A 57,671-nucleotide genomic window follows, 5' to 3' on the forward strand; every position below is an offset into this window, starting at 1 on the left:
GAGCAGGCCTTTTTTCTTTTTGAGAAGCAAAAAATGCGGAGAGGAGAGAGTCGCCTGTGAGCTCTCCGCGGGGCTCGAAGGAATTATTTCTTGGCGATGTTGTTGCGCCGTCCAGGGCGTTTGCGTACATCCTGTTCCCTAGGAAAACGGGATTTTTTGCCTTGTTTTTATTAGAATAAAATGCTGTTTTACGATGTCATATTTTCTATGTTATTTTGGAACAAATTTCAACAAACTTGACTTGATATCTGTTTAGGGCTCTAGTGAGAGAAGTCTCCGAAGAAGACACATATTTAATGTCGATATGAACGCACTTCACGCCATTAAGAGGCATTTTCCTTCGCGAGGAAATATCGGAAAACAAATGAATCCGGGCCTTTTCCGACGAGATTGAAGAGATACGAAGTCGAATGAGGATTAAAGGCTGAACAAACGGAAGGAGTGTAGCGCCTGACTACGCCGGGTTCATGAACCTTTTTACGCATCGGCGCGCAGCAGTTGCGTAGACTAAGTCGGGCGGTGGAGCTGCCGGCACCGATTTCGGACAACAAGAAAAAGACGAAATGCAGCACCGCACGAAGAACAAATCGGACGCAACGTACATAACGAACAGAATAATCAGTTTCTTGTAAAACGGATTTTCAGCGGACAAAGAACCAGTGCAGGGTGCAGGAATTTCAGTGAACGTCAGCACGGCGCCCCCGATAAACTGTTTAAGCTTCATCGAAATTCATCATTACGATGCCGATATTAAACAAGAAAAAATCGTCCATTGCGAATGCCGGTGTTTTCTTCTTTTTCGCCATGTTGTTGTCGATTGGAGTCGCAGCCGTCTCTTGCAGCAGCGCGCGCATTGTTGAAAGGGCGGTCTGGGTTCAACACAGGCATGCTGTTTTGCAGCGTCCTGACGAGACGCATTCGACCTTGCTCAATCTGGTTGCCGGCGTACTCGCCGGTCGTCATGAGTATCTGCTTGGCTTCGGGGGGGATCGTACGGCGCTGTCTGGCATGCTGGAAGGCTTGCGCGCCCTGCAAATCGACAAGCGGACGCAACTGGACAGGCTGGTGCAACTGAGCGGGAACATCGCCAGGCGCGTGGAGCTTGCGCGCACCTTGCTGGAATCCGGCAAGAACGCCCGGATCGACGGCATTCATTTCCATGTGCGCGATCCGAGCGAGGATATCCGTAAGCAGTTCGTGCAACTCAAGAGCGCGGAAAACGCCTTGCTGGAGCAACGTTCCGTCGAAACGAAAAAAAGCATCGACTGGGCCATTTTTTCCATCCTCAGCGGCAGTGTCGTCGGCCTGGTGATTCTGCTGGTCGTCTACCTGCGTCTCAAGCGGGAGATGCGGCGCAGCAGGGAAGCGCAGCTCAAGGCCCGGATCTATGCGGCAGAACTCGACAATCTGTACAACCAGGCGCCTTGCGGCTATCACTCCATTGACGAGGAGAGCGGATTGATCGTGCAAATGAACGACACCGAACTGGCCTGGCTCGGCTACACTCGCGAGCAAGTGATCGGCAAGCTGAAGCAGGCCGATCTGCTGACACCGGAAAGCGCCGAGCGTTATCGGTTGGAGGTGTGGCCGCGCTTCCAGCGCGACAAATCGATCAGCAACGTCGACCTCGACTACCGCCGCGCCGACGGGACGCATTTTTCGACGCTGATGAGCGCAGGTACGGCACGGCATCCCGACACCGGCCTGGCGGTCAGTCGCAATATGATTGACGACATCTCGGCGCGCAAGCAGATGGAGCGCGAAATGGACGCGCTCAACGCCGATCTCAGGCGTCATGCCCAGCATCTGAGCAACATCAACAAGGAACTGGAGAGCTTTTCGTATTCGGTCTCGCACGACTTGCGGGCGCCGCTGCGGGCGATCTCGGGCTACGCCATGATGGTCGAAGAAGACTATGCGCAGGCGCTGGACGATAAAGGAAGAGAACTGCTGCAAGTCATCTGCAGGAACGTCAAAAAGATGGATGGGCTGATCAACGACTTGTTGCGTCTGTCCAGGTCAAGCACGGGTGAGTTGAAGCCGGCGAAGGTGCCCACGCGCGAGGTCGTCGAACACTGCGTCAAGGGATTGCAGCGCGAGTACGGCAATGTTGAATTCATCATCGGGCCGCTCGACGACGTCGTCGCCAATCGCGCTCTGCTGGCCGAGGTATGGGAAAACCTGCTTGGCAATGCCGTCAAGTTCAGTAGCAGGCAAGCCCGGCCGGAGGTCAGGGTCAGCGCCAAGGGCACGCCGGAGGAAGTGGTGTTTCAGGTGAGCGACAACGGCGTCGGATTTGACATGCGTTATGTCCACAAACTCTTCGGCACGTTTCAGCGTCTGCACAGGCAGGACGATTTCCCCGGCAGCGGCATCGGCCTGGCGTTGGTGCAACGCATCGTCGTCAGGCATAACGGGCGTGTCTGGGCCGAAAGCGTGCCGGGCGAGGGCGCCAGCTTCTATTTTTCGCTGCCGAGAACACCGCCGGATTTGCATGAATCGACCATGGTGGCGCGATGATGCTGCTCCGTGACGACTTTTTACGAAAGCCGATTTTATGAGCATCCCCCTCCGGGTTCTGTTTGTCGAAGACATGGAAGAAGACGTGATCCTGATGGTTCGCGAGCTCAAGCGCGGCGGTTTCGAACCGACCTGGAAGCGGGTCGATACCGAACCCGACATGGAAGCCGCCATGCGCGATAAATGGGATATCGTCATCTCCGATTATTCGATGCCGATGTTCAGCGCAGTCGCTGCGTTGGAACTGGTCAAACGGCAGCGCGATCAGATTCCCTTCATTATCGTTTCGGGCGCCATCGGCGAGCAGACCGCGGTGGAGGTCATGAAGGCGGGCGCGCAGGATTACTTCCTCAAGAGCAGCATTGCGCGCTTGCCGATTGCGGTCGAACGCGAACTGCGCGATGCACTGGTGCGGCGCAAGCAACGCGCCAGCGCGGCCGCTTTGCGCGAGATGCAGGCGCGCTTTTACGCCTTCATGAATGCCGCGCCGATGCCGGCCTGGATCAAGGACGCCGAGTTGCGCTACCTGTACGTCAATCCGGCGCAATCGGCCTTCTTCGGCATGACGCCGAGCGACATGATCGGTTTGAGCGACTTCGACCTGATGTCCAGCGGCGCCGCACAAAATGCCCAGGAGCAGGATCGCATGGTGCTGGAAAGCAAGCGCGAAATGCACACGCAGGAAACCGTGTTCGACGCCGACCACAATCCGAAGATCATGGACATGGTGCGTTTCCCGATCGGCAGCGACGGCAAAAGTCTTGCGGCGGGTCTGGCGATGGACGTCACCGAGCGCGTCAACTCGCAGAAAGAGCTGGAACACGCCATGGAGCGCCAGAAAATGCTGGCCAGCCGCGTCATCGAAGTGCAGGAGCGCGAGCGCCAGCATCTGGCGCGCGGGCTGCACGACGATGTCGGCCAATCGCTCACCGCGCTGAAGATCAACCTGGAAACCATCAAAAAGACCGGTTCGCTGGAAGGGCCGTCGCTGCAGAACGGCATCGACATCGTGGCTGCGGTATTGTCGCAGGTACGCAGCCTGTCGCTGGATTTGCGGCCGCCGCAGCTCGACAATCTCGGACTGATCGCGACCTTGCGGTCTTACGTCGAGAACAAGTCGACGCTGGCCGGCGTGAAGGGCTGGTTTGAAAGTTCGCCGCTGTCGGTCGAACTGCACCACGACATCGAGAACACCTGCTTTCGCATCGTGCAGGAAGCCGTCACCAACATCCTGCGCCACGCCAACGCCGAGAACATCTGGGTCAGGGTCAGCCAGCGCCAGGATCAATTGAACGTGAGCATCCGCGACGACGGCAAAGGTTTCGACATCGAGAAGGCGCGCAGCAACGCCATCTCAGGCACGAGTTTCGGATTGCTGAATATGGAAGAGCGCGCCGTGCTGGTCGGCGGTACCATGGACATCGCCTCCGCGCCCGGCCAGGGCGTGGAGATCGTTTTGCAATTGCCTGTTGCCCCAGTCATGAGGAGGATTTGAACATGTCGACACGAATTTTGCTGGCGGACGATCATGCATTGGTGCGCAGCGGCATTCGCTCGCTGCTCACGGCCATGCCCGGGATTGAAGTCGTGGCGGAAGCCGACGACGGCAATGCCGCCATCGAGCTCACGGAAAAGCACAAGCCCGACGTCGTCGTGATGGATATCGCAATGAAAGGAATGAATGGCCTGGAAGCCGTGCGGCGTCTGCGCGCCGATCATCCCACCATCAAATTCCTGATGCTGTCGATGTACGGCAGCGAAGAATACGTGATGCAGGCGCTCAATGCCGGCGCCAACGGTTATCTGTTCAAGGATTCGGCGGCTTATGAGCTGGAGAAGGCGCTCATTGAAGTCATCCATGGCCGACAATATCTCGACTCGCACATTTCCAAGGAAGCGCTTGATCTGTACATGAAAAAAGTCACGCAGGACGGTACGCCGGTGGAAGTGCTCACGCCGCGCCAGCGCGAAATCCTGCAGTTGATTGCGGAAGGCAACAATACCAAGGAAATCGCCTATCGCCTCAACGTCAGCGCCAAAACCATCGAGACCCATCGCTCCCAATTGATGGAACGTCTCGAGATTCGCGACGTCCCCGGACTGGTCCGTTACGCCATCCGTACCGGCCTGACGACGTCCGAGAAATAAAGCATGAATCTCGGGAAAATCCTGATAGCGCCCATTGTTGTTTATGCCATAATTAATTCGCCGACCTGATACTGCGAATGTAGTACATCGTTAAATATATGCAGATAAATTCAACGTCGATCATGCCTCTCCACGCTCACGTATGGCATGTCGCAAGCCCGCCGTGTTGCAGCGTGGTGCAGAACCTGATGATGTTTAAAGCTAGTACCCGCAAGAAAGTGATCTGCACATGGAGCAAATGGATATCATGCTGGTGGACGATAGCCCGGAAGTCGCCGAGCTGACGCGCATTGCCCTGGAGACAAAAAAGCTCTCGGACAAGATGACATGGTTCAGCGATGCCGAAGAGGCTGCCGATTTCATGTTCGCCGACAACGGCTACGCCGGCCGCAAGGATCTGCACCCGCGCCTGATTCTTCTCGATCTGCATTTGCCGCTGATGAGCGGGCACGACTTCCTTAAAATGCTCAAATCGAATGTTGCCACGGCGCACATTCCGGTAGTGATGTTCTCTTCCTCGGACGATCAGCGCGACATCGTGCAGAGTTACCAGCTCGGCGCCAACGGCTACCTGATGAAATCAGCCGATCCACGCGAATTCATCGGCACCGTCGCGGACGCAGGGATGTACTGGGTGACCCGGAACAAGCCGGTGCGTTGAACGCCGGATGACAGTGAAGGGGTAATAAAAAATGCAGGCTCAGGCCTGCATTTTTGTTTGATGCACCGATATTCGTACGTGCTTGACAGGCATCAGGAAGGAAACTGACGCAGGCCGTCCAGATCGAGAATGGTGATGCTGCCATAGTCGACTTTCAGCAAGCCGGCTTTTTCCAATACCTGCAAAGCCTGATTGGCGCGCTGGCGCGACGCGCCGGAGAGGTTGCCGACTTCTTCCTGGGAAATTTGCAGTTCCAATCCGATGCCGGGATTGAGGTAAGGATTGAACAGCGCCGCCAGGCAACGCGCCACGCGCGCATCGGGTTCGAGCATGCGATCGTATTCCACCAGGGAAATGAACAATGCCAATCGCTCGTTGAGTTGCGTGACGAGAAAACGATTGAAGGGAATGCTGTTGTCGAGCAACCAGAGATACGTCGCCTTCGGCATGTAGATCAGCTCGCTGTCGCGCAACGCCACCACGTCGTATCTGCGCGGCTCGTCCTTGAGCAGTGAACCTTCGCCGAGCCAGCCGCCGTTGGCCATGCCCGCGAAGGAAACGGTCTTGCCTTCCGGCGAAACGCTGCTCATCTTCAGCAGGCCTTCATGCACGCCTATCCAATGCGTGACCGGATCGCCCTTGTGGCACACGAAGGCGCCGGCGGAAAACTTGCGACTGAATACTTCTGCTTCCACGCGCGCCAATTGTTCGGCGGTCAGCGAGCGCGCCCAGATGGTCTTGTCCAGCATGTCCTTAATCGATGTGTCTCTTGTCATTGGAATGAGTTCTATGATGCGTCGCAATATCAAAAGTTTGACAATTGTCCTGCAATTGTCTGCGAGATGACAACCCTGCCTCTCAACTCACACTACTATCATCGCACAAAAGCAGCGCAACACCGGCTCGCTTACTAGGGTAAACAGCTAGAAAAATAGAGCGTTCCTCAGTAAGTGCGACGTAAGTAACCCGGTTCAGACTGACTTGACACATAGAGACCCCAAACGTTTCGCGGCAAGGCCATACCCGGCGGCAACGAACGTTTATAAATAAAGGTGGGACGATGGTGGAGACAACACAACGTCCAGGAGCGCAGACATTTCCGCAGTTGCTCCTGATGCATGCACAAGCACGCCCGGATCGCCCGGCATTCCGGGAAAAGGATCTCGGCATCTGGCAAACCACGACGTGGGCGCAGGTTGCCGGCGAGGTGAGGGCATTTGCCTGCGGCCTGGCGGCGCTCGGTTTCAAACGCGGCATGAGCCTGGCGATCATCGGCAACAATTGCCCGCGCCTGTATTGGGCGATGTCGGCCACGCAATGCCTGGGCGGCATGCCGGTACCGCTGTATCAGGATGCGCCTGCCGCCGACATGGCCTACGTGCTCAACGATGCAGAAATCGATTTCGTCGTCGCCGAAGACCAGGAGCAGGTCGACAAGGTCTTCGACATCAAACTGAATTTCTCCGAAGGCAGCGAGCGTCCGACGCACATCATCTATGACGACGAGCGTGGCATGCGCAATTATCGCCAGCCCGAACTGTCGTCCTTCGCCGGCGTGCAAGAACTGGGACGCGCCTACGACAAGGCCAATCCATCGTTCTTCATGGACCAGGTCAACGCGCTGACGCCCGACGACATCGCCATCATTCTGTACACCTCCGGCACCACCGGCAAACCAAAAGGCGTATGTCACTCGCACGCGGCGATGATCGCCACCGCGACCACGCTGGTGGAATTCGATCAGCTCAACGATCGCGACGATGTGCTGTGCTACCTGCCGCTGGCCTGGGTCGGCGATTTCCTGTATTCGTTCGCGCAGACCCATGTCGCCGGCTTCTGCCTCAATTGCCCGGAGTCGCCGAGCACGGTCATGACGGACTTGCGCGAGATCGGACCCACTTACTATTTCGCGCCGCCGCGCATCTACGAAAACATCCTCACGCAAGTGATGATCCGCATCGAAGACGCCGGCTGGGTCAAACGCCAACTGTTCCATGGCTTCATGAAGATCGCGCGCCGCGTCGGCATGCGCATTCTGGACAAGAAGCCGGATGTCTCGCTGGGAGATCGCCTGCTGTACGCGCTCGGCCATCTGGTGATTTACGGCCCGCTGAAAAATGTACTCGGCATGTCGCGCATCAGTGTGGCTTACACCGGCGGTGAAGCCATCGGTCCCGATCTGTTCGACTTCTATCGTTCGCTCGGCATCAACCTCAAGCAGCTGTACGGCATGACGGAAACCTGCGTGACGGTGTGCATGCAACCGTCCGGCGACGTCAAGCTCGATACCGTCGGCCGTCCGATGAAGGGCGTCGAGGTCCACATCGACGGCAACGGCGAAGTGCTGGTGCGCTCGCCGGGCTTGATGAAGTCTTACTTCAAGCGTCCCGATGCAACGGCCGAGGCGATCGACGAAAACGGCTATTTCCATACCGGCGACGCCGGCTTCTTCGACACCGACGGCCATCTGAAAATCATCGACCGCGCCAAGGATGTCGGCAAGATGGCTTGCGGTACGATGTTCGCGCCCAAGTACATCGAGAACAAGCTGAAGTTCTTCCCTTTCATCAAGGAAGCGGTCGTCTTCGGCAACCAGCGCGAGCAGTGCACCGCCTTCATCAATATCGACATGGACGCCGTCGGCAACTGGGCCGAGCGCCGCAACCTGGCTTACAGCGGCTACACCGATCTGGCTGCCCATGCCAGCGTGTACCAGCTGATCGCCGAATGCGTGGAAAAGGTGAATGCCGATCTGGTGCAGGATCCTCTGCTGGCCGATTCGCAGGTCCATCGCTTCCTGGTCTTGCACAAGGAACTCGATCCGGACGACGACGAACTCACGCGCACCCGCAAAGTGCGGCGCGGTTTCATCGCCGAAAAATATGCGGTGCTGATCGACGCGCTCTACGCGGGCAAGCAATCGCAGTACATCGAGACGCAGGTGAAGTTCGAAGACGGCCGCCAGGGCATGATCGCGGCCGATCTGAAGATCGCCGACGTCAAGACCTTCGCCAACCTCAATCAAGCGGCATAGGCCTGCATGACCACCATGAAAAGACATATCACGGAAGAAGTGCAGCCGATGGAGCCGCTGCGACAGGATGTTCCGGCGACCGAAGACGGCGGCCGCAAGATCGGCGAGGTCGTGCTGGACCTGCAGAATATTTCCCTGTCCTTCGGCGGCGTCAAGGCGCTGACCGACATCTCGTTCAACGTGCGCGAACATGAGATCCGCGCCATCATCGGTCCCAACGGCGCCGGCAAGAGTTCGATGATCAACGTCATCAACGGCGTCTACCATCCGCAGAAAGGCAGCATCGTTTTTCGCGGCGAACAGCGCCACAGCATGCATCCCAGCAAGGTGGCGCGCCAAGGCATCGCGCGCACCTTCCAGAACATTGCGTTGTTCAAGGGCATGACCGTGCTCGACAACATCATGACCGGGCGCAACACCAAGATGCATTCCAGCTTTCTCGCCAATGCAATCTGGTGGGGCAAGGCGCGCAACGAAGAAATCCTGCATCGGCACAAAGTCGAAGAGGTGATCGACTTCCTCGAAATCCAGCACATCCGCAAGACGCCGGTGGGACGCCTGCCTTACGGCCTGCAAAAACGCGTCGAGCTGGCGCGCGCGCTGGCGGCCGAACCGAGCATGCTGCTGCTGGACGAACCGATGGCCGGCATGAACGTGGAAGAGAAGCAGGACATGTGCCGCTTCATCCTCGACGTCAACGAACAGTTCGGCACCACCATCGTGCTGATCGAGCACGACATGGGCGTGGTGATGGACATCTCGGATCGCGTGGTCGTGCTCGACTACGGCAAGAAGATCGGCGATGGCACGCCGGACGAAGTGATGGCCAATCCGGAAGTGATCAAGGCCTATCTCGGCACATCACACTAAACGCACTAAATCCAGCGTACAGAACAAGCGGAGAACGCAGATGCAATTTTTCTTTGAAGTGACGCTCAGCGGTTTGCTGTCCGGCCTGATGTATTCGCTGGTGGCGCTGGGTTTCGTGCTGATCTACAAGGCCTCGGGCGTGTTCAACTTTGCCCAGGGGGCGATGGTGTATTTCGCCGCGCTGGCCGTGGTCGGGCTGATGGAGAAGGGCATGCCGATGTGGGCGGCCATCATCGGCGCCTTCGTGGTGATGATCCTGGTGGGGCTGGCGACCGAACGTTTCGTCTTGCGCAAGCTGGTCAATCAGCCGCCGATCACCTTGTTCATGGCGACCATCGGTCTGGCGTTTTTCCTGGAGGGGTTGGGGCCTTTGCTGTTCGGCAGCGAAGTGCGCGCCATCGATCTGGGCATCGTCGACGAACCGATCATGTCCATCATGGACAGCATCGGTATCGGCATTTCCAAGTTCGATCTGTTTGCTTCGGGCATGGTGATTGCGCTGGTGTCGCTGCTGGCTTTGTTCTTTCAACGCACCAAGGTCGGCCGCGCCTTGCGCGCCGTCGCCGACGATCACCAGGCGGCGTTGTCGCTGGGGATTCCGCTGCAGCATATCTGGGCGGTGGTGTGGGGCGTGGCCGGATTCGTCGCGCTGGTGGCCGGCTTGCTGTGGGGGTCGCGCAATGGCGTGCAGTTCGCGCTGACCATGACGGCGTTGAAGGCATTGCCGGTGCTGATCCTGGGCGGCTTCACCTCGATCCCCGGGGCGATTGTCGGCGGCCTGATTATCGGCGCGTCGGAGAAGCTGGCCGAGATTTATATCCCGCCCGTCTTGCAGGATCTGTTCGGCGGCAACTTCGGCGGTATCGAGGGCTGGTTCCCTTATGTGTTCGCGTTGCTGTTCCTGCTGGTGCGCCCGGAGGGATTGTTCGGCGAGCGGCATATCGACCGGGTTTAAGGAACATGTTTCAGTACAGTAAATAACGCCTTTGTCATTCCTGCGAACGCAGGAATCCAGCGTCGTTCGACACATTGGAGTGATTGGAAAAAACGACACCGGGTCCCAACGTGCGCTGGGACGACGGGGGTAAAAATAGAGAGGGTGAGACACATCGCTGATTTGATGACTGCGAGCGGCTCATCTGACGGAGACACAGGAGAAACACTATGCTTTATCGTGAGGCCGGGCAGTTCAAGACATCATACATCGCCGACAGCCAGATTTTTCCGATCCGGCAGGATCGCATCGGCATGGCGATCCTGCTGGCGATTGCCTTCGTCGGCATTCCGCTGATCGGCAGCGAGTATTGGTTCTCGGCGATCCTGATTCCTTTCCTGGTGTTTGCGCTGGCGGCGCTGGGGTTGAATATCCTGACCGGTTATGCCGGCCAGTTGTCGCTCGGTTCGGCGGCTTTCATGGCGGTGGGTGCTTATGCCGCTTATAACTTCCAGCTGCGCATCGAGGGCATTCCCATCCTGCTGTCCTTCATTCTCGCCGGCGGTTGCGCCGCGCTGGTGGGCATCGTGTTCGGCCTGCCGTCGTTGCGCATCAAGGGCTTCTATCTGGCGGTGGCGACGCTGGCGGCGCAGTTTTTCGTGGTGTGGGCGCTGACCAAGTTTTCCTGGTTTTCCAACAACAGCTCGTCGGGCGTGATCAGCACGCAGAAGATCGATTTCTTCGGCATCGACATCAACTCGCCGGTGAAAAAATACCTGTTCGTGCTCGGCATCGTCTGCGTGATGGCGCTGCTGGCCAAGAACCTGGTGCGCTCGTCGACCGGCCGTGCCTGGATGGCGGTGCGCGACATGGACGTGGCGGCGGAAGTGATCGGCATCCAGCTGATGCGCACCAAGCTGCTGGCGTTTGCAGTGAGTTCGTTTTTCTGTGGCGTGGCAGGCGCGCTGTATGCGTTCTGCTACCTCGGTTCGGTGGAGCCGGACGGTTTCTCGCTGGACTTGTCGTTCCGCATCCTGTTCATGATCATCATCGGCGGCGTGGGCAGCATACTCGGCGCTTTCCTCGGTTCGGCCTTCATCCTGCTGCTGCCGATCTTCCTCGACAACGTGTTGCCGCCGCTGGCGTCTTTCCTGCACCTGCCGTTCACCAATGCGACGGTGTCGCACATCCAGCTCATGCTGTTCGGCGGCCTGATCATTTTCTTCCTGATTGTTGAGCCGCATGGGCTGGCGCGCCTGTGGCAGATCACCAAGGAGAAGCTGCGCCTGTGGCCGTTCCCGCACTAATGTTTTGCAGAAGTAAAACGATGCGCGCAAGAAAAGCGCGCACATGGGTAAAACTACACAAGGAGACACGTATGAAAAACATCAAACAGCTGGTGCTTGCCGCGACCGTTGCTGCAAGCCTGTTGGCCCCGGCGCTACCGGCGACGGCGCAAAGCAACGATCAGTTCATCGCGATTCCGAGCTATCGCGTCGGCCCCTACGGCACCAACGGCCAATCGTATTACGGCGGCTATGTCGACTACCTCAACTACGTCAATCTCAAGGACGGCGGCGTCAACGGCGTCAAGCTGTCGTGGGAAGAGTGCGAGACCGAGTACAACAACGCCAAGGGCGTGGAGTGCTACGAGCGCATGAAGAACAAGAATACCGTTACCAAGGGCACCGCCATCAATCCGATGGCGACCGGGATTTCCTACGCGCTGATCGACAAGAGCGCCGAGGACAAGGTACCGCTGCTGATGATCGGCTACGGCCGCACCGATGCGGTGGACGGCTCGGTGTTTCCGTATGCCTTCCCGCTGGTGACGACCTATCAGATGCAGGTGTCGGCCATCGTCAAATATCTCGCGACCAAGAACGGCGGCTCGCTGAGCGGCAAGAAGATCGTGTTCCTGTACCACGACTCGGCTTACGGCAAGGAACCGATCGTGGCGCTGGAGGCGGAAGCCAGCATCGGCAAGTTCAAGCTGGTGGAAATTCCCGTGGCGCATCCCGGCAACGAGCAGGGTGCGCAGTGGCTGAAGATTCGTCAGGAGAATCCCGACTATGTGATTTTCTGGGGCTGGGGCGTGATGAACCAGACCGCGCTGAAGGCGGCGCAAAAGGTTGGTTTTGCGCGCGACAAGATCATCGGTTCGTGGTGGGCCGGCTCTGAGGAAGACACCATTCCCGCCGGCGACGCCGCCAAGGGCTATCTGAGCGCGACCTGGAACGTGGCCGGCAAGGGCGTGCCGCTGATCGCCGATATCGAGAAGGTGGTCTACGGCGCCGGCAAGGGCAACCTGCAGGACAAGAACAAGATCGGTTCGGTGCTGTACAACCGCGGCGTCTCTGCGGCGCTGGCAACAGTTGAAGCCGTTCGCACGGCGCAAGGCAAATTCGGCAAAAAGGTCATGAGCGGCGAAGACGTGCGCTGGGGCCTGGAAAACCTGAACATCACCAACGCCCGTCTGCAACAGCTCGGCGCGACCGGCCTGCTGCCCGAGATCAAGACTTCCTGCGACAACCACGAGGGTTCCGGCAAGGTCAAGATCCAGCAATGGGACGGCAGCAAGTGGGTGCTGGTGTCGGACTGGATCGAAGGCAACAAGAACCTGATCCACCCGCTGTTCAAGGCATCGGCCGCCAAGTATGCAAAAGAGAAGGGTATTACCCCAGCCTGCATGAAGTAAAAACAGGCCTTGGCGTCGGCGTGTTGAAGTGTGTCGGGCGCGCCGACGCTTTTTTGAAAAGATAGTCTGAAAACAGGCAGGTAAAGCCGGAGCAAGCATGGGTACAGCACTGAACATCAACAACATCGAAGTCATTTACGACCACGTGATCCTGGTCCTCAAGGGCGTGTCGCTGGCGGTGCCGGAAGGCAAGATCGTGGCGCTGCTGGGCGCCAACGGCGCGGGCAAGAGCACCACGCTCAAGGCGATTTCCAACCTGCTGACGGCCGAGCGCGGCGACGTCACGAAGGGCAGCATCGAATTCAAGGGCGAGCGCGTCGACCAATTGACGCCGAACGATCTGGTCAAGCGCGGCGTGATCCAGGTGATGGAAGGGCGGCATTGTTTCGGCCACCTGACCGTGGAAGAGAACCTGCTGACCGGCGCCTATACGCGCAACATCAGCAACGCCGAAGTGAAGCAGGAACTGGAAAAGATCTACGACTATTTCCCGCGCCTGAAGGTGCGCCGCAAGTCGCAATCCGGCTACACCTCCGGCGGCGAACAGCAGATGACGGCCATCGGCCGCGCCATGATGGCCAAGCCGTCGATGATCCTGCTCGACGAGCCGTCGATGGGACTGGCGCCGCAGATCGTGGAAGAAATTTTCGAGATCGTCAAAGACCTCAACACCAAGGAAAACGTCTCCTTCCTGCTGGCGGAACAGAACACCATGGTGGCGCTGCGCTATGCCGATTTCGGCTACATCCTGGAAAACGGCCGCGTGGTGATGGAAGGCGCGGCCAATGACCTGGCCACCAACGAAGACGTCAAGGAGTTCTATCTCGGCGTTTCGGCGGCGGGACGCAAGAATTTCCGCGACATGAAGTTTTACAGACGACGCAAGCGCTGGCTGGCCTGACGCCGGTGCACGACAGCCATCCTTGCCGCACTTTTTCTTTCCGCCTACGCATACGGTATCTTCATGTCCGATATTCTCGACTCTCTGGAACAACGCGATCCGCAACAGCGCGAGGCTGCGCTCATGCGTGCTTTACCGGATCTGGTGACGCGCGCGCAGGGCGCCGAAGGCTGGAATCGCATCCTCAAAGGCGTCAGTCCCGGCGACATCCGCGACCGGTCTGGGCTGGCGCAATTGCCGGTCACGCGCAAGTCGGATCTGAAGGATTTGCAGAGCGCCACGGCGCCGTTCGGCGGACTTAACACCACGCCGCATCGGCAGTTGCGGCGCCTGTTCGTTTCGCCGGGACCGATTTTCGATCCCGAAGGACATCAGCTCGACTGGTGGCGCTTCGAGCGGCCGATGCGCGCGCTGGGGCTGCGCGCGGGACACATCATCCAGAACTGCTTCTCCTACCATTTCACGCCGGCGGCTTTCATGGCCGAGGGCGCGGCGGCCAAGATCGGTTGCGCGGTGATTCCGTCGGGCATCGGCCAGACCGAGCTGCAGGTGCAGGCCATGGCGGCACTCAAGCCGGATGCCTATGTCGGCACGCCGTCCTTTCTCAAGATCATCATCGAAAAAGCGCAGGAAATGGGCGTCGCCCTCGACAGCCTGCAACGCGCGCTGGTCAGCGCCGAAGCCTTGCCGCCATCGCTGCGCAGCTGGTTTCATGAACACGGCGTACCCAATGTGCTGCAACTGTATGCCTCGGCCGACATCGGCAATATCGCCTATGAATCGATCAGCGACGGCAAGGTCAATCCGGGCATGATCCTCGATGAAGACCTGATCCTGGAAATCGTGCGTCCCGGCACCGGCGATCCGGTCAAACCGGGCGAGGTCGGCGAAGTGGTGGTGACGTCCTTCAATCCTGACTATCCGCTGATCCGTTTCGGCACCGGCGATCTCTCGGCGGTGCTGGACGGCATCTCGCCGTGTGGACGCACCAATACGCGCATCAAGGGCTGGATGGGACGCGCGGACCAGACGACCAAGGTGCGCGGCATGTTCGTGCATCCCTCGCAAGTGGCGGAGATCACTCGCCGTCACGGATTGATCCTGAAGGCGCGCCTGGTGGTCAGCGGCGAAATGGCCAATGACAGCATGACGCTGCATTGCGAAACCATGGACATGGATGGTGCGGTGGCGCAGGCGGGGGCGATTGCCGACAGCGTGCGCGACATCACCAAATTGCGCGGAGAAGTGCTGTTTGCGGCGCCGGGGAGTTTGCCCAACGACGGCAAGGTCATCGAGGACGCGCGCAAGTACGAATGACGCCGCTTGGAGCCGCTAACAAAACGCCGCTGGCGGCGTCGCTTCTCCCGGTTCTACTTAACGTAACTAAGGTACTTTCGTACTGTCTGCGTCGGCGCGCCTTGCCACCGACGTTTTGTTAGCGGCTCTTAGTTTGGATCGGTCTTGACGACGGTCAGGCGAGCAATCAGAAATTCGCCGTCGATTACCTTGCGAAACGGTACGCCGGTAGCTTCGAACCCGGGGCCGCCGCGTTCTATCCAGGTTTGTGCGACGGTGTCGAAGGTGGCAACGTCCATGCCCAGCATCTGAGACGAGAGCACGAATTGTGCGCCTTGCTTCTGTCTTTTGACGATATCTTCCAGTTTTGCCATGTGCGTTCCTTTTGTTCCAAGGCTTGTTTTGGGCTGGATGATAACGTAAGCGCAGGCCCGAAAGCGGTAATTCCGAGGTATTTCCCGGCGGCAGTATCGGTGACTTGGTCCGGCCGGCTGTGTATAATGACGCGCGGGTGTTGCCAAGGCGGCATCCTCCAGAGCGGACCCGGTCCGGTCCGCCGACGGTAGCATTGCTATAGGGCGAACGCGAGTTCGCCTTTTTTCTTATTTGATGTCATTTGTTTGTGATTTCGTGATCGGCTGACCAATGTTTGAATTTATCCGTAACCATCAGCGCTTGATGCAATTCCTGCTGCTGCTGTTTATTTTCCCGTCCTTCGCGTTCTTCGGCCTGGAAGGCTACAGCCGTTTCTCCGATGGCGACAATGCCGTGGCCAAAGTGGCCGGGCAGACCATCACCAAGGAAGAATGGGACGCCGCCCAGCGCCAGCAGCTGGAGCGCCTGCGCCAGATGTCCGGCGGCCAGATCGACACCAAGGTGTTCGATACGCCGGAAGCGCGCCGCGACGTGCTGGAAAGCCTGATCGCCCAGCGCGCGCTGGCGGCGGCAGTCGTCAACGACAAGCTGGGCGTGACGGATCAGGCCTTGCAGCAGAACATCATGCAGATTCCCGGTCTGATCAAGCCGGACGGCACGTTCGACAAGGAACAGTACAACATGCTGCTGGCCGCCCAGGGCCTGACGCCCAAGGGATATGAAGCCAGCCAGCGCCGCGCGCTGGCGTTGCAGCAGCTCAATTTCGCCGTGCAGGGCAGCGCCTTCGCGCCGAAGGCCGTGTCTGCCCGCCTGTCGGACCTGAACGACCAGGAGCGCTCGGTGCAGGAGCTGTCGTTCAAGGCGGTGTCTTACGTCGGCCAGGTCAAGGTGACCGACGACATGCTCAAGGCTTACTACGACAAGAACGGCAGCAAGTTCGAGGTGCCCGAACAAGCCAAAATCGACTACGTGATTCTTGACAGCGCCGCCGTGGCCGCGCAGGTCAGCGTGTCCGACGCCGACATCAAGTCTTACTACGATCAGAACCTGAAGCAGTATTCGACCGACGAACAACGCCGCGCCAGCCACATCCTGCTGGAAGTCAAGAAGGGCGCGTCCGCTGCCGACAAAGCCGCCATCAAGGCAAAGGCGGATGAACTGGTCGCGCAACTGCGCAAAAATCCGGGCGATTTCGCCAAGCTGGCCAAGGCCAACTCCCAGGATCCAGGTTCCAAGGATCAGGGCGGCGACCTCGGTTTCTTCGGCAAGGGCGCCATGCTCAAGTCGTTTGAAGATGCAGCTTACAAGCTCAAGCAAGGCGAGATCAGTGATCCGGTCGAGTCCGACTTCGGTTACCACATCATCCAGTTGACCGGCATCAAGGCCGGCAGCGTCAAATCGCTGGATGAAGTCAAAGGCGAAATCGCCGGCGAAATCAAGAAGCAGCTGGCCGCCAAGAAGTATGCCGAACTGGCCGACATCTTCAACAATACCGTCTACGAACAGGGCGACAGCCTGAAGCCGGTGGCCGACAAGCTCAAGCTGAAGATCGAAACGGTCGCCGGCGTGACGCGTTTGCCGAATCCGACGCTGGCGCCGAATACGCCATACAACAATCCCAAGTTCCTGAAGGCGCTGTTCACGGACGACACCATCAAGGGCAAGCACAATACGGAAGCGGTGCAAATCGCCCCGACCACGCTGATCGCCGGCCATATCGCGGAATACAAGCCGGTCACCAAGCGTCCGTTTGACGACGTCAAGAACCTGGTGCGCGAGCTGGTGACGCAAGACGAAGCCATGGCGCTGGCCAGAAAAGCCGGCGAAGCCAAGCTGGCGGAACTGAAGGGCAAAGACGATGCCGCCGGTTTCGGCGACGTCAAGGTGGCTTCCCGCGTGAAGACCCAGGGCTGGAACCAGGATGCCTTCCTGGCCGTCATGAAGGCCGATACCGCCAAGTTGCCTGCCTACACCGGCGTGGAACTGCCGGGCCAGGGTTACAGCGTGTTCCGCGTGACCAAGGTGGCGCAACCGGCAACTCCTGATGCGGCCCGTCGCAAGACCGAGCAGGAGCAGATCGCCAACGTGCTGGCCGAGCAGGAAATGCTGTCCTACATCAACTTCCAGAAGGAAAAGGCGAAGACCAAGATCCTGAAGGCCGGCGAAGCTGTTACGGCGGGTGCCTCGGGCAGCAAATCCGCCGATGCGTCGAAGTAAGGCAATGATGTAAATCATTTGCACCAGCATGCAAACGGATGCGCCTCGGGACACAAGGAACGCCGCGCATCAGGTAAAAAAGGCCGCTTATGCGGCCTTTTTTCATGCACCGGGACATGCCGGGGAACGTACAATGGAAGCTCATCCTCGTCTTTGAAACGCGCCAATGTCTGCCTCAGCCATAGCCTCAACCTCTTCCTCGGCCCCTTCTTCGGCGCCGGTCCTGATCATCCACACGGGCGACCCCAACGACGACCTCAGGCATTCTTACGGCAGCTATGCCGCGCAATTGCAGCAAGCAGCAGGCCTGAGGGATGACGAGACCGAAATTGTGTCGGTGTTCCAGGGGCAGTATCTGCGCGAACCCGACCGGTATCGCGCGGTGCTGATTACCGGTTCGCCGACCATGGTGACCGATCTGGTGGAGTGGAGCGAACGGACCGCGGCGTGGCTGCGCCGTGCCGCGCAACGGCAGTTGCCGATGTTCGGCGTGTGCTACGGCCATCAGCTGTTGTCGCATGCCTTCGGCGGCAAGGTGGGTTATAACCCGGCCGGACGCGTGGCCGGGACCATGACCGTCAAAAAACATCCGGTCGCCGCTGACGAACATTTGCTGCACGAGGCGCCGGATAGTTTCCCCGCGCACATGCTGCATTCGCAGGTGGTATTGGAGCCGCCTCCGGGCGCGACCGTGCTGGCCAGTTCGCCGATGGACCCGCATCATATGCTGCGTCTGGCGCCGAACATCTTCTCGGCGCAGTTCCATCCCGAATTCAGCAGCGACTTCGTCAAGGCCCACCTGGCCTGGTATCGCGAGATCTACAGCAAGTGCGGCATCGACACCGACGTCATGGCGGAGCAGGTCAGCGATACGCCGCAATCGGCGGCGATCTTGCGCCGCTTTTTATACTTGCACGCTTAATAGTTATTTGAGCAGCGGCTTGAGATACGGCCAGACGTTATCCAGCAGATTGGATTGCGCCTGTTCGTTCGGATGCATGCGATCGGCCTGGAACATGGCCGGCTTGTCGGCGATGTCTTTCATGAAGAACGGCACCAGCGCGGTCTTGTTCTGTCTGGCCGCCGCCGGGAACAACTGGGCGAACTTGCCGGCGTAGTCGGCGCCGTAGTTCGGCGGGATCTGCATGCCCACCAGCAGCACCTTGGCTTTGGCCTGTTTCGACATGTCGATCAGCGCCTGCAGGTTGCTTTGCGTGGCGCTCAGTTGCAGGCCGCGCAGCGCGTCGTTGGCGCCGAGTTCGATGATCACGATGTCCGGCGCGTGTTTGCTGAGCAGGGCGGGCAGGCGGGTTTTGCCGCCGATGGTGGTTTCGCCGCTGATGCTGGCGTTGACGATGGCGGTGACTATCTTTTCCTGCTGCAGGCGTTTGTCGAGCAGCGCCACCCAGCCGCTGCCGCGCGTGAGGCCGTATTCCGCCGACAGGCTGTCGCCGAGCACGAGCAGGGTTTTTGGTGCAGAATAGGCGCTCGCCGCCAGCATCAGCAAGGGCATCGCCAGCAGCGCAGCGAGCAGCCGGCGCCATGAGCGGCCTTGCATCGCCGTATTGCGCGTGCTTATGTTCATGCTCTTCTTTGTCCACCGACCGATCCACCTGACGCCATCGTATTGCATGCCTGATTCCTCTGAATTTTCCGCCGCCGGTGCCACCAGCGTTGCCGCTAAAGCCGCCATCGAAGTTGTCCGATTGTCCAAACGCGTCGCCGACGCCGCCGCTCCGGCCACCGCCGTGACCAAGGTCGGCGAGCTGGCGATTTTGCGCGACGTCAATTTTAACGTGCAGGCGGGAACGACGCTGGCGATTGTGGGCGCCTCGGGTTCGGGCAAGTCGACCCTGCTCGGTTTGCTGGCCGGACTGGACACGCCATCGGAGGGCACGGTCAGGATCGACGGCGTCGATATCTTCGCCCTCGACGAAGACGGTCGCGCGGCGCTGCGCAAGCACAAGCTGGGTTTCGTCTTCCAGTCGTTCCAGTTGCTGGGACATCTGAACGCCGTGGAAAACGTCATGCTGCCGTTGGAATTGCGCGGCGACGCCCAGGCCCGTGTCAAGGCGGAGAGCATGCTGGCGCGCGTCGGTCTGGCCAGCCGCCTCAAGCATTACCCCAAATATCTCTCCGGCGGCGAACAGCAACGCGTGGCGCTGGCGCGCGCCTTCGTCACCCAACCGCCCTTGCTGCTGGCCGACGAACCCACCGGCAGCCTCGACGCCACCACCGGCGAGGCAGTCATCCAGCTGATGTTTGAATTGAATCAGGAGCACGGCTCCACGCTGGTGTTGGTCACGCATGATCCATCCATCGCGGCGCGTTGTGTCCGCACCATCACGATTGCTGCGGGGCGTCTCGTTTAAGTTCGCTTGAAGATATTCAGGCAGGCTTCCGTATCGCTTTGCGTAGAGGATGGGCGCGCCTGTGCTCGACCCACGCAATGCCCATGCCGCTGGCGCAGATGACGGCGATGCCAAGAAGGGTGATGCCGTCCGGAAACTGGTCGAACACCAGCCAACCCATGGTGGTGGCCGAAATGATCTGCGTGTAGGCGAACGGCGTCAGCACCGACGCTTCGGCATGCCTGTAAGCCGTGTTCATGCAGAGATGGCCGATGGTGCTGGTGATGCCGGTGGAAGCCAGGATCATCCATTCGGTCGCGTCCGGCGTGTGCGGCGACCAGAAGAACGGCACCATCAGGCTGCTCAGGACCATGCCCACCAGTCCGCCGTAGAACAAGGTCACCATCGGATCGTCTGCACGGTTGGCCTTGCGATTGAGGATGGACACGGCGGCATAGGTCGCGGCCGACAGCAGGCCCAGCACCACGCCATGCGCGGGGATGTCGCCGCCGGGGCGGATCACGATCAGCATGCCGGCGAACCCTACCGCCACGGCGATCCAGCGCGAGATGTAGGTGGTTTCCCCCAGGAGCCAGGGCGATACGGCCAGCACGATCAGCGGCGCGCAAAAATTCATCGCCGTGCCTTCGGCCAGCGGGACGATCTTCAATACCGAGAAAAACATCAGCGTCGACAGCAGCAAGGCCACGGCGCGAATGAACTGCAGGCGCGGTTTGTTTGAATGCAGGATGCTGCGCCCGTGACGCCGTTTGTAGAGCGGCATGAGCGTCGCCGCCATGAAGATCGTATTGATGGTGTAGCGCATCCAGGCAATCATCACCACGTGGTAGCCGGCCATGCCGAGCAGTTTTCCTGCGGTATCCAGCAAGGACAATGTCCATAAACCAGAAATCAGAAAGAAAATGCCCAGCCAGAGTTGCGGATTAGCGGGCATGGTCTCGGATGATCTGGTTCAAGAGTGCGCGAACGGCGGGAACCACTTCACTGGCGGTCAGGCCGACCGGACCGACGCCGAGTTCGACCAGTTGATCGGCCGCCTTGCCATGCATCCAGACCGCCGCCAGCGCCGCTTGCGTGGCCGGCCAGCCCTGTGCCAGCAAGGCGCCGCACAGACCCGACAGGACGTCGCCGGTGCCCGCGGTGGAGAGCGCCGGATTGCCGGTGGTATTGACCACGATCTCGCCGTCCGGGAAAGCGATGACGGTGCCGGCGCCCTTGAGGATGGCGATGCTTTTGAAATGGCGCGCCAGCAAACGTGCCGCCTGCGGCCGGTCCTGCTGGATTTCGGCGGTGGTGGCGTCGAGCAGCCGGGCGGCTTCCAGCGGATGCGGCGTAATGATGCTGGTGTGCTGGGCGCGGTCCTGCAACTTGTGCTGCAAGCCGGGTTCGGCGGCGATCAGGTTGAGCGCATCGGCGTCGACCACGATGCGGCCTTGTGCATCCAGCGCGCGCGACAATACGTCGTGGGCGTGGCGCGAGGTGCCCAGGCCCGGGCCGACGACGATCGTGGCGGTAGCGAACTCGACGCGGTCGGCCTGGCGCATCATCAGTTCGGGATGGACGCTGTCATATGCCGGCGCGTCGTCGACAAAGGCAATGAAGACGCGCCCGCTGCCGGCATGCGCCGCCATGCGTGCCGCCAGCACCGGCGCGCCGCCCATGCCGTGGGCGCCGCCGACGACGATGACGTCGCCGTAGCTGCCTTTGTGCGTGTTGCCGGCCCGCGGTTTGAGGGCGGAGCTGAACAGCGACAGTTCGTTCAGGCGCGCATGCGGCGTGACGAAGCAGGTTTCCTCAATGTCAAGCGACTCGAGGCAGATGCTGCCGCTGAAGTCCTGACCGTCGCAGGTGTGCATGCCGGGCTTGTCGCCGATGAAGCTCAGGGTATGCGTGGCGCGCACGGCAACGCAGCCGGCGCCGCCGATCACGCTGCCGGTGTCGGCATGCAGGCCGCTGGCGATGTCGATGGACAGCACCGGGCAACGCAAGGTATTCACATAGTCGACGCAGGCGCGCAGTTTGCCGACGATGGGACGCGTCTGGCCGATGCCGAACAGACCGTCGACGACCAGCGTCCAGCCCTGCGACGTCAGATGGCCGGGATCGGCGATATCGAGAAATTCCGCTTCGGATTCGCGCGCCCGTTGCAGCGCGCGGCGGGCATCTTCCGGTTGTTTTGCCTCGTCGGCATGCAAGGCGACGGCAACGTGCAGATCGAACTGCGACAGATAGTGCGCGGCTTCCAGCGCGTCGCCGCCGTTGTTGCCGGGACCTGCCAGAATCAGGATGTGCACTTCGTCTTCGCCGGCCACCAGGCTCAGCGCATGCCGGGCGCAGGCTTCGCCGGCGCGTTGCATCAGGGTGTAGGGGGGCAGGCCTGCCTTGGCGGCATTTTCGATCTGGCGAATTTCAGCAATCGAATAAAGCGCACTCATGGTCGATGCGGCCCGGTAAGGTCAAAAAGAGGGAACGGAGGGAATGAAAGAATGCTGCAGGCGCAACCATTCTAAGTCAATTGAAAAAAATCCGCAGAGATGAAAAGAGCAGGACCGGGACAGGCGCGGAACCAGTGTTCCGCGGCAAGAGCGACCGCGCCGTCAGCCGGCGCATCCGCTCTTGCTGCCGGCTAGGACGTTGCCGTCGGCAGGAGCAGGCCGTCGCTGTCGATCTCGGGCTCGCGTCCGGCCATGGCGTCGGCCAGCAATTTGGCCGAGCCGACTGCCGTCGACCAGCCGTGTGCGCCGTACCCGGTGTTGATGAAGATATTGCCGTGCGTGGTGCCGCCGACCAGCGGCATGCCGTTGGGCTGCAATGCGAACGTGCTGCTCCAGAAACTGGCCGTATTGAAATTGGCCGCATTCGGGTAGTAGTCGTTGGCGACCTTGAGCAGGCTGCTGATGGCCTTGGCGTGCGGCTGGTCGGTCCTGGGCAGGAAGCCGAGCAGGCCCGATACGCGGATGCGGTTGCCCACGCGCGCAATGGCAACCTTGTAGGTTTCGTCGAACAATGTCGTGTTGGGCGCTTCGTCGAGATTCTTGACGGCGGCCATGGCGTTGTAGCTTTGGATCGGACAGAGCGGCAAGGACATGCCCAACGGCTTGAGCAGGGACATGTTCTGCATGCCAGCTGCCAGCACCACGCCGTCGACCGTCAGGGGGCTGCTGTCGCTGCCGTTTTCGCCTGCAACATCGATCGAGACGCGGCCGCCAAGTTCCGGGCGGATCGCTTTGACGGATTGCGAAAAATGGAATTGCACGCCGAGCGATTGCGCGATGGCGCGCAACTGTTTGACGAACAGGACGCAATTGCCTGCCGCATCTTTCGGGTAATACAGCGCGCCGGCGATCGGCGTTGCCGACTGGAAGGCCGGCTCCACCTGGCGGATCGCATCCTGTCCCTTGAGATTGAGTCGCGGCAGTTCGAACTGCCTGAGGCTGTCCTCGATGGCGGCGCAACGATCCGCATCGGCTTGCTGGCGAAACAGATGCAGCAGGCCCTGGCTGTTTTCCTGCTCCAGCGCGTACTGGTCCTGGATATATTGGGTGAGCATCTGGCCGTAGGCGGACAATCGCGTCAGGCGTTGCTTGTTGAGCGAAAAGTAATCCTGGTACTCGCGCCGCGATTTGCGTACCCAGCGCCAGCGCGCCGGATGGAAACCGGATTTGACGAGGATGGGCGGATCGTTCTTGAACAGGTTGGACAGGGCCGTCCTGGCGATGCCCGGCAACACCAGTGGTTGCACCACGCACGGCGCCAGCAGGCCGGAGTTGCCGAAGGTCGCCTCTTCGGCAACATTGGCGCGGCGCTCCAGAACGGCAACTTCGAAGCCGGCGCGCGCCAGGAAATAAGCGGTGGTTACTCCAGACAGGCCACCGCCGACAACTGCAATTTGTTTCAGCGTTTTATTTTGCGTCACTATATCGTCACTAATTTTATCGAAACTGAAAGGTCGCTCCCCATGCAGACCTGTTTTGGCGGGCACTGTGGATGTTGCCTCGGTAATGCGGCCTGAATGATACCAAATCGGCATGGCCGCAGTGCGCAAAGGCCGTTTTTTTGTCATCGGCTTCGGCCGATGATGCAGAAAACGCAGCGATAAATGGCAAAAAGATAAAAATGAAGAAAAGATAAATAAGCCTTGTCATCAATCTTCGCATTTTTTTGATTGTTGTCGGGAAGGTGGAAAATTCCGCCGCGGCGCCGGAACTTGAAAATCGAAAATTCCTCTCAAGAAGGCCTGTTATTCCATGGGGGAATTGGCTACAGTGCGGTGTGCCGGAATATCCGGTCTTTCCGTTTTCGTTCTGACCGCTCTGACACCCTGAAGCAGGCGTTCCACATCAATTCTTATAAAGGTGAACTTATGACAATGTCCAAACGTTTTGCTGCATTCTTCTTCGCTCTGTTCATGCTGGCCCTGGCCGGTTGCGCGTCGACCCCTCAGCAAGCCAGCACCGGGCAGATCATTGACGATACCGTGATCACCACCAAGGTGAAGGCGGCGATTTTCGAAGAGCCGACGCTGAAGACGCTGGAAATCAGCGTGGAAACCTACAAGGGCATCGTGCAATTGAGCGGTTTCGTCAATGCCAGCGCCACTTCCCTCAAGGCTGCCGAGGTCGCGCGCAAGGTGGAGGGCGTCAAAGGCGTCAAGAACAGCCTCGTCGTGAAATAAGTATCGGCTTCTTCACGCCATCGGCCCGGATCGACCGCAAGTTGATCCGGGCCGATTTTATTTCTGCGGCATGGTCGCGTTCTCATTTTCCAGCGCATCGAAACGGCTGCGCAGAAAACCCAGCAAGGCCCTCACCGTGGGAGACGCGCTGTTGCGATGCGGATAGACCGCATTGAGCGGAATCTCTTCGCGGCAATAGTCGTCCAGCACCGTCGTCAACCGTCCCGCGCGCACGTCTTCGCGCACGTCGATCCAGGATTTGTAGGCAATCCCGGCGCCGGCCACGGCCCACTGGCGCGCGATGGATGCATCGTCGGTCATGCGGTCGCCTTGCACCTTGACGTCGATGCGCTGTTTGCCGTTCTGAAAACTCCATTGATTGAACAAGCCTTGCTTGAGGTAAAACAGCAGGCAATTGTGATCGTGCAAATCCACCGGTGCGGCAGGCGTGCCGCGTCGCTCCAGATAAACCGGCGAGGCCACCAGCACGCGCCGGCCGACGGCCAGTTGTTGCGACACCAGGGTCGAATCGCTGAGCTTGCCCGAACGGATCGCGACATCGACGGCATCGCGGAACAGGTCGGCCATGCGATCCGAAAACTGCATGGTGAACTTGACGTCGGGATGTTGCGTCTGAAAATCGTTGAGCCACGGGAGCAGGACGTTGCGTCCGATGTCCGACGGCATCGACAAGCGGATGTGCCCCTGGATGGCGTCCTTGCTGCTGCTGAGCAGGGATTCGCCTTCTTGCAGCAGCGCCAGGGCGTCGCGGCAATATTCCAGAAAAATTTCCCCTTCCGGCGTGAGCCGCATGCTGCGCGTGGAGCGCGCGAACAGCCGGGTATTGAGCCGCTGCTCGACGCGTTTCAGGCTGGCGCTGGCAGTGGCCGGGAGGATGCCGAGAAGGCGCGCCGCCTGCGACAGGCTGCCGGTGTCGGCGGTGTGGATCAGCAATTGCAGGTCGGTGATGGCGTACATGGATGTCGGCAGTGGCTATTTTCAAATCTGATTTGTAAGTAATTCAATTTTAAGTCTATTTATCTGTTTTTGCATGGCTGTAATAATGCCTCATCTCCCGGACATTCCCGGGTGCATGAACCTAAGGAGAAAGACCATGAAAGCCGTCGCCGTAAAGCGTTACCTGCCCATCGACAACCCCGAATCCCTGCTCGACGTGGACTTGCCGCGTCCGACGCCGCAAGGCCGCGACCTGCTGGTGGCCGTCAAGGCCATCGCCGTGAACCCGGTCGACACCAAGGTACGCGCGCCCAAGGACACGGTCGAAGACACGCCGCGCGTGCTCGGCTGGGATGCCGCCGGCATTGTGGAAGCGGTCGGGGCGGACGTGAGCGGCTTCAAGGTCGGCGACAAGGTGTTCTATGCCGGCGACATCACGCGTCCCGGCAGCAACAGCGAATTCCAACTGGTCGACGAGCGCATCGTCGGCCATGCGCCGGCGTCGCTGGCGATGGAGGAGGCCGCAGCCTTGCCGCTGACGGCGATTACCGCGTGGGAAGCCTTGTTCGAACGTCTGCGCGTGTCGCGCAAAGCCGCTTCCGGCAAGGCGTCCAGCATTCTCATCATCGGCGGCGCAGGCGGCGTGGGCTCGATTGCCATCCAACTGGCGGCCAAGGTGGTCGGTCTGAACGTGATCGCCACGGCTTCGCGTCCGGAATCGGAAAAATGGGTGCGCGAACTGGGCGCGCAGCAGGTCATCAACCACTTCGGCGACATGCCGGCGCAATTGAAGGCGCTGGGCGTCGAGCAAGTGGAGCACGTCTTGATCCTCAACGACACCGACAAGCATTTCCCGGCGGCTGCCCAGATCGTCGCGCCGCAAGGCACGATTGCCACCATCGTCGAAAACAATGGTCCGCTCGATGTTTCCCTGTTGAAAGCCAAGAGTGCCGGTTTCTTCTGGGAATTCATGTTCACGCGCTCGATGTTCCAGACGCCGGACATGGCCGAGCAGGGCAAGCTGCTGGACGAGATATCTCATCTGATCGACCAGGGCGTGATCAAGACTACCGTCAGCAAGGTGTTGTCGCCGATCAATGCGGCCAACCTGCGCCAGGCGCATGCCGATCTGGAAGGCGGTCGCGTCATCGGCAAGATTGTCCTGAAAGACTTTTAAGCGCCTGATCGCCAGATGCCGCCATTCCGGGGCGCTTTCCCGCCGGAATGGCGGTTTTCATGGGCTGGAACAGGGTGGGCAAGGTATAATTCGGGTTTTCGTATAAGCACTACGCTACGGAATGCACATTCAGTAGCGCCACGACTCAATACGACTCGATTCCACCGCCAAATCCTGACTTTCCGCCATGCTGATCCTGCCGGGCTCCAATGCCCTTTCCGCCTTCCGCACTCAACGTCTCTTGTCCCAACTGCAATCCGTCGATGCCGCCATTACCGGCGTGACCGGACGCTACATCCACTTCATCGACGCCGTCGGCGAAGTCTCGCAGGACGACAAGGCGCGCCTCGACGGCTTGCTGACATACGGAGAACCGTTCTCCGGCACGGCCGAGGGCGACGAATTCGTCGTGATCCCGCGTTTCGGCACGATTTCTCCATGGGCCAGCAAGGCCACCGACATCGCCCACAACTGCGGCATGGCGCACATCCATCGCATCGAGCGCGGCATTGCGTATCACGTCCAGGTCAAGACCGGCTTGCTGGGCGGCGCCAAGAAACTCAACGAAGCCAGCCTGATGGCGGTTGCCGCATTGCTGCACGACCGCATGACCGACATGGTCCTGCGCACGCCGCAGGAAGCGGCAGGACTGTTCAGCGAGCTGCAAGCCAAGCCGCTGGAATTCATCGACCTGCTGAAAGGCGGCAAGGCGGCTTTGGAAAACGCCAACACCGAACTCGGCCTGGCCCTGTCGGACGATGAAATCGACTATCTGGTCGATGCCTTCACCCGCGCCCAGCGCAATCCCACCGACGTCGAACTGATGATGTTCGCGCAGGCCAACAGCGAACACTGCCGCCACAAGATTTTCAACGCCGACTGGACCATCGACGGCGAGAAGCAAGGCAAGTCGCTGTTCGGCATGATCCGCAACACCCACGAACTGCATCCGGAAGGCACCGTGGTCGCCTACAGCGACAATTCTTCCGTGATCGAAGGCGCCAACATTTCGCGCTTCTACCAGCGTGGTGCGGCCAAGGGCAACGTCTACGAAGCATCGGACGAACTGACCCACATCCTGATGAAGGTCGAGACGCATAATCACCCGACCGCGATTTCGCCATTCCCGGGTGCTTCCACCGGCGCCGGCGGCGAAATCCGCGATGAAGGCGCAACCGGCCGCGGTGCCAAGCCGAAGGCGGGCCTGACCGGCTTCACCGTCTCCAACCTGATGGTCACGCACGCCGTGCAACCATGGGAAAACGCCCGCGACGTTGCGCAAGCGCCGGCGCAGCGCGATGCCCTGGCGCAGGCCGGCATCTACGGCAAGCCCGACCGCATCGCTTCGCCCTTGCAGATCATGATCGACGGTCCGCTTGGCGGCGCTGCGTTCAACAACGAATTCGGCCGTCCCAACCTGGGCGGCTATTTCCGCACCTACGAACAAAACGTCGGCGGCAACGTGCAGGGCTACCACAAGCCCATCATGATCGCCGGCGGCATCGGCAACATCAACGCCAAGCACACCAAGAAGAACGACCTGCCGGTCGGCAGCCTGCTGATCCAGCTGGGCGGCCCGGGCATGCGCATCGGCATGGGCGGCAGCGCCGCATCGTCGATGGCCACCGGCGCCAACACCGCCGACCTGGACTTCGACTCCGTGCAACGCGGCAATCCGGAAATGGAACGCCGCGCGCAGGAAGTCATCAACGCCTGCTGGACCATGGGCGACGACAATCCCATCCTGTCGATCCACGACGTCGGCGCCGGCGGTCTGTCGAACGCTTTCCCGGAAATCACCAACGACGCCAAGCGCGGCGCGATTTTCGACCTGCGCAAGATCCCGCTGGAAGAGAGCGGCCTGGCGCCGAAGGAAATCTGGAGCAATGAATCGCAGGAACGTTATGTACTGGCGATCGCGCCGGAACAACTGCCGCTGTTCCGCTACCTGTGCGAGCGCGAGCGCTGCCTGTTCGCCGTGGTCGGCACCGCGACGGAAGAGCGCCAGCTGAAGCTGGTCGATCCGGAGCAAAACAACAATCCGGTCGACATGCCGATGGATGTCTTGCTGGGCAAGCCGCCGAAGATGCACCGCGACGTCAAGCACGTTGCGGTTGAATTGCCGCCGGTCGACCTGACCGGCATGGATTTGGTTGAGGTCTCGCATCGCGTGTTGCGTCTGCCGACCGTGGCCGACAAATCCTTCCTGATCACCATTGGCGACCGCAGCGTCGGCGCGATGACCGTGCGCGACCAGATGGTCGGTCCTTGGCAGGTGCCGGTTGCCGACTGCGCCGTCACCGCCATGAGCCTGGAAGGCTATCTCGGTGAAGCGATGGCAATGGGTGAGCGCACGCCGCTGGCGGTGATCGACGCCGCCGCCTCGGGCCGCATGGCGGTCGGCGAAGCGATCACCAATATCGCCGCCGCTGCGATCGACAAGATTTCCGACATCAAGCTGTCGGCCAACTGGATGGCGGCCTGTGGCCAGCCCGGCCAGGACGCCGCGCTGTTCGACACGGTCAAGGCCATCGGTATGGAATTGTGCCCGGCGCTGGGCGTGTCGATTCCGGTCGGCAAGGACTCGCTGTCGATGCGCACCACCTGGAAAGACGATGGCGCCGCCAAGTCCGTGACGTCGCCGGTATCGCTGATCGTGTCTTCGTTCGCGCCGGTGCAGGACGTGCGCCGCACGCTGACGCCGCAGATCCGTACTGATCTGGGCGACACCGTATTGATCGCCATCGACCTCGGCCGCGGCAAGAACCGCATGGGCGCGTCCGCGCTCACGCAGGTCATGCAACAGATCGGCAATGAAACGCCGGACGTCGACAGCGCCGAAGACCTCAAGGGCTTCTTCGCCGCGATCCAGCAGTTGAACAAGGAAGGCCGGTTGCTGGCTTACCACGACCGTTCCGACGGCGGCCTGTTCGCCACGCTGGCGGAAATGGCGTTTGCCGGTCGCAGTGGTTTGTCGATCAACCTCGACATCCTGACCATGGAAGGCGAGCACGCTTCCGACTGGGGCGACTCCAAGAACTGGGCGTCGCAAGTCGGCGAGCGCCGCAACGAAATGACGCTGCGCGCGCTGTTCAGCGAAGAGCTGGGCGCCGTGATCCAGGTGCGCGCCGAGCAGAAGTCGGAAGTCATGAACGTGCTGCGTGCCTATAACCTGGGCGCCTGCAGCCACATCATCGGCAAGCCGAACAATCGCGACGTGATCGAGTTCATGCGCGACGCCAAGAATATCTACAGCCAGCCGCGCAGCGCGCTGCATCGCCTGTGGAGCGAAACCAGCTGGCGCATCGCGCGCTTGCGCGACAACCCGGCCTGCGCCGATGCCGAGTACGAACGCCTGCTGGATGTCGCCGATCCCGGCATGACGCCGAAGCTGACTTTCGATCCGCAGGAAGACATCGCCGCGCCGTTCATCAACACCGGCGCGCGTCCGCGCGTGGCGATCCTGCGCGAGCAGGGCGTCAATTCGCACATCGAAACAGCCTACGTGATGCACAAGTCCGGCTTCGAATCGGTCGACGTGCACATGAGCGACCTGATTGCCGGCCGCGCCAGGCTGGGCGACTTTACCGGCCTGATCGCCGTCGGCGGCTTCTCCTACGGCGACGTGCTGGGCGCGGGCGAGGGCTGGGCCAAGACGATTCTGTTCAACGCCCAACTGGCGGAGCAGTTCTCGCAGTTCTTCCAGCGTCAGGACACCTTCTCGCTGGGTATCTGCAACGGTTGCCAGATGATGAGCAACCTCAAGTCCATCATTCCGGGCGCCGAAGCCTGGCCGAAGTTTACGCGCAACAAATCGGAGCAGTTCGAAGCGCGTTTCTCGATGGTGGAAGTGCAGGAGTCGCCGTCGATCTTCCTGCAAGGCATGGCCGGCACGCAGACGCCGATCGCAGTCGCGCACGGCGAAGGTTTTGCCGACTTCTCGCTGACCGGCGACGCCAACAAGGCGTTGGTGGCGATGCGTTTCATCGACAACAAGGGGGCGGTGACGGAGTCCTATCCCTACAACCCGAACGGTTCGCCGCAAGGCATCACTTCGGTGACCACGCCGGACGGCCGTTTCAACGTGCTGATGCCGCACGCCGAACGCGTGTTCCGCACCGTGACGCAATCGTGGCATCCGGATGCGTGGGGCGAGGATTCGCCATGGATGCGCATGTTCCGTAACGCGCGCAAATGGGTCGGATAAAACATCGCTGCATGTTGTCGCCCTCAGGAACGAAAAGGCACTCTTCGGAGTGCCTTTTTTATTGCGTGCAGTTTGCCGGCGCTGTCCGGCTTAGCTGATTTGCAAAGTCTGGCGTTGGCGCACGTGGCGTACCAGAATGAGCAAGCCATGCGCAATCGCGGAAAATATTCCCGCGGTCACGAGCCAGACGCCAATGGCGAATTCCGGAGGCATCCCGGGCGCACGCGCGGTCGTGAATTGATCGCTGTACAGCGCGATGAGCATGCCGACCCAGATCAGGGTCGAGTAGAGTCGCCAGAGCCAGCTTTTGGTCTTGCTGTGAAAAGCTTGCCAGGTAGAGAGGGTGGCAGAAAAAAGCAGTAAGCACAGACATGTGCCGATGATGAACAATTCCATCGAAGACCAGTTGTTGGGATTCATTGATGCATTTCCGAAGTCATGAAGAGATGCTGTGACTCAGTGAAATGCAGCTGGTTTCGTGCGTGTTACAAACGGTAGGAAAGCAGAAAGAAAATCGAGAGACGGATGCGAAATTGTGCATTTACACCCGTATTTCGCATTTCGTTGCTGAAAGAAAAAACGAAAAAACGAAAAAACGCAGATCCGTTCAGGCATCTGCGTTTTTCAATTCGCCAACTACAGTGGATGACACATGCAGCCGGTTTTTCTCAGCGAAGAAGCAAGGCTTAGAAAATGTGGCGAATGCCGACCGACAGGCCGGTCACGTTGCTCTTGCCGGCCAGTTCGACCTGGGCTGCATCCTTGGCCTTGTTGTAGTCAACCGTGCCATAGACCTGGGTGCGCTTGGACAATGCGTACTCGGCAACGCCGACCAGTGCATAGCGCTTGCCGCTGTCGCCGGCAACGCTGACGTTCTTGCTCTTGTCATAGTATGCCGCGCCGGTCAGTGCCCACGCCGGTGTCAGTTGATAGGTGGTGCCCAGGAAGTAACCGTCATCCTTGCGTTGCAGGCCAACGACGCCGCCGGTTCTGCTGGCAGGGCTGTTTTCCAGTGCGAAGTAGGCGGAAGTTGTGCCTGTGCTGTCCTTGATCTTGTAGTAGCCGCCGTACAGTTTGGCGGCGCCGATCACATAGGAAACGCTCAGGTTGTAAGCGGTGTCCTTGTTGGCATTGGTGGTGGAGTCAACAGTTTGCTGATAGCCGCCACCGAAGGACAGATTGCCCGTGGTGTATTGCAGCGACGAGCTGACCTGGCTGCCCTTGCGCACGGAACCGGCTTGCTCGCCCATGGCCCAGCTCAGACCGGCCGACAGGCCGCCGAAAGTACCGTAGTACTTGATCATGTTCGCGTTACGAACCAGTGTCGCGCCAGCCGGCAGCCAGGAGTTGGCAGCGTAGTTGCCGACTGTCAGCGGATCGAAGTGATCGGCCATCAGGTCGAACAGCGGCGTGTTCTGGCGGCCCAGGCTGAGCTGGCCGTAGCCGTTGCTCAGGCCGACCCACGACTGACGGCTGAACAGCACGCCTGGAGTGGAGAAGCCGCCGGTGTCCGAGTTGAAGCCGTTTTCCAGGCGGAAGTTGGCCTTGAGGCCGCCGCCGAGGTCTTCCGTTCCCTTGAAGCCGATACGGCTGTTGGAAATCGCGCCGTTGTCCATCTTGAAGTTGCTGTTGCCGGCGGTATTGTCGCTGCTGACATAGCGGATGCTGGTGTCGACGATACCGTAGACGGTGACGGTGGACTGAGCAAAGGCGCTGCTGCCGGCGAGGCTGGCGATGACGAGTGCCAAAGAAGTTTTTTTCATGCATTTCTCCTGAAACTTGCTGTTTTTTATGGTTCGTGCGAAGACGTGAACGCTATTGTGTAGTGCTTGTCTGCGCACCTTCATCGCCGCATTTGCTTTTGTATTGTCGCTTGATGCGGCGTTACCCCCTGTGGGGTAGGCGAGAGAATATCAGGAGATTTTTCGAGTGAAAAAGGAATTAACTGACGGACGTGCTATTTGTAGTTTTTCGGTAAATGCGTAAATTATTTCGTCATTAATATTGACCGAAATGCATATTTCACGCAGGCAAGTGTAAATTTTTTATATTTTTACGCATCGACAGGCCATTTTTGTACAAAACAAAAAAATGACTGTTTAAATTAAAAAAACGTCCAAAACCGATGTCGGTGATGGACGTTTTCTCAACTGACGGGAGGCTGAAATCGCATCCCGCCGGGTAGTTTGGCTTGTACTTCCAGCTTACTGAACCTTGGCTTTCTTGCGCAGTTCTTCCTGATAGGCTTGCAGCTTCTTCTGTTGCAGCGCTTCAGCGATTTGCGGCTTCACTTCTTCCAGGGTTGGGACCTTGGCTGGACGTGTATCTTCCAGCTTGATCACGTGGTAACCGAATTGGGTCTTCACCGGTGTTTCGGTGATGTCACCCTTCTTCAGCGCCACCATGGCGTCGGAGAACGGCTTCACGAACGAAGCAGGCGTTGCCCAATCCAGATCGCCGCCATTGGCTGCGGAACCGGTGTCTTTGGATTGCTTGGCCAGGTCTTCAAACTTGGTGCCGGCCTTCAGCTTGACGATAATCGCCTTCGCATCTTCTTCCTTGTCGACCAGGATGTGGCGAGCGTGGTATTCCTTGTCGCCGGCTTGCGCCTTGAACTTGTCGTATTCGGCCTTGATGTCGGCGTCAGCAACCGGATGTTTCTTCAGGTAGTCGCCGATCAGGGCGCGGATCACGATGCCTTGACGAGCCAGTTCCAGTTGATTCTTGATGTCAGGGTTGGTGCTCAGACCTTGCTTATCGGCTTCCTGCATCAGGATTTCGCGATTGATCAGCTCTTCTTTCACGGCGCCGCGCAGTTGTGGGCTGTCAGGCTGGCCTTGTGCTGTCATTTGCTTGACCATCGCGTCAGCGCGCGAGGATGGAATTGCCTTGCCGTTGACGACTGCCAGATTTTGCGCCATGACTGGCAAAGCAGCGGTTGCAAACAGCAGTACCAGCAAACGAGCGGGTTTGAATGTCATTATTGAATCCTAAAAAATGGAGGTAATAAATCGAGGAAATGAGAGATATAGAGGAGGGATAGTCTTGTTAGTTCGCTATTTCAGATGGTGCGATGGCGGTGATCGCCAGTGCGTGTATATCCTTGTGCATCATATCAGCCAAGCAATCATACACCAGCCGATGGCGAATTAACCGATTTTTGCCCTCAAAAACGGTGGAAATCAGGCGAACGCGATAGTGGCCTCCGCCCGACGCTGCCCCTGCATGGCCGGCATGCAGGGCGGACTCGTCTTCGACTTGACACTCGCTCGGGGAGAAAGTTGCAAGCAGGCGTGCGCGTATGATGTCGTGGCGCTCGCTCATTCGGCATCTTTCATGTATTTCGACAAGAACAGGCTCTGCGCGATGATGAAGGCGAACATCAGCCCCATGGTGCCGAACATCTTGAAGTTGACCCAGGTATCGATGGCGTAGTTGAAGGCCACATAGAGATTGAGCAAGCCCATCACCACGAAGAAAATCGACCACGCGACATTGAGCTTGCCCCACACCGGTTCAGGCAGGGAAACTTGTTTTTCCATCATTACGCGGATCAGGTTTTTCTTTACAAAAACCTGGCTGATGATCAAGGCGGCGGCGAAGCACCAGTAGAGAATGGTCGGCTTCCATTTGATGAAGGTATCGTCGCGGAAATAGATCGTCGCGCCGCCGAACACCACGATGATGGCCAGCGACACCCACAGCATGCCGTCGACCTTCTTGCGGCGCGCCAGCAGGTAGCCGATCTGTGCCAGCGAGGCGACGATGGCGACCGCCGTGGCCAGCAGGATAGGCGCCAGCGTGGCCGTCACGGCGCCGCCGGACATGACGCCCGACAAATACTGCGACACCAGGCCCTGGGCGGCATCGGCATGACCTTCCCCCCATTTGAAAACGCCGAAAAATAGGATGACGGGAAAGAGGTCGAACAGGAACTTCATGTGCTTGAGTCTTTTTAAAGGTAAGTGAGCGGGATGGGGCAGGACAATACAGACCGCAGCTTATCAGGTGGCCGGATCAAAGCGCAACGAAGCCGAATTGATGCAATAGCGCAAGCCGGTCGGCGGCGGGCCGTCGGGGAACACGTGACCGAGATGCGCGTCGCATACGTTGCACACGATTTCGGTTCGGATCATGCCATGGCTCTTGTCGACGATCTCGCGCACGTTGGCAGGATCGAGCGCTTTGAAATAGCTGGGCCAGCCGCAACCCGAGTCGAACTTCGTATCTGAAGCGAACAACGGCGTATTGCAGCAGACACAGGTGTAGATGCCAACTTCATGATGATCCCAGAATTTGCCGGTGAAGGCGCGTTCGGTCGCCGCGTGGCGGGTCACCTGATATTCCATCGCATCCAGTTGGGCACGCCATTCGGCGTCGGTTTTTTGGACTTTGGCAGTCATGCTGATGCTCCGTGGTGAAAGTGGCAATAAGGATATAAAAGTCCGCTTGTTGCGGGTTAGTTGCGTATTAGTCGGATTTTGGCGCCGGATCTTACGCTCAGGAAGAGCAGCTTACTTCAAGATGGCTGGCCCAGTCCGGCGGCAGGTCGGCGTACTTGTCGTGTTCGGGCTGCTCGTCGAAAGGCCGGCGCAAGATATCCAGCAGCTTCGCGACTTCGGAGAAGTCCTTGTTTTGCGCCTTGTCGATGGCGACTTGCGCCAGGTAATTCCGTAGCACGTATTTGGGGTTGCTTGCGTCCATTGCAAGTTTCCTTGGCGCATCCAGGCTGTTTTCCTGTTGCAGGCGGGCGCGGTATTGCGCGGCCCAGGCGTCGAAGGCAGGCCGTTCGATGAACAGATCGCGCAATGCTTCATCGCCGGCGTCGCTTCCGGCCTGTATGTCGCTGAGGCGACGGAAGAACAGCGTGAAGTCGACATGACCGGCTTGCAGGATGGCAAACATCGCCTCGAACAGTTTGTCGTCGTCGGGCTGGCGGGTAGCCAGTCCCAGTTTGGCATGCAGCAGGGCGTCGTTCTTCGCGGCAAATTCGGCTTCGTACTGCGCCAGCGCGGCTTCGGTTTCTTCCACGCTGCCGATCAGCGGCAGCAGCGCCTGTCCCAGCGCAAAACAGTTCCACTGGCCGATGCGCGGCTGCATCTGGTATGAATAGCGGCCTTGCTGGTCGGTGTGGTTGCAGATATGGCGTGCGTCGAAAGCCTCCATGAAACCGAACGGACCGTAATCCAGCGTCAGGCCGAGGATGGACATGTTGTCGGTATTCATCACGCCATGCATGAAACCGACCGCTTGCCAGTGCGCCATCAGGTGCGCGGTGCGGCGGGTGACTTCCGCCAGCAGTTCGCGGTACGGATTTTCGGCGCCGAGAAACTCCGGATAGAAATTGGCGATGACATTGTCGGCCAGCAGCTTCAGCTCGTCGTGGCGCTTGCTGTAATACCAATGTTCGAAGGAGCCGAAGCGGATGAAGCTGGGCGACATGCGCGTGACGACCGCGGTGGTCTCCATGGTCTCGCGCCGGACTTGCTGGTCCGATCCGGTTACGCACAGTGCGCGCGTGGTGGGAATACCCAGCGCAGCCATCGCTTCCGAACAGAGAAATTCACGGATCGACGAACGCAGCACGGCGCGGCCGTCGCCCATGCGCGAATAGGGCGTCTGGCCGGCGCCCTTGAGCTGCAATTCCATCCGGCCGCCGTCGCGCGCCGGCAGATCGCCGAGCAGAATCGCGCGGCCGTCGCCGAGCTGGCCTGCCCAGACACCGAACTGATGGCCGGAATACACCGCCGCCAGCGGCTTGGAGTCGCGTGCGACGGCGTTGCCGGTGAAGACGTCGACAAAGCTGCTGCTGTTTGCCATCGCCGGATCGAGGCCGATCAGATCTGCCGCATCGGCGCTGACGCCAACCAGATAGGGCGCGCGCAAAGGCGTCGGCTGCAAGTGCGTATGGAACGCCGGCGGCAGTTCTGCAAATGCATTGCCGAATGGAAGCAGCGAGGCAGTATCGTTGACGCTGGTGTCGGCGCTGGTGACAGGGGGGGAGGCAGGAGAATTCATCAAGAGAAGGTGTGCGTGACGGCTGAAAGCGCCATTTTGACAGAGAAGCGGCTATCCCATAGGATCGCGCTGTTTTTGGCGATACCATCCTTTTTTACTCGGACAGATCAAATCACGACAAGGAATACATGAAAGCGAACAAGCAACTGCGCCGCGCAGCAATGGCAAGCATGGCAATCGCGTTGGCGGCGATCTGCATGGCGACGAACGCTCGCGCGGCAGAGGGCGCGTCATCGGCCGCAGCATCCGCTTTGCCTGCCTATGCACCGGTCAAGCAGCAGATTTGCACCGACTGCAAGATCAATGTTCCTGCCGAGATGATTCCGACGCGTGGCGTGGTTCTCTCCAACGGCAGTTTTGCCACGCCGGTCGGCTATTGGGAAGCGGTCGACATCGACCAGCGCAAGATGACGCGCTTCATCACCCAGCTTGATGCCGCGACACACAAACTGGCAGTGGTGCAAAGCCGCACGGTGCTCTTGAGCGATGGGGACCTTGCCGCAGTCATCGAGCTGGCGAACGCGGTATGGCGTTTTCCACAGAAGCTGCCTGCGGTGCAGTCAATGGATGTCGTCTGGGGAGTGGACTTGTTCGACGGCGCCATCACCAGAAAGGAATACGGCGTTGGGCAGGTGCAAGGCGACGGCGCCAACCTCAAAGCGGCGCTTGAACGGATCTGGCAGCGCCTGGCGCGTTAAATCATTTCTCGCCATTTATTTTGCCGGCGGTCGCAATCTTCTCGAATTCTCTCGAATTCTCCGATTAATGCACATCCGTTCTTGAACAGGCCGATCTTTCCCTGTCATTGTCCGGTCACATGGCGGCGCTACCTTGCAATGCAGGTCGTTTGCAGAGTAGCGCGTCACGGGTTTCTCATCATCGGATAGGAGATGTGTATGCAAAATGCTGTAGCGTTCGCCGACAACGACGTTGTCGTGATTGCATGGAGTTATGGCCGCAAGCTGCCCGGTTGCCTGGGTTTTGCGGTATATCGTATCGACGCCGCGGGCAAGGAAACGGCGCTTCCTTCGATGGCCGTCTTTCCCGGCATGAAACGCCAGCCTGCGCAGACTACCGCCCAATTCCCGATCCAGAAATTCTATTGGAAAGACCCCTACGCCCGCCTGATTGCCGGCGATGGCGGCAAAAAGGGCAGCCGCACCTTCCGCTACAAGATCGTGCCGCTGGAAGGACAGCCGGGAAGCCTGACGCCGATGCGCGTCGGCTTTGCCATCTCCAACGAAGTCACGCTGAGCCCGCAGGTCGCGCCGGACTTGCAGGCGTATTTCAACCGCGGCCTGATCTCGACGCAACGCGTTTCGCGCGCCATGGACGGTCATCCCGACAAGGAGAGCTTGCTCGCCATGGTGACCCAACCCGGCAACGCCATGCGCAAAAGCCTGGCCGGCGACATGATCGGGGCCTTGCTGGATTTCGTCGCGCGCGCGGGCAAGGGCGCCACGCTTTACGCCGCCTTGTACGAACTCGGCGACGACGAACTCATCGGTGCGCTGGAGAAAGCCGGCAAGAAACTGCACCTGATTCTTTCCAATCCCAAGGCCGGCGACCAGCAAAGCGCCAGCGGCATCACGGACGGCAACGACGCCTCGCGCAAGCGTCTGCGCAAGACGGCGGGAGAGCTGATCGACCGCATGGTGCCGTCCAATCACATCGCGCACAACAAGTTCCTGGTCTATGTGGATGCCAAGGGCAAGGCGCAGGCGGTATTGTTCGGCTCGACCAACTGGACCTCGACCGGCCTGTGCACGCAGACCAACAACACCATCGTGTCCGACGATGCGGCGCTGGCGAAACGCTATCTCGATTACTGGAATCAGCTGGCCGCCGATACCGAAGCCGCCGGCGACAACGCCAAGGCCTTGCAGGGCGCCAAATTGCGCAGCTGGGACGCCAAACCGAAACTGCTCAAACAGGCGGACGGTTCAACCGTCACCAGCTGGTTTTCGCCGAATACGCCGAAAGCGCGCGGACGTTCCCGCGCCAATGAAGCGCGTCCGCCCGACATGGACGAGGTGGCGCAGTTGATCGCCGGCGCGCAGCATGCCGTGTTGTTCCTGGCGTTTTATCCGGGCACGCCCAGCATCGTCAACTGGGTGGCGGAAGCGCAGAAAGCCAACAAGGATCTGTTCGTGCGCGGCTGCGTGACCAATCCGTCCACGGCGGAAGGCTTCCTGTACGAGTTGCAAGGCGTGGAGCCGCCCAAGCGCAAGAAGGGCGATCCGCCCGGCAAACAGGATCCGCGCGTGATTTCGGCCAAGGCGCTGACCAGTGCCGTTCCGGCCGGCTGGCAGAAAGAAATTCTCTCGGCCGGCTTCGCCGTCACCCACGACAAGATCGTGGTCATCGATCCGTTTTCCGACAACTGCGTCGTCGTGACCGGCAGCCACAACCTCGGCTACAAGGCGTCTTACGACAACGACGACAACCTGGCCATCTTCAAAGGACAGCAGGCGCTGGCGCAAGCCTACGCGACGCACGTGCTGGATATCTACGATCACTTCTCATGGCGCTGGATGGTGCAGGACAAAGGCCAGAAGGCCGCCGACACCATGCTGAGCGTCAAGCCCGACGAATGGCAGAGCAAATACTTCGGCGACAAGGGAGAGATTCGTTCGGCGCAGTTGCGGTTCTGGCTGGGAGCCGTGCCGGTAACGCGCTAGGAAAAGAAGGAAGAACGCAGGGAAATTGCGCCCGGCTGAAGCGCCGGGCGCAGGAAAACAGCTTGCTTGATAGCCTACTTAGATAGCCTACTTATTGACCAGTCTGGCCGGCACCGCGAGCGTTAGCAGTCCTCCCAGCAAGAGCGATCCCGCCAGCACATACATGCCCGTGTTGGTGCTTTGGGTGGCGTCCTTCAGCCAACCGACCAGATACGGGCTGACAAAGCCTGCCAGATTACCCAGCGAGTTGATCAGCGCGATGCCGGCAGCAGCAGCCGTGCCGCTCAGGAACGCCGTAGGCAGGCTCCAGAACAGCGGCAGCGTGGTCAGGATGCCGACCGCAGCCAGGGTCAGCGAAGCCATCGCCAGCAGCGTGTTGTGGTCGTATACGGTGCTGAACAGCAGGCCGACGCAACCCAGGAAAGCCGGGATCGCAACGTGCCAGCGACGTTCGCGCTGCTGGTCGGCGCTGCGGCCGATCATGATCATCGCCACGGCCGCGATCGCATAGGGAATCGCCGTCAGCAAGCCGATGTTGAGCGGATCGCTCACGCCGGTCGTCTTGATGATGGTCGGCAGCCAGAAGCTCACGCCATACAAGCCCATCACGAAGCAGAAATAGATGATCGCGCTCAGCCAGACCTTGCCGTCGGCGAACATCTGGCCCAGCGACACTTCGGTCTTGTCGGCCTGTTCCTGCGCGATCTGCGATTCCAGCAGACGCTTTTCATCTTCGGTCAGCCAATGTGCATCGCGGATGCGATCTTTCAGATAGAAAATCACGACCACGCCCAGCACCAGCGAAGGAATCGCTTCCAGGATGAACATCCATTGCCAGCCGGTCAGTCCGTGCACGCCCGGGAAGGCATGCATGATCCAACCCGACAGCGGCCCGCCGATCACGCCGGAAATCGCGATGCCGGTCATGAACAGCGCCGTGATCTTGCCGCGGCGATGCGAGGGATACCAGTAGGTCAGGTACAGGATCACGCCGGGGAAGAAGCCGGCTTCGGCCACGCCCAGCAGGAAACGCATGACATAGAACATTTCCGGCGTCGTCACGAAAATCATCGCGCCGGAAATGATGCCCCAGGTGATCATGATGCGGGCAATCCACAGCCGCGCGCCGACCCTGTGCAGGATGATGTTGCTGGGGACTTCGAAAATGAAATAGCCGATAAAGAAAATACCGGCGCCGAGACCGTAGACGGTTTCGCTGAACTTCAGGTCCTGCAGCATCTGCAACTTGGCGAAGCCGACGTTGACGCGGTCCAGGTAGGACGCGACATAGCAGAGGAACAGCAGGGGAAGCAGGCGCCACGTGACCTTGGAAAAGGTCGCTTCTTCGAACGATACATTGTTGCCGGGCGACGCGGCAACGCCTTGTGCTGGGGTAGTCGACATGTCTCACTCCATACGTATTAAAAATGGATCAGCCTTGTTGTTATGAAAAGCCAGTCTCGTGGACTGGCTTTATTTAAAGTACTGATGGCTCTTCTTTTTTTATTGCAGCGTGATTATAGACACAAAAAGTGCCGATCCAACGCAAACTCCCGCAGGCCTGACAAAACACTGACGAATGTCGCCCGGCGTTACACGCAGCGTCCGCCGTCCACCTCCAGGCAAGCGCCGGTAATGAACGACGCTTCGTCCGAACCCAGGTACAGGCAGGCGTTGGCGATGTCGTCCGGCGTCGAGAAACGGCCCAGCGGAATCGTCGCGGTAAATTTTTTACGGTTTTCCGGGGTATCCGGCACGCCCATGAATTCGGTCAGCAGGCCGGTTGCCGACATCACCGGATTGACGCAGTTGACGCGGATGTTGTCCGGGCCGAGTTCCGCCGCCATCGATTTGCTGGTCGTGATGACCGCGCCTTTGCTGCCGTTGTACCAGGTCAGGCCCGGACGCGGGCGGATGCCGGCGGTCGATGCGATGTTGATGAAAGCGCCGCCGCCGACCTTGCGGAAGTAGGGCACGAAGGTCTTGGCACTCAGGAAGATGCTCTTCACGTTGATCGCGTAGAGACGATCGAATTCGTCTTCTTCCACTTCCAGCATCGGACGGTTGCGATGCGTGGTGCCGGCGTTGTTGACCACGATGTGCAGGCCGCCGAAGGCGTCCAGCGCGGCAGCCAGCATGGCGGCGACGTCGGTACTCTTCGACACGTCGGTCTTGATGAAACGCGCCTGGCCGCCGGCTGCGAGGATTTCGTCGACGACGCGTTTGCCGCCGGCTTCGTTGATGTCCGCCACCAGAATGCGCGCGCCTTCACGCGCGTAGGTCTTGGCGATGCCTTCGCCGAATCCCGAACCCGCGCCGGTCACGATGGCTACTTTGTCTTTTAGTCGCATGTCTTCTCCTTGTTGTGTTGTAGGTGATGTTCAGTTGTGTTCAGCAGTGTTCAATCGTGTTTGATGGCAATGGTCTTCAAGACCGTGAAGCCGTACAGCGCCTCGAAACCTTTTTCGCGGCCGTGGCCGCTGGCCTTGACGCCGCCGAACGGCAACTCCACGCCGCCGCCCGCGCCATAGTTGTTGATGAAAACCTGTCCGCTGCGAATCGCCCGCGCCAGGCGCATCTGGCGTCCGCCGTCGCGCGTCCAGACGCTGGCGACCAGACCGAAGTCAGTACTATTGGCGAGGTGGATGGCGTCGGCTTCGTCTTCAAACGGCATGGCGGCCAGGACGGGACCGAACACTTCTTCCTGCGCCAGTCGATGTTGAAACGGCACATCGCGCAGCAAGGTCGGCGCCTGATAAAAGCCGCCCGCAGGCGCACCGTCGGCGATGCGTCCTTGCGCGACCACCGGGATCTTGCTGTCGGCCGCTTCGCGCAGGAAACCGGCGACGCGCTCTTGTTGCGTCTTGCGAATCAGCGGACCGCAGTCGAGATCCATCGCCGCCGAGCCGACGCGCAACTTGCCGAAGGCGGCGCCGACGCGTTCCAGCACTTGCTCATACGCGCTGCGCTGCACCAGCAGGCGGCTGCCGGCGGAGCAGGTCTGTCCCGCGTTCTGCACGATGGCGTTGACGATCACCGGCAGCATGGCGTCGAAGTCGGCGTCGGCGAACACCACTTGCGGCGACTTGCCGCCCAGCTCCAGCGTGACCGGGGTGTGATGTTCGGCCGCGGCGCGCACCACGATCTTGCCGACGTTGGGCGAACCGGTGAACGACACGTGATCGACGTCGGCATGCTTGACCAGCAGGTCGCCGGCTTCGTGGCCGTAGCCGGTGACGATGTTGAGCACGCCTTCGGGGAAACCGGCTTCGGCGGCCAGTTCCGCCACGCGCAACAGCGACAGGCAGGCGTCTTCCGCGGGTTTGACCACGCAGGTATTGCCGGCGGCGAGTGCGCCGCCGACGCAGCGGCCGAAGATCTGCATCGGATAATTCCACGGCACGATGTGGGCGGTCACGCCATGCGGCTCGCGCAAGGTCAGCACGGTATAGCCGGTCTGGTAGGGAATCGTCTCGCCGTGCAGCTTGTCGGCCGCGCCGGCATAGAACTCGAAGTAGCGCACGATGGCGGCGGCATCGGCGCGCGCCTGCTTGAAGGGTTTGCCGCAGTCGCGGGCTTCCAGCTGCGCCAGTTCTTCCTGATGTTCCGCCAGCTTTTGCGACAGCTTCATCATCAGGCGGCTGCGATCGGCGGCGCTGGTGCGGCTCCAGACCTTGTCGTAGGCCTGGCGCGCCGCTTGCACGGCGGCGTCGACGTCGGCGGCGTTGCCGCGCGCCAGCGATTCGAACACCTGGCCGTCGGACGGATCGGTGACGGGGATGCTCTCGCCGGAAGACGGTGCGGTCCAGCGGTTGTTGATGAAGTGCTGTTTCATGATCGAAGTTCCTTTATCTACATGGCAATCGACATGCCGCCGTCTACGTACAGGACGTGACCGTTGACGTAGGAAGCGGCGTTGGAAGCGAGAAACACGGCGGCGCCGGCGATTTCAGCCGGCTGCGCCCAGCGGCCCAGCGGCGTGCGCGTGGCGAAGTGGGCGTTGATCTTCGGATCGGCGATCGCCGCGGCATTGGCCTCGGTCGCCACGCCGCCCGGCGCAATGGCGTTGCTGGTGATGCCCAGCGGACCGTACTCGGCGGCGAGGGCGCGCATCATGCCGGTCAGGCCTGCCTTGGCGCCGGTATAGACGGCGTCGCCCGAGCGCGCGATCCGGCCCGCAATCGAGGTGACGGTGATCAGGCGGCCGCTCTTGTTGGGCACCATCAGGCGCGCCGCTTCGCGCGAGAGCGTATAGCCGGCGATCAGGTTGGTTTCCAGCATGGCGTGGATCTCGTCGTCGCTGAACTCCAGCAAGGGTTTGCGATTGCGCACGCCGGCGTTGTTGACGAGGATGTCGAGGCGGCCGTGCTGTTGCGCGATCTGCGCAAAGGCCGCCTTGACGGTGGCCTTGTCGGTCACGTCGAAGGCGAGGGCGCTGGCCGACAAACCTTGTGCGGTCAGGCTTTGCACGGCGCTCGCGAGCGTATCGGCGTTGCGGCCGTTGAGGATCACGTGCGCGCCGCTGCCGGCCAGTGCGCGTGCAATTTCCAGTCCGATGTCGCGTGCGGCGCCGGTGACGAGGGCAATCTTTCCGTTCAGGGAAAACTGCTGCAGGTAGGACTGGGTATTCAGATTGTGCGGATTGTGCGGCTGATTCATGGTCGGTTTCGATAAACAATGGACGGCAGAAGATATCACCGTCGCAGCCATCGGGCCGGACCGTTTGTCTCCAGTCGTTTTTGTTTTTTTATGAGTCGTGGTCGGGAAGGCCTCCACAGGCTCGCTGGCTTTCAATGTATGTTGCAGATCAAAAGATGTCAAATGATATTACTACTTGGCCGGCCACGTCATTGCCCTGCAAGGGGCATAACGTCTACTTATGGCTCGGCCGGAAATCAGCTACCATGCGCAGTAATGACAAAATTCGACAGGAGACACGCCATGCCGAAATCGCCTAGCGACCAGCAAGAAGGCGGCACAGACGCAAAAGTCGTGAGTATCCGCCCGCCCGCGTTGCCGCGCGCCGCACAACTTTCCACCGACGCCCTGGCGCTGGCTGCTGCCGGACTGGGGCCGGTGCGCCAGGAGCGTTTCGCCGAGCGCGTCTACGAAAACCTGTTCCACGCCATCGTCGAAGGCAAGATCGGCGTCGGCAGCCGCCTGCCTTCCGAGAACGATCTGGCGACCCTGTTCGACGTGTCGCGTCCCATCGTGCGCCAGGCGCTGGACCGCCTGCGCGAAGACCAACTGGTCGAATCGCGGCGCGGCTCCGGCACCTACGTCATGGACAAGCCCGAACTTGCCGGCAAGGCCGCCAACGCCGAGCCGTCCGAACGCATCGGCCACATCATGAACGGCCTTGAATTGCGCATGGTAATCGAGCCCGAGTGCGCCTACATGGCGGCCCTGCGCCGCAGCACGGCCGACCTGGCGCGCATGGACGAGCTGCTGAGCGGCTTCGAAGAAGCCAATGCCGTCGGCGGCATCGCCCATCATTTCGATTTCGCCTTCCACGAAGCGATTGCCACGGCCACCGCCAACCTGCGTTTCGTGCAAGTGCTCAAGACGCTGGAGTACGACGTCAGCCACGCCGTCAACATGCTGCGCCACCTGATGCACATCCAGCCGTGGAAGCGCACGCAGGACGCCATGGAGGAGCATCGCAACATCTTCGAACTGATCAAGCGGCAAGACGCGGAAGGCGCGCGACGCGCCATGCGCGGCCACATCGAAAATGCGCGCAGCCGGATGTTCAACAGCCGGCCCGGCCTGTAGCAAGCTGCTGTCAATTTAAATAACAACTTAAACTTCCGGAACATCCCGCATGGAATTGCGTCAACTCAGATACTTCGTCGCCATCGTCGATCATGGTTCGCTCTCGCGCGCAGCGCGCGTGCTGCATATTGCCCAGCCGGCGCTGACCCAGCAGATCCGCCAGCTGGAAGAAGAACTGGAAGCGCAACTGCTGCATCGTTCCGCGCAAGGCGTGATCGCCACCGACGCCGGTAAAACGTTTTACGAACATGCGCAGGCCATCCTCAAGCAAGTCACCGACGCCAAGTCGGCCGTCGCGCAATCCAACGACAAGCCGTCAGGCACGGTCGCACTGGGCATTCCGCAAAGCGTCTCCGGCGCGCTGGCCTTGCCGCTGCTCACCGCCATTCGCGCCACTTATCCGGAAATTACCTTGCTGCTCACCGAAGAGTTGACCGGCAACCTGATCGTCCAGCTCAAATCAGGGCGGATCAATCTGGCGGTACTGTTCGATGACGGCGACGGCCAGCTGTCGCCGTTTGCCAGCACGCCGATGGTGGAAGAAGAAATGATGTACATCACGCGCGCCGATTCGCAATACGGCGTCAAGGAAGGCAAAGGGAAGAGCAGATCGGTCACGCTGGCCAAGGCCATCAAGGCGCCGCTGATCCTGCCGGGCTTGCAGCACGGCGTGCGGCCGCGCATCGAAAACGTGGTGCGTGCGCACGGCATGTCGCTGGAGAACGTGATCGAAATCAATTCGGTGGCGATCCTGAAGTCGGCGATCCTGGCCGACATCGGCGCGACCATCTTGCCGGTGGCGCCTTTGCTGTCCGAGATCGAACGCGGCGACATGGTCGCGCACCCGATCAGCGGCGAACGCATGGCGCGTACGCTGGCTTTGTGTGCCTCGAAGAATATTCCGTTGACGAATGCGGCTGCCGCGGTGGAACGGCTGGTGCTGGATGTGACGGATGATTTGTGCCGCAAGGGCACGTGGTTGCATGCAGAGGCGCTGGCGCGGGAATGATTCGCCCGGCGAGAATTACCGTCGTCCCAGCGAACGCTGGGACCCAGTGTCGTGAATACGGTCAATACGACACTGGGTCCTGACTTTCGTCAGGACGACGGCATTTTCAGTTGCGAGCTGCTTTAGCTGCTCGTTGCGTCAGTTCTTGTCGACCGCAGGATCCGGCAAGGCTGCGCCGTCAACCAGGGCGCTCACGACACGTTCGCCCAGGCCCAATCCCACGCTCATGCCGATGCCGGTATGCATCAACACCACGGTGGTCTTGTCATCGATCTTCGTCGCCGAGAACGGTCCCGGCCCCTTGCTGCCGTAGACGCCTTGCCAGCGTTCCAGCACATTCAGTTTGACGCCCAGCGTATCTTCCGCCAGGCCGATCATCAGTCTGTCGATTTCTTCGTTGTTGAACGGCGGCGCGTCGACGCCATAGTAATGCGAATCGCCGATGATCAGTTCCTGATACGGCGTCGGGCTGACCAGCAGATGGATGCCGTGGCGGTTCAGCGCCGGATACTGCGCTTCGATTTCTGCGTTCACGCCTGCCGCGCTCGGCAGGTCGGAGAAGGCGCCGTAATGCGTGCACGACAGGCCGGTCAATACCGCATGCGTCAGCGGGAAACGCTCTTGCGGCGCGGCGCGCAGCATTTGCAGACGGCATACCTTGAGATTCAGCTCGCTCAGCTTGTCGGCAAACAGCGTCTGGTAATCGTGGCCGGAACACACGATGGTGCGTTCGGCGCGGAATTCACCCATAGTCGTCGACAGATGGCCGTCGCGGGCTTCCTTGACCAGCGTATTGAAATGGAATTGCACGCCCTGCGATTGCAGATAGCAGACCAGCGCCGGCATCGCTTCGCGCGAATACAGCTGCAAGTCCTGGGTGCCGTGCAGGGCGGAGCGATGATGGCGAAAATGACCGCCATACAGTGCCTCGAGTTGCGGCCCTTCCAGCAGCGAAACGTCGTAGCCGTGCTGGCGTGCGCGCACGATCATGAACTCTTCCAGCACCGCATGCTCGGCCATTGTACGGGCGAACAGCAAGGTGCCCGCTTCGCGCGCGCTGAAATTGGCGCGCTGCGCCAGATGCAGCCACAGTTCGCGACTTTGTTTCGCGAGACCAAGCATGACGCCGGGCGGCTGGCCGGTGATCAGGCCCATGCCGAAATTGCGGATCGATGCGCCGATCGGCGTCGAGCTGCGTTCGAATACGACGACGCGCAGGCCGCGCTTGACCGCTGCGAAGGCGTGCGCCAATCCGAGTATGCCCGAGCCGACGACGGCGAGGTCAATGTGATTCTTGTCGGTGTTGCCCATCTGATGTCCTCAATACGCTTGCTGTGATGTGTCCGGGTTCGGGTTTGTTTTCATGAACGCTCTCCTGGAGAAATACGCAGGAGATCGTTCATGGAAACAATCGGGAAATGAAGCGGACGAGCCTGCCGTCCTGCTTCATCTCTTGTGATCCGATTGCTATGAGTTACCGCGGACGATTACTTCTTTTCGGCCTTGCTTTCGTAACGCTTGCTCCACTCGGTCAGGATGCGGTCGCGGTTGCTGCTGGTCCAGGCGAAGTCGTTCTTGGTCAGGCGCTTTTCGTAGTCGGCCGGCAGCAGCGGATCAGGCTTGGCGATGCCGGGAACGGCCAGGACGGCGAAGTTCTTTTCGTATTGCATCATGGCGTCCTTGCTGGCGGAGAAGTCAGCCAGGCGCTTGGCGGCGTCCAGGTTCTTGGTGCCCTTGACGATGGCGGTCGCTTCCAGATCCCAGCCCAGGCCTTCCGACGGCAGGATGATGTCGATCGGGGCACCTTCCTTCTTGGTCTTCACGGCGCGGTATTCAAACGCGATGCCGATCGGGAATTCGCCGGTGGCGGCTTGTTTGCATGGCTTGGAGCCGGAGTGGGTGTACTGGCCGATGTTCTTGTGCAGCGCGTCCATGTAAGCCCATGCCTTGTCTTCGCCCATCATCTGGATCCAGGCGGTGACGTCGAGGTAGCCGGTGCCGGAAGAGGCCGGGTGCGGCATGACGATCTTGCCGGCGTAGACCGGCTTGGTCAGGTCAGCCCACGAAGTCGGCTTCGGCAGGCCTTGCTTTTGCGCTTCGACGGTGTTGAAGCAGATCGCCGAACCCCACACGTCCATGCCGACCCATGCCGGTGGATTGGCCGGGCTGCGGTACTTGGCTTCAATCGCCGACAAATTCTTCGGCGCGTAAGGCGTCAGCATGCCTTCCTTGTCGAGGATCGCCAGGCTGGAAGCAGCCAGGCCCCAGATCACGTCGGCCTTGGGATTGGCCTTCTCAGCCAGCAGCTTGGCGGTGACGATGCCGGTGGAATCGCGCACCCATTTGATTTCGATGTCCGGATTGCTCTTTTCGAACTCGGCTTGATAAGCCTTGATCTGATCGGCTTCCAGCGCGGTGTAGACAGTCAGAGTGGTCGCTGCATGCGCGGACAACAGAGCGCCTGCACCCAGAACGGAAGCAAGCAGTTTAAGAATGTTTGTAGGTTTCATGGTTGCTCTCTTGTGGTGGAAAGGTGATACGACGAACGACGAACTCAACGGGTTTTCAATGCTTTTTACCGGCGGTGCGCCAGGCTTGCGCTTTGCGCACCCAGTAACCCAGTCCCCAGTGCATCAGCAGGGACACGGCAATCGAGGTCAGCAGGATCAGCGTCGACATGGCGGCGGCCGGGCCGACGTCGCCGGCGTCATCCATGTTCAGCACGGCAATCGCCGCCAGCACGGTATTCGGGCTGTAGAGGAAGATCACCGCCGACACGGTGGTCATCGACGACACGAACAGGTAGCGGAAGATTTCCAGCACGGCGGGCAGGCACAGCGGCACAGTGATGCGCAGGTAAGTTTTCAGCAGCGGCACCTTGAGCGAAGCCGAGGCGGCTTCGAATTCCGGATCGATCTGCTTGAGCGCCGTGACGGCGGTCAGATGCGCGGTGGTGTAGAAGTGCATCACCGAGCACAGCACCAGGATCGTCATGCTGCCGTAGAGGAAGTTCAGCGGATTGGCCGGGTGATTGAAGAAGAACACGAAGCCCAGGCCCAGCACCAGTCCCGGCACCGCCATCGGCAGGAAGGCCAGGAAGCGCAGTGAGGTATCCAGCAGGCGGTTCGAGCGCGTCTTTTCCATCAGCCAGGCGCCGGTGAAAATGACGGCGGTGCCGACGATGCTGGTGCCAATGGCCAGGCGCAGACTGTTCCAGTAGGCCAGCCAGCCGCCGCCGTCCATGTTGTCGAAGTCGTAGTGCATCAGCGTCAGCTTGAGGTTGTACGGCCACAGCTTCACCAGCGACGCGCCGATGGCCACCGCAATCATCATCAGCAGCGCGCCGCTGATGAGGATCAGGATCAGCGTGTAGACGCCGTCGCGACGCCATTGGCGGCGCGGCACCAGCACTTCGGCGCGGCTGCTCATCTGCGCGCGCTGGCGCTTTTGCAGCCAGCCGTCGATGAAGAAGGTCAGCAATGCAGGGATCAGCAACAGCAAGCCGATCAGCGCGCCGCGGTCGAATTGCTGCTGGCCGACCACCGCCTTGTAGGCTTCCACCGCCAGCACGCTGAACGCGCCGCCGACGATTTTCGGCACGCCGAAGTCGGTGATGGTCAGCGTGAAGACCAGGCAGAAGGCGCCGAAGATGCCGTAGCGCGTGGCCGGCAAGGTCACGGTGCGGAAGGTTTTCCAGCTGTCGGCCCCCATCGCCGAGGCGGCGTCATACAAGCGCGCATCGGCCAGCGACAGCGCCGACAGCAAAATCATCAGGGCGTGCGGGAAGGTGTAGAAGGCTTCGCCCAGCAGGATGCCCCAGAAGCCGTAGATGCTGCCGTTCATCCATTCCTTGAACAGTCCCTGGTTGCCGAACAGGTAAATCAGTGCGATGCCGGGCAGCAGCGACGGCGCCAGCAGCGGCAGCAGGGCAATCGAGCGCCACAGGCCCTTGAACGGCGCCAGCGTGCGCTGCAGGCCGTAAGCGAACAGATACGCCAGCGGCACCACCACCAATGCCGTCGCGGTCGACACGCCGACGCTGCGCGCCACCATCGGGAAGAAATTGGGATTGGCGACCAGCTTGCTCCACGGCGCCATGCCGGCCCAGACGCCGCCCTTATCGAACAAGGCTTGGCCCAGCACGGCCGCCAGCGGCATCGCCAAGGCGAGCAGCAACAGCACCAGCAGAAAATACTTGAGGCCGCCCGACACCAGGGCGTCGAGATTGAGCGCCTTCAGCGGCTTCGCTGTGGTGACGGAAGCGTTGGCGGATACGGGCGTCGTTGCCATGGCGGGTGCGGGTTCGGGCAGCGAGCTTGTTTGGATGGAGGCGGTCATGCTGCTCAGGAAAACAGATGCAAGGAGCGTTGCGGCAGGGCGATCCACATTCTTTCCGCGGCCACGTCCGGCAGGCGGGAGCGTACTTCGTCGGCGACGTCGGCCATCAGGCGCTGGCCCGGAAGTTCGTCCAGTTCCAGCATCATGCGATAGCGGTTGCCGAGATAGATCTGATCGACCACGCGCGCCGAGAACCGGTTCGAGGCGTCGGCAGCCGGTTGCACGTCGATCGCTTCGGGCCGGCAGAACAGGCGGCCGGCGCCGTTTTCCATGCGGACGTCGGCATTGCCCTGGCGCGATGCTTCGTCGATGTTCAGCATCAAGGCGCCGACGCTGACCTGATGCGCCGACACGCGCTGGAACGGCAGCCAGTTGGCCTGGCCGATGAAGTCCGCGACGAAAGGCGTGGCCGGATGGCGGTAGATGCGGTCGGGCGTGTCGAATTGTTCGATGCGACCGTGGTGCATGATGGCGATGCGGTCCGACATGACCATCGCTTCTTCCTGGTCGTGCGTGACCATCAGCGTGGTGATGTTGAACTGTTTTTGCAGGCGGCGGATTTCCAGTTGCAGGTGTTCGCGCACTTGCGCGTCCAGCGCCGACAGCGGTTCGTCGAGCAGCAGCAGCGACGGCGAGGGCGCCAGTGCGCGCGCCAGCGCCACGCGTTGTTGCTGGCCGCCGGAGAGCTGGCCGGGGAATTTCTTTTCACTGCCGGACAGGCCGATCATGTCCAGCATGTCGCTCACGCGCTGCTGCATTTGCGCGCGATTCATGCGGCGGCTGCTGAGACCGTAAGCCACGTTTTGCGCGACCGTCAGATTGGGGAACAGCGCATACGATTGAAACAAAATGCCGTAGTCGCGCGACTGCGGCGGCAGATGAGAGATGTCCTGGCCGTGCGCGTGAATGCTGCCGCTATCCTGCTTCTCCAGGCCTGCGATGGTGCGCAGCAGGGTGGTCTTGCCGCAACCGGACGGACCGAGCAGGCAGACCATTTCGCCTTGCCTGACGTCGAGCGACACGTGGTCCAGCGCAGTGAATGCGCCGAAGCGTTTTTGTATCGTGCGGATCGACAGGAAAGCATCGGAGGAGGAACCGGCAGCAGAACCTGCGGAGGAGCCGGCAACCAAGGCGTGGGCAGGGAGCGGTAACGAAGTAGGCATCACATTCTTTCGTTGAGACTATGCCGGGTTCGGCCAGAAAGTGAGCGGATATTACGTAGCTAATATGACAGCTGGATGACACTTGCGGTGTTATATATGGAGTGGATTCCTCCCATAGGATCAGGTTATGGATGAGGTCATTTTGGCAAGCGTGAAGATATTTTTCACCGGCAATAGTGCGGAGCAATGCGTCGGCAGCAATTGCTTGCAAAAAGCGAGGAACGAATAGGGGACTGAATATGGTCTAATTGCAAAGAGACATCATTCCGACAGCATTTCCATCGTGCTTATATCGTGCTTATTTCGTGCTTATTTCGTGTTTATTATTTCGCAGGCGGCCCTTTTGAACAGAACAAACAAAACTGGAATCGGGATGGCAAGGATGGCGGCAGTGCTGGGCGCCGGGCTGGTGACGGCCTGCACGGTGCAGAAGCCCGACACGCAAGCCAACCGCGACGCCACCGCCAAGGAGATCATCGAGCAGGTCAAGACCACGCCCGACGGCACGTCCACCGCCAATTCGCTGGACGACTACAAGGCGGACCTGGCAAGGCGCATCTCGCAGGTCAATTCCACCAGGGTGCACATCGACAGACCGCAAGCCTTGCTGCGCTCGGTCATCGTGATCAGATACGTGGTCGACAAGGACGGCAACCTGGTGCGCAGCGAAGTGGTGCGCACCAACAAGGACAAGGTTACCGAAGCCACCGCGCTGACCACTTTGCGCAATACCGCGCCTTTTCCCAAGCCACCGGTCGCCTTGCTGAGCAACGGCCGCATCGAGCTGTCCGAGACCTGGCTGTTCAACAATGACGGCCGCTTCCAGTTGCGCACCATCGCGCAGCCGCAGCAGGGCGAATAAGCGTCAGGAATCTCGCGGTAGATCGCATTTCATCTTCAATACGTTGCCTACTTCCCACAATCACCAGGAGTAACCAGCGATTTTTCGTTGCGCGCTGCAACATATTTCAATACCGGGTATCCTATCGCCGTCGCTCTGCGCCTGTTTTTGCGCGCATTCTTGCCTTGCGGCACTTGCAGATATCCCTCATGGAAAAAATCATTGTCTACGTCATCCCGGTATTTTTCGTCCTGATCGGGGTGGAGTTCGTCTACGGCTATATGCGCCGGCGCAACACCTATCGCCTCAACGATGCCATCAGCAGCCTGAGCCAGGGCCTGATCAGCCAGTTGGTGGCGCTGGTGACTCAACTGTTTCAGATCGGCATGTACTCGATCGTGTATCGCTTCGTGGCGATTTTTCCGCATGTGCGCTTCTGGCAGACTGCATTCGGCTGGATTGCCGCCGTCGTGCTGTTCGATTTCTTCGATTACTGGCTGCACCGCATGGGCCACGAAAGCGCCGTGATGTGGGCCGCACATTCGGTCCACCATCAAAGCCAGGATTTCAACCTGTCCACCGCCTTGCGCCAGGAAAGCACCGTGGTGTTCATCGGCTGGCTGTTCTATCTGCCGATGGCGGTGCTGGGCGTGTCGCCGGAACAGTTCGGCATCGCCGGCCTGATCGTACTGATCTACCAGTTCTGGATCCACACCGAACACGTCGGCAAGCTGGGCTGGTTCGACCGCGTCTTTTCTTCGCCGTCCAATCATCGCGTCCATCACGCCGTCAACGACCAGTACCTCGACAAGAATTACGGCGGCATGCTGGTGATCTGGGACCGCATGTTCGGCACCTTTGCGGAAGAAAAAGAGAAGTGCGTCTACGGCACGCGCACGCCGCTGAAAAGCTGGGACCCGATCTGGGCCGTGGCCAGCGGCTACTGGCAACTGGCGAAAACGTCGGCGCAACTGCCGCGCTGGAAAGACAAGCTGCTGGTCTGGTTCAAGGCGCCCGGCTGGCTTCCGGACTATATGCCGGCCGGCGGACCGGGGTTCGATCTGGAAGAGGCTGCACGTCCTTACGATCCTCAGCTGCCGCTCAAGGCCAATGTCTTCGCCGGGATGCAGTTTTTGTTGCTGCTGGCGGCGACTGCCGTCCTGCTGTGGGTTGCCGATGACGTATCTTATTTGCGCCTGCTGGCCGTCTGCACCGCATTCCTCATCGCGTTCTGGGCGCTGGGCGCCTTCCTCGAAAAACGCCTGTCCGGGCTCGCCGTGATCGCGATTGATGTGATCGCTGGTGCTGTCGCGTTCTACATCCTTTGGTAACCGTTTTTCACCGTCGCTAAATAGTCGTCGTCCTGGCGAAAGTCAGGACCCAGCGTCGTATCGGTCGTTTTCAAGACACTGGGTCCCAGCGTTCGCTGGGACGACGATATAAGAAATGGCCGTCCTCCGGAAATCTCCCAGCTAAGACCCAAGAAATACTGAGGCCAGGTCCCACGAAAGCTGGTTTGTTCTTGCCGCACTGAATCGGTACACTGGCAGCCGCCCGACATGGCATGCACCTTTCACATCGTGCGACGCATGTCCGGGGCAGGCATCAGCTAAGTATCAGACTAAGATCAGACTAAGATCAGACTAAGATCAGACCAAGGAAAATCATGTTTTACGTGATCGCAGCCGTCTTTGCCGTCGGCGCATCGCTTTTCGTCGCCGCGACGGAAGTCGACACCATCTCGCTTGTCATTTTTTCAGCGCCAGCCGCGACGCCTCGCGCAGGCGTTTGACGGCGACGCCGATCTCATCCGGATCCATGGAAGCAAAGCCCAGCCGCACCGCGTTCACGGCGCTGTCTTGCGGCGAAAACTGGCGGCCGCTGCGGATGAACAGCTGCTTGTCCGCGGCATGTTTGGCCAGCGCATCGACGCGGATGCGTTTGTCGAATTCCACCCAGAGCGCCAGTCCGCCTTCCGGATTGCGCACGCTGATCTCATCCCCGAAAGCAGCGTGCAAACCGTCCTGCAGCGCTTCCTTGCGCAGCCGGTAGAGTTTTGACGCGCGTCGCAGATGCTTGCGCAACTCACCGTCGCCGATCAGGTCGGCCAGCATCTTTTGCATGACGGCGTCGCTCTGCGTCGACATCAGCAGCAGATTGCGATTGAGGACGTCGATCAGATTCGCCGGCGCCGCGATGAAACCGCAGCGGAAAGATGAGCCCAGCAACTTGGACAGCGAGCCGATGTAGATCACGTTGCGCTGCTGCGGATCGCTGGCCAGCGGCAGGTAGGGGCGGCCTTCGAAGTGGTATTCGTGGTCGTAGTCTTCTTCGATCACGGTGAAGCGATGGCGCGCCGCCAGCAGCAACAGCTTTTGCCGGCGATCGGCGCGCATGCTGACCGTGGTGGGAAACTGGTGATGCGGCGTGACGTAGATCAGCCTGACCGGATGCGCCTTGCACAGCGCTTCGATGTGATCGGTCCGGCAGCCGTCCTGGTCGATGTCGACCACTTCAATGCGCGCGCCCAGCGCGCGAAAAATCGCCCATGCCGGCGGATAGCTCAGCCGCTCCACCAGCACCACGTCGCCCGGACGGATCAGCGCGCCGGCCGCCAGGTGCAAGGCCATCTGCGTGCCTTGCGTGAGGCAGATGTTGTCACTCGTCACGGACAGACTGCGCGTGGTGCGCAGCATGTCGGCCAGCGCCGCGCGCAGTTTCTCCGCCGATTCCAGGTTGCCGTATTTGACCCAGTTGGATTTGAAGGCGGTCTTCATCGCATTGCGGTAGTAGCGATGCAATACCGCCTGCGGCAGCAGGCGATGGTCCGGCGCGCCATTGTCGAAATACATGGACGCGCCGTTTCTGCCGGCACGCACCGACGGCAGGTGCAAATCGTCAAAATAGGGTGGCAAGACAGGGGAAATGATCTCGGGAGCGAACGATTCCGTCCGTATCCGTCCGGGCGCTTTTTGCGGCGACGCCAGCAAGGCGTTGACGAAAGTGCCGCGGCGCGGCTCGCTCACCAGCCAGCCTTTGACGATGGCTTCTTCGTAGGCCAGCATCACCGTCTTGCGATTGACGTCGAGTATCTCGGCCAGCTCGCGCGTGCCCGGCAGCGCTGCGCCCGGCTCAAGCCGGCCGCTCCGGATGGCGCTCGCCAGGCCGTCGACGATTTTGCGGTAGGAGGCCTTCATCGGCGAGGCATCGAGATCGAGCAGCAGCCGCCATGTTCTCATCTGGACCATCTGGAATATTAAAATCTGGAGGTTTCAATGGTCCTATTCTAGCCGGACAATGCTGCTTGCGGACGCACTTCATGCGATTCATCGAACTCAGCCATCCAGACAGGAAAAGACCATCATGCACGACACCCACACCATCGAATTGGCAGGATCCGGCAAGACCTTTGTCGCAGACGAAGGGGCTTTGCTGCTGGACGCGGCGCTGGCCGAAGGCATCTCCATACCGTTTTCCTGCCGTCGCGGCGAGTGCGGTTCGTGCAAGGTAAAGGTGCTGAGCGGCGCTCACGAAAGCAATCCTTATGTCGCCGCCGGGACGCCTTATCCGCTGGCTGCGGACGAGATGCTGCTGTGCCAGAGCCACGCCTGCAGCGACATGTGCATCGATATCCCGGGCTGGTCGCCCAATGCGCAGGCTTTGCGGCTGGAAGCGGCGATCCTGGCGAAGGATGCCGTGGCTTCCGACGTGACGAAGCTGGTGCTCAAGCCGCAGGGCGGAGCGGCCCTGCAGGTGCGCCCCGGGCAATACGTCAAGTTCTTCCTCGACGACGGCAGCAGCCGCTGCTTTTCCGTCGCCAATCTGCCGGCGGACGACGACGGCGAACTGGTGTTCCATATCCGCCGCGTCAAGGGCGGCAGGTTTTCGCAAGACATGCTGGATCGGTTGAGGGAAGGCGATGTCGTCAGTATCGAAGGCGCGTTTGGCGCCTGCACCTGGCAGCCGGGCGCGCATGATGCCTTGATCTTGTTGGCGACAGGCACCGGTTACGCCGGCATCAAGCCCATCTTGCTGGCAGCGCTGGCCGATGCCGGCGACACGCCGGTGGCGCTGTATTGGGGCGGCGCGAGCAGCAGCGATTTTTATGATCGCGAATTTCTGGATGCCCTGGCCGTACAAGACCAGCGCTTTCGCTGGTTCGGCGTCGTGCAGGCCAAGGTGCAGGACCTTGCCGCAACGCATGCTTACGACTGGGGCCGCGCCCTGGTCTACGCCTGCGGCAATCCGGGGATGGTGCAGGATGCGCGCGAGCGTTGCCTGGCATTGGGACTGCAAGCGCATCATTTCATTGCCGAAGCCTTCGTGCCGTCGGGCGCCAGCGAAGTGGCATTGGCGCGCGGCAGTTTCGATCCGGTGTGGGAACGCGTCGGTCCCAAGTATTCGCTCGACGGCATGCTGGCCGCGCGCGAACAATCGATGCGCGCGCTGGCGCAGATCGTCGGCAAGCTGCGCGTCGGCATGAGCACCGGTGAAGCGCTCGAGATGGCCAACGCGCACTTGCGCCAGATGGGTTCGTCGCATACCTGGCATCCGACCTACATCCGCTTCGGCGACGATACCGTGCGGACGCCGCGCCAGGGCGTGGACCAGGAGCGCCGCCTGCAAGCGACCGATATCGCCGTGGTGGATCTCGGCCCGGTGTGGGATGGCTATGAAGGCGACTTCGGCGACACCATCGTGTTCGGGCAACATGCGCTCTACAGTGCCTGCGCCCAGGCGGCGCGCGACGTATTCAGCGCCAGCAAGGAGGCCTGGCTTGCCGGAATGACCGGTCGCGAGCTTT

At 60.2% G+C, this 57,671-nt stretch carries 48 protein-coding genes (1 of these 48 running past the window's edge); 24 read left to right on the forward strand and 24 right to left on the reverse strand.

All coding sequences use genetic code 11. The features are described from left to right. Positions 1–713 precede the first annotated feature (713 nt). A complete protein-coding gene (locus tag PMI16_RS26360) occupies positions 714–854 on the reverse strand; it encodes a hypothetical protein (protein WP_237719752.1) in 141 nt (46 codons plus the stop codon). Between PMI16_RS26360 and PMI16_RS00035 the strand changes: the two genes are divergently transcribed. The 4 genes from PMI16_RS00035 (at position 805) to PMI16_RS00050 (ending at position 5,329) form a co-directional block, all read left to right on the forward strand. After that, positions 805–2,520 (forward strand): sensor histidine kinase, encoded by a 1,716-nt coding sequence (locus tag PMI16_RS00035; protein ID WP_272942458.1) that lies wholly within the window; start codon positions 805–807, stop codon positions 2,518–2,520. The two genes, PMI16_RS26360 and PMI16_RS00035, sit on opposite strands and share 50 nt — an antisense overlap. Before the next feature lie 37 nt (positions 2,521–2,557). Further along, positions 2,558–4,015, forward strand: coding sequence for a hybrid sensor histidine kinase/response regulator (locus PMI16_RS00040; RefSeq protein ID WP_007875163.1), 1,458 nt, complete (start codon positions 2,558–2,560; stop codon positions 4,013–4,015). A 2-nt stretch (positions 4,016–4,017) separates the two neighbouring features. After that, positions 4,018–4,668: a response regulator gene (locus PMI16_RS00045; protein WP_007875165.1), complete on the forward strand. Its 651-nt coding sequence runs from the start codon at positions 4,018–4,020 to the stop codon at positions 4,666–4,668. A gap of 229 nt (positions 4,669–4,897) precedes the next feature. Beyond that, the gene (locus tag PMI16_RS00050; protein WP_007875166.1) at positions 4,898–5,329 is read left to right on the forward strand and encodes a response regulator; all 432 of its coding nucleotides are present in this window, start codon (positions 4,898–4,900) and stop codon (positions 5,327–5,329) included. A gap of 92 nt (positions 5,330–5,421) precedes the next feature. Here the strand turns inward: PMI16_RS00050 and PMI16_RS00055 are convergent, their stop codons facing one another. After that, positions 5,422–6,078, reverse strand: coding sequence for a Crp/Fnr family transcriptional regulator (locus tag PMI16_RS00055; RefSeq protein ID WP_007875169.1), 657 nt, complete (start codon positions 6,076–6,078; stop codon positions 5,422–5,424). Between the two features lie 311 nt (positions 6,079–6,389). Between PMI16_RS00055 and PMI16_RS00060 the strand changes: the two genes are divergently transcribed. The 7 genes from PMI16_RS00060 to PMI16_RS00090 all read left to right on the forward strand — a co-directional run bounded on the left by PMI16_RS00060 (position 6,390) and on the right by PMI16_RS00090 (position 15,083). Then, the gene (locus tag PMI16_RS00060; protein WP_007875172.1) at positions 6,390–8,363 is read left to right on the forward strand and encodes an AMP-dependent synthetase/ligase; all 1,974 of its coding nucleotides are present in this window, start codon (positions 6,390–6,392) and stop codon (positions 8,361–8,363) included. Between the two features lie 48 nt (positions 8,364–8,411). Beyond that, positions 8,412–9,233 carry an ABC transporter ATP-binding protein gene (locus PMI16_RS00065; RefSeq protein WP_443134881.1) on the forward strand — a complete coding sequence of 274 codons (822 nt, stop codon included), beginning with the start codon at positions 8,412–8,414 and terminating at the stop codon, positions 9,231–9,233. 40 nt (positions 9,234–9,273) lie between these two features. Further along, positions 9,274–10,188 (forward strand): branched-chain amino acid ABC transporter permease, encoded by a 915-nt coding sequence (locus tag PMI16_RS00070; protein ID WP_007875174.1) that lies wholly within the window; start codon positions 9,274–9,276, stop codon positions 10,186–10,188. Positions 10,189–10,397: 209 nt separating this feature from the next. Continuing rightward, on the forward strand, positions 10,398–11,474 hold the full coding sequence (locus tag PMI16_RS00075; RefSeq protein WP_007875175.1) for a branched-chain amino acid ABC transporter permease: 1,077 nt from the start codon (positions 10,398–10,400) through the stop codon (positions 11,472–11,474). 71 nt (positions 11,475–11,545) lie between these two features. Then, a complete protein-coding gene (locus PMI16_RS00080) occupies positions 11,546–12,865 on the forward strand; it encodes an ABC transporter substrate-binding protein (RefSeq protein ID WP_007875176.1) in 1,320 nt (439 codons plus the stop codon). 97 nt (positions 12,866–12,962) lie between these two features. Continuing rightward, the gene (locus PMI16_RS00085) at positions 12,963–13,766 is read left to right on the forward strand and encodes an ABC transporter ATP-binding protein (RefSeq protein WP_007875177.1); all 804 of its coding nucleotides are present in this window, start codon (positions 12,963–12,965) and stop codon (positions 13,764–13,766) included. Between the two features lie 63 nt (positions 13,767–13,829). Next, on the forward strand, positions 13,830–15,083 hold the full coding sequence (locus PMI16_RS00090; protein WP_007875178.1) for a phenylacetate--CoA ligase family protein: 1,254 nt from the start codon (positions 13,830–13,832) through the stop codon (positions 15,081–15,083). 128 nt (positions 15,084–15,211) lie between these two features. Here PMI16_RS00090 and PMI16_RS00095 read toward each other — a convergent pair whose 3' ends face one another. Next, on the reverse strand, positions 15,212–15,436 hold the full coding sequence (locus PMI16_RS00095; RefSeq protein ID WP_007875179.1) for a hypothetical protein: 225 nt from the start codon (positions 15,434–15,436) through the stop codon (positions 15,212–15,214). A 271-nt stretch (positions 15,437–15,707) separates the two neighbouring features. Here PMI16_RS00095 and PMI16_RS00100 point away from each other — a divergent pair, with 271 nt between their 5' ends. Both PMI16_RS00100 and PMI16_RS00105 read left to right on the forward strand, forming a co-directional pair. Next, complete coding sequence (locus PMI16_RS00100; protein WP_007875180.1) at positions 15,708–17,654, forward strand: SurA N-terminal domain-containing protein; 1,947 nt, start codon at positions 15,708–15,710, stop codon at positions 17,652–17,654. Between the two features lie 166 nt (positions 17,655–17,820). Further along, positions 17,821–18,576 carry a glutamine amidotransferase gene (locus PMI16_RS00105; protein WP_007875181.1) on the forward strand — a complete coding sequence of 252 codons (756 nt, stop codon included), beginning with the start codon at positions 17,821–17,823 and terminating at the stop codon, positions 18,574–18,576. A gap of 3 nt (positions 18,577–18,579) precedes the next feature. On the opposite strand, the gene PMI16_RS00110 is transcribed toward PMI16_RS00105, so the two are convergent. Then, entirely contained in the window at positions 18,580–19,212 is a 633-nt protein-coding gene (locus PMI16_RS00110) for an arylesterase (RefSeq protein WP_007875182.1), read from the reverse strand. Positions 19,213–19,285: 73 nt separating this feature from the next. Here PMI16_RS00110 and PMI16_RS00115 point away from each other — a divergent pair, with 73 nt between their 5' ends. Further along, a complete protein-coding gene (locus PMI16_RS00115; RefSeq protein ID WP_007875183.1) occupies positions 19,286–20,026 on the forward strand; it encodes an ABC transporter ATP-binding protein in 741 nt (246 codons plus the stop codon). Positions 20,027–20,042: 16 nt separating this feature from the next. Here the strand turns inward: PMI16_RS00115 and PMI16_RS00120 are convergent, their stop codons facing one another. From PMI16_RS00120 to PMI16_RS00130, 3 genes are all read right to left on the reverse strand, one after another. After that, on the reverse strand, positions 20,043–20,960 hold the full coding sequence (locus PMI16_RS00120; RefSeq protein WP_007875184.1) for a DMT family transporter: 918 nt from the start codon (positions 20,958–20,960) through the stop codon (positions 20,043–20,045). Beyond that, positions 20,950–22,461 (reverse strand): bifunctional ADP-dependent NAD(P)H-hydrate dehydratase/NAD(P)H-hydrate epimerase, encoded by a 1,512-nt coding sequence (locus PMI16_RS00125; protein ID WP_007875186.1) that lies wholly within the window; start codon positions 22,459–22,461, stop codon positions 20,950–20,952. Before PMI16_RS00125 ends, PMI16_RS00120 begins: the two co-directional genes overlap by 11 nt. A 191-nt stretch (positions 22,462–22,652) precedes the next feature. Beyond that, positions 22,653–24,056 (reverse strand): FAD-dependent oxidoreductase, encoded by a 1,404-nt coding sequence (locus tag PMI16_RS00130; RefSeq protein WP_157212479.1) that lies wholly within the window; start codon positions 24,054–24,056, stop codon positions 22,653–22,655. A gap of 333 nt (positions 24,057–24,389) precedes the next feature. Here PMI16_RS00130 and PMI16_RS00135 point away from each other — a divergent pair, with 333 nt between their 5' ends. Next, a complete protein-coding gene (locus PMI16_RS00135; protein WP_007875188.1) occupies positions 24,390–24,701 on the forward strand; it encodes a BON domain-containing protein in 312 nt (103 codons plus the stop codon). A 57-nt stretch (positions 24,702–24,758) separates the two neighbouring features. Here PMI16_RS00135 and PMI16_RS00140 read toward each other — a convergent pair whose 3' ends face one another. Next, complete coding sequence (locus PMI16_RS00140; RefSeq protein WP_007875189.1) at positions 24,759–25,679, reverse strand: LysR family transcriptional regulator; 921 nt, start codon at positions 25,677–25,679, stop codon at positions 24,759–24,761. Positions 25,680–25,815: 136 nt separating this feature from the next. Between PMI16_RS00140 and PMI16_RS00145 the strand changes: the two genes are divergently transcribed. Then, on the forward strand, positions 25,816–26,835 hold the full coding sequence (locus PMI16_RS00145) for a zinc-binding alcohol dehydrogenase family protein (protein ID WP_007875190.1): 1,020 nt from the start codon (positions 25,816–25,818) through the stop codon (positions 26,833–26,835). 187 nt (positions 26,836–27,022) lie between these two features. Beyond that, positions 27,023–31,042 carry a phosphoribosylformylglycinamidine synthase gene (gene purL, locus PMI16_RS00150; RefSeq protein WP_007875191.1) on the forward strand — a complete coding sequence of 1,340 codons (4,020 nt, stop codon included), beginning with the start codon at positions 27,023–27,025 and terminating at the stop codon, positions 31,040–31,042. Positions 31,043–31,132: 90 nt separating this feature from the next. On the opposite strand, the gene PMI16_RS00155 is transcribed toward purL, so the two are convergent. The 7 genes from PMI16_RS00155 to PMI16_RS00185 all read right to left on the reverse strand — a co-directional run bounded on the left by PMI16_RS00155 (position 31,133) and on the right by PMI16_RS00185 (position 37,060). Beyond that, positions 31,133–31,462 carry a hypothetical protein gene (locus tag PMI16_RS00155; protein WP_007875192.1) on the reverse strand — a complete coding sequence of 110 codons (330 nt, stop codon included), beginning with the start codon at positions 31,460–31,462 and terminating at the stop codon, positions 31,133–31,135. Positions 31,463–31,728: 266 nt separating this feature from the next. Continuing rightward, complete coding sequence (locus PMI16_RS00160) at positions 31,729–32,805, reverse strand: porin (RefSeq protein ID WP_007875194.1); 1,077 nt, start codon at positions 32,803–32,805, stop codon at positions 31,729–31,731. 441 nt (positions 32,806–33,246) lie between these two features. Next, positions 33,247–34,023 carry a peptidylprolyl isomerase gene (locus PMI16_RS00165; RefSeq protein ID WP_007875196.1) on the reverse strand — a complete coding sequence of 259 codons (777 nt, stop codon included), beginning with the start codon at positions 34,021–34,023 and terminating at the stop codon, positions 33,247–33,249. A 67-nt stretch (positions 34,024–34,090) separates the two neighbouring features. Beyond that, entirely contained in the window at positions 34,091–34,366 is a 276-nt protein-coding gene (locus PMI16_RS00170; protein ID WP_007875198.1) for a BolA family protein, read from the reverse strand. Further along, on the reverse strand, positions 34,363–34,983 hold the full coding sequence (locus PMI16_RS00175) for a septation protein A (RefSeq protein ID WP_007875199.1): 621 nt from the start codon (positions 34,981–34,983) through the stop codon (positions 34,363–34,365). Before PMI16_RS00175 ends, PMI16_RS00170 begins: the two co-directional genes overlap by 4 nt. 63 nt (positions 34,984–35,046) lie before the next feature. Continuing rightward, positions 35,047–35,445 (reverse strand): peptide-methionine (R)-S-oxide reductase MsrB, encoded by a 399-nt coding sequence (msrB, locus tag PMI16_RS00180; RefSeq protein ID WP_007875201.1) that lies wholly within the window; start codon positions 35,443–35,445, stop codon positions 35,047–35,049. A gap of 97 nt (positions 35,446–35,542) precedes the next feature. Next, positions 35,543–37,060 (reverse strand): protein adenylyltransferase SelO, encoded by a 1,518-nt coding sequence (locus PMI16_RS00185; protein ID WP_007875203.1) that lies wholly within the window; start codon positions 37,058–37,060, stop codon positions 35,543–35,545. Positions 37,061–37,188: 128 nt separating this feature from the next. On the opposite strand from PMI16_RS00185, the gene PMI16_RS00190 reads away from it, so the two are divergent. Both PMI16_RS00190 and PMI16_RS00195 read left to right on the forward strand, forming a co-directional pair. Further along, positions 37,189–37,758: a hypothetical protein gene (locus PMI16_RS00190; protein WP_007875205.1), complete on the forward strand. Its 570-nt coding sequence runs from the start codon at positions 37,189–37,191 to the stop codon at positions 37,756–37,758. Between the two features lie 198 nt (positions 37,759–37,956). Beyond that, a complete protein-coding gene (locus PMI16_RS00195; protein WP_007875207.1) occupies positions 37,957–39,741 on the forward strand; it encodes a phospholipase D-like domain-containing protein in 1,785 nt (594 codons plus the stop codon). Positions 39,742–39,828: 87 nt separating this feature from the next. On the opposite strand, the gene PMI16_RS00200 is transcribed toward PMI16_RS00195, so the two are convergent. The 4 genes from PMI16_RS00200 to PMI16_RS00215 all read right to left on the reverse strand — a co-directional run bounded on the left by PMI16_RS00200 (position 39,829) and on the right by PMI16_RS00215 (position 44,400). Further along, complete coding sequence (locus PMI16_RS00200; protein WP_007875210.1) at positions 39,829–41,145, reverse strand: MFS transporter; 1,317 nt, start codon at positions 41,143–41,145, stop codon at positions 39,829–39,831. A 188-nt stretch (positions 41,146–41,333) separates the two neighbouring features. After that, on the reverse strand, positions 41,334–42,092 hold the full coding sequence (locus tag PMI16_RS00205) for an SDR family oxidoreductase (protein ID WP_007875212.1): 759 nt from the start codon (positions 42,090–42,092) through the stop codon (positions 41,334–41,336). A 50-nt stretch (positions 42,093–42,142) separates the two neighbouring features. Continuing rightward, positions 42,143–43,576, reverse strand: a complete 1,434-nt coding sequence (locus tag PMI16_RS00210) for an aldehyde dehydrogenase family protein (RefSeq protein WP_007875214.1) — start codon at positions 43,574–43,576, stop codon at positions 42,143–42,145. A 17-nt stretch (positions 43,577–43,593) separates the two neighbouring features. Beyond that, positions 43,594–44,400 carry an SDR family oxidoreductase gene (locus PMI16_RS00215; protein ID WP_007875217.1) on the reverse strand — a complete coding sequence of 269 codons (807 nt, stop codon included), beginning with the start codon at positions 44,398–44,400 and terminating at the stop codon, positions 43,594–43,596. Positions 44,401–44,682: 282 nt separating this feature from the next. Between PMI16_RS00215 and PMI16_RS00220 the strand changes: the two genes are divergently transcribed. Together PMI16_RS00220 and PMI16_RS00225 are read left to right on the forward strand one after the other, a co-directional pair. Then, positions 44,683–45,516: a FadR/GntR family transcriptional regulator gene (locus PMI16_RS00220; protein WP_007875219.1), complete on the forward strand. Its 834-nt coding sequence runs from the start codon at positions 44,683–44,685 to the stop codon at positions 45,514–45,516. 49 nt (positions 45,517–45,565) lie between these two features. Then, a complete protein-coding gene (locus PMI16_RS00225; RefSeq protein WP_007875221.1) occupies positions 45,566–46,525 on the forward strand; it encodes a LysR substrate-binding domain-containing protein in 960 nt (319 codons plus the stop codon). A 138-nt stretch (positions 46,526–46,663) separates the two neighbouring features. Here the strand turns inward: PMI16_RS00225 and PMI16_RS00230 are convergent, their stop codons facing one another. The 4 genes from PMI16_RS00230 to PMI16_RS00245 all read right to left on the reverse strand — a co-directional run bounded on the left by PMI16_RS00230 (position 46,664) and on the right by PMI16_RS00245 (position 52,026). Further along, entirely contained in the window at positions 46,664–47,836 is a 1,173-nt protein-coding gene (locus PMI16_RS00230) for a TIGR03364 family FAD-dependent oxidoreductase (protein WP_007875223.1), read from the reverse strand. A 176-nt stretch (positions 47,837–48,012) separates the two neighbouring features. Then, positions 48,013–49,035, reverse strand: a complete 1,023-nt coding sequence (locus PMI16_RS00235) for a putative 2-aminoethylphosphonate ABC transporter substrate-binding protein (protein ID WP_007875224.1) — start codon at positions 49,033–49,035, stop codon at positions 48,013–48,015. A gap of 55 nt (positions 49,036–49,090) precedes the next feature. After that, on the reverse strand, positions 49,091–50,863 hold the full coding sequence (locus PMI16_RS00240) for a putative 2-aminoethylphosphonate ABC transporter permease subunit (protein ID WP_007875226.1): 1,773 nt from the start codon (positions 50,861–50,863) through the stop codon (positions 49,091–49,093). 5 nt (positions 50,864–50,868) lie between these two features. Continuing rightward, entirely contained in the window at positions 50,869–52,026 is a 1,158-nt protein-coding gene (locus tag PMI16_RS00245) for a putative 2-aminoethylphosphonate ABC transporter ATP-binding protein (protein ID WP_007875228.1), read from the reverse strand. A 382-nt stretch (positions 52,027–52,408) separates the two neighbouring features. On the opposite strand from PMI16_RS00245, the gene PMI16_RS00250 reads away from it, so the two are divergent. Together PMI16_RS00250 and PMI16_RS00255 are read left to right on the forward strand one after the other, a co-directional pair. Then, complete coding sequence (locus PMI16_RS00250; protein WP_007875231.1) at positions 52,409–52,888, forward strand: energy transducer TonB family protein; 480 nt, start codon at positions 52,409–52,411, stop codon at positions 52,886–52,888. A 188-nt stretch (positions 52,889–53,076) separates the two neighbouring features. Beyond that, complete coding sequence (locus PMI16_RS00255) at positions 53,077–54,198, forward strand: sterol desaturase family protein (protein WP_007875232.1); 1,122 nt, start codon at positions 53,077–53,079, stop codon at positions 54,196–54,198. Between the two features lie 417 nt (positions 54,199–54,615). Here PMI16_RS00255 and pdxR read toward each other — a convergent pair whose 3' ends face one another. After that, the gene (pdxR, locus tag PMI16_RS00260) at positions 54,616–56,106 is read right to left on the reverse strand and encodes a MocR-like pyridoxine biosynthesis transcription factor PdxR (protein WP_007875236.1); all 1,491 of its coding nucleotides are present in this window, start codon (positions 56,104–56,106) and stop codon (positions 54,616–54,618) included. A gap of 124 nt (positions 56,107–56,230) precedes the next feature. Here pdxR and PMI16_RS00265 point away from each other — a divergent pair, with 124 nt between their 5' ends. Next, a protein-coding gene (locus PMI16_RS00265; protein WP_007875238.1) for an NAD(P)H dependent flavin oxidoreductase family protein crosses the window boundary here: on the forward strand, positions 56,231–57,671 show its 5' portion. Its footprint extends 266 nt past the window's final position; 1,441 of the gene's 1,707 nt are visible here — the first part of the coding sequence; its start codon is at positions 56,231–56,233; its stop codon lies beyond the right edge, outside the window.

It is taken from the genome of Herbaspirillum sp. CF444 (genome assembly GCF_000282135.1).
In the GTDB taxonomy this organism is placed as follows: Bacteria; Pseudomonadota; Gammaproteobacteria; order Burkholderiales; family Burkholderiaceae_D; genus Herbaspirillum.

Bases quoted from the DNA above. Each gene is read 5' to 3' on its own strand.
- PMI16_RS00035 (WP_272942458.1), top strand. From the start codon at position 805: ATGTTGTTGTCGATTGGAGTCGCAGCCGTCTCTTGCAGCAGCGCGCGC.
- PMI16_RS26360 (WP_237719752.1), bottom strand. From the start codon at position 854: ATGCGCGCGCTGCTGCAAGAGACGGCTGCGACTCCAATCGACAACAAC.
- PMI16_RS00040 (WP_007875163.1), top strand. From the start codon at position 2,558: ATGAGCATCCCCCTCCGGGTTCTGTTTGTCGAAGACATGGAAGAAGAC.
- PMI16_RS00045 (WP_007875165.1), top strand. From the start codon at position 4,018: ATGTCGACACGAATTTTGCTGGCGGACGATCATGCATTGGTGCGCAGC.
- PMI16_RS00050 (WP_007875166.1), top strand. From the start codon at position 4,898: ATGGAGCAAATGGATATCATGCTGGTGGACGATAGCCCGGAAGTCGCC.
- PMI16_RS00055 (WP_007875169.1), bottom strand. From the start codon at position 6,078: ATGCTGGACAAGACCATCTGGGCGCGCTCGCTGACCGCCGAACAATTG.
- PMI16_RS00060 (WP_007875172.1), top strand. From the start codon at position 6,390: ATGGTGGAGACAACACAACGTCCAGGAGCGCAGACATTTCCGCAGTTG.
- PMI16_RS00065 (WP_443134881.1), top strand. From the start codon at position 8,412: ATGGAGCCGCTGCGACAGGATGTTCCGGCGACCGAAGACGGCGGCCGC.
- PMI16_RS00070 (WP_007875174.1), top strand. From the start codon at position 9,274: ATGCAATTTTTCTTTGAAGTGACGCTCAGCGGTTTGCTGTCCGGCCTG.
- PMI16_RS00075 (WP_007875175.1), top strand. From the start codon at position 10,398: ATGCTTTATCGTGAGGCCGGGCAGTTCAAGACATCATACATCGCCGAC.
- PMI16_RS00080 (WP_007875176.1), top strand. From the start codon at position 11,546: ATGAAAAACATCAAACAGCTGGTGCTTGCCGCGACCGTTGCTGCAAGC.
- PMI16_RS00085 (WP_007875177.1), top strand. From the start codon at position 12,963: ATGGGTACAGCACTGAACATCAACAACATCGAAGTCATTTACGACCAC.
- PMI16_RS00090 (WP_007875178.1), top strand. From the start codon at position 13,830: ATGTCCGATATTCTCGACTCTCTGGAACAACGCGATCCGCAACAGCGC.
- PMI16_RS00095 (WP_007875179.1), bottom strand. From the start codon at position 15,436: ATGGCAAAACTGGAAGATATCGTCAAAAGACAGAAGCAAGGCGCACAA.
- PMI16_RS00100 (WP_007875180.1), top strand. From the start codon at position 15,708: ATGTTTGAATTTATCCGTAACCATCAGCGCTTGATGCAATTCCTGCTG.
- PMI16_RS00105 (WP_007875181.1), top strand. From the start codon at position 17,821: ATGTCTGCCTCAGCCATAGCCTCAACCTCTTCCTCGGCCCCTTCTTCG.
- PMI16_RS00110 (WP_007875182.1), bottom strand. From the start codon at position 19,212: ATGCAAGGCCGCTCATGGCGCCGGCTGCTCGCTGCGCTGCTGGCGATG.
- PMI16_RS00115 (WP_007875183.1), top strand. From the start codon at position 19,286: ATGCCTGATTCCTCTGAATTTTCCGCCGCCGGTGCCACCAGCGTTGCC.
- PMI16_RS00120 (WP_007875184.1), bottom strand. From the start codon at position 20,960: ATGCCCGCTAATCCGCAACTCTGGCTGGGCATTTTCTTTCTGATTTCT.
- PMI16_RS00125 (WP_007875186.1), bottom strand. From the start codon at position 22,461: ATGAGTGCGCTTTATTCGATTGCTGAAATTCGCCAGATCGAAAATGCC.
- PMI16_RS00130 (WP_157212479.1), bottom strand. From the start codon at position 24,056: ATGCCGATTTGGTATCATTCAGGCCGCATTACCGAGGCAACATCCACA.
- PMI16_RS00135 (WP_007875188.1), top strand. From the start codon at position 24,390: ATGACAATGTCCAAACGTTTTGCTGCATTCTTCTTCGCTCTGTTCATG.
- PMI16_RS00140 (WP_007875189.1), bottom strand. From the start codon at position 25,679: ATGTACGCCATCACCGACCTGCAATTGCTGATCCACACCGCCGACACC.
- PMI16_RS00145 (WP_007875190.1), top strand. From the start codon at position 25,816: ATGAAAGCCGTCGCCGTAAAGCGTTACCTGCCCATCGACAACCCCGAA.
- purL (WP_007875191.1), top strand. From the start codon at position 27,023: ATGCTGATCCTGCCGGGCTCCAATGCCCTTTCCGCCTTCCGCACTCAA.
- PMI16_RS00155 (WP_007875192.1), bottom strand. From the start codon at position 31,462: ATGAATCCCAACAACTGGTCTTCGATGGAATTGTTCATCATCGGCACA.
- PMI16_RS00160 (WP_007875194.1), bottom strand. From the start codon at position 32,805: ATGAAAAAAACTTCTTTGGCACTCGTCATCGCCAGCCTCGCCGGCAGC.
- PMI16_RS00165 (WP_007875196.1), bottom strand. From the start codon at position 34,023: ATGACATTCAAACCCGCTCGTTTGCTGGTACTGCTGTTTGCAACCGCT.
- PMI16_RS00170 (WP_007875198.1), bottom strand. From the start codon at position 34,366: ATGAGCGAGCGCCACGACATCATACGCGCACGCCTGCTTGCAACTTTC.
- PMI16_RS00175 (WP_007875199.1), bottom strand. From the start codon at position 34,983: ATGAAGTTCCTGTTCGACCTCTTTCCCGTCATCCTATTTTTCGGCGTT.
- msrB (WP_007875201.1), bottom strand. From the start codon at position 35,445: ATGACTGCCAAAGTCCAAAAAACCGACGCCGAATGGCGTGCCCAACTG.
- PMI16_RS00185 (WP_007875203.1), bottom strand. From the start codon at position 37,060: ATGAATTCTCCTGCCTCCCCCCCTGTCACCAGCGCCGACACCAGCGTC.
- PMI16_RS00190 (WP_007875205.1), top strand. From the start codon at position 37,189: ATGAAAGCGAACAAGCAACTGCGCCGCGCAGCAATGGCAAGCATGGCA.
- PMI16_RS00195 (WP_007875207.1), top strand. From the start codon at position 37,957: ATGCAAAATGCTGTAGCGTTCGCCGACAACGACGTTGTCGTGATTGCA.
- PMI16_RS00200 (WP_007875210.1), bottom strand. From the start codon at position 41,145: ATGTCGACTACCCCAGCACAAGGCGTTGCCGCGTCGCCCGGCAACAAT.
- PMI16_RS00205 (WP_007875212.1), bottom strand. From the start codon at position 42,092: ATGCGACTAAAAGACAAAGTAGCCATCGTGACCGGCGCGGGTTCGGGA.
- PMI16_RS00210 (WP_007875214.1), bottom strand. From the start codon at position 43,576: ATGAAACAGCACTTCATCAACAACCGCTGGACCGCACCGTCTTCCGGC.
- PMI16_RS00215 (WP_007875217.1), bottom strand. From the start codon at position 44,400: ATGAATCAGCCGCACAATCCGCACAATCTGAATACCCAGTCCTACCTG.
- PMI16_RS00220 (WP_007875219.1), top strand. From the start codon at position 44,683: ATGCCGAAATCGCCTAGCGACCAGCAAGAAGGCGGCACAGACGCAAAA.
- PMI16_RS00225 (WP_007875221.1), top strand. From the start codon at position 45,566: ATGGAATTGCGTCAACTCAGATACTTCGTCGCCATCGTCGATCATGGT.
- PMI16_RS00230 (WP_007875223.1), bottom strand. From the start codon at position 47,836: ATGGGCAACACCGACAAGAATCACATTGACCTCGCCGTCGTCGGCTCG.
- PMI16_RS00235 (WP_007875224.1), bottom strand. From the start codon at position 49,035: ATGAAACCTACAAACATTCTTAAACTGCTTGCTTCCGTTCTGGGTGCA.
- PMI16_RS00240 (WP_007875226.1), bottom strand. From the start codon at position 50,863: ATGACCGCCTCCATCCAAACAAGCTCGCTGCCCGAACCCGCACCCGCC.
- PMI16_RS00245 (WP_007875228.1), bottom strand. From the start codon at position 52,026: ATGCCTACTTCGTTACCGCTCCCTGCCCACGCCTTGGTTGCCGGCTCC.
- PMI16_RS00250 (WP_007875231.1), top strand. From the start codon at position 52,409: ATGGCGGCAGTGCTGGGCGCCGGGCTGGTGACGGCCTGCACGGTGCAG.
- PMI16_RS00255 (WP_007875232.1), top strand. From the start codon at position 53,077: ATGGAAAAAATCATTGTCTACGTCATCCCGGTATTTTTCGTCCTGATC.
- pdxR (WP_007875236.1), bottom strand. From the start codon at position 56,106: ATGAGAACATGGCGGCTGCTGCTCGATCTCGATGCCTCGCCGATGAAG.